The 55472-nt window shown below is 74.7% G+C and carries 52 protein-coding genes, 3 tRNA genes and 1 pseudogene (1 of these 56 running past the window's edge); 27 read left to right on the top strand and 29 right to left on the bottom strand.

What is annotated here, in order from left to right; translation table 11 throughout:
* A protein-coding gene (locus ACWGB8_RS13820) for a Yip1 family protein (protein WP_452213332.1) crosses the window boundary here: on the top strand, positions 1 to 653 show its 3' portion. Its footprint begins 412 nt before the window's first position; 653 of the gene's 1065 nt are visible here — the last part of the coding sequence; the start codon falls outside the window, past its left edge; its stop codon occupies positions 651 to 653.
* Positions 654 to 759: 106 nt separating this feature from the next.
* On the top strand, positions 760 to 1650 hold the full coding sequence (locus ACWGB8_RS13815; protein ID WP_452213330.1) for a metal-dependent hydrolase: 891 nt from the start codon (positions 760 to 762) through the stop codon (positions 1648 to 1650).
* A 93-nt stretch (positions 1651 to 1743) separates the two neighbouring features.
* Here the strand turns inward: ACWGB8_RS13815 and dcd are convergent, their stop codons facing one another.
* Entirely contained in the window at positions 1744 to 2319 is a 576-nt protein-coding gene (gene dcd, locus ACWGB8_RS13810) for a dCTP deaminase (RefSeq protein ID WP_452213328.1), read from the bottom strand.
* Between the two features lie 71 nt (positions 2320 to 2390).
* Complete coding sequence (locus ACWGB8_RS13805; RefSeq protein ID WP_452213326.1) at positions 2391 to 2612, bottom strand: hypothetical protein; 222 nt, start codon at positions 2610 to 2612, stop codon at positions 2391 to 2393.
* 246 nt (positions 2613 to 2858) lie between these two features.
* On the opposite strand from ACWGB8_RS13805, the gene ACWGB8_RS13800 reads away from it, so the two are divergent.
* Positions 2859 to 2932, top strand: a tRNA-Gly gene (locus ACWGB8_RS13800).
* A 79-nt stretch (positions 2933 to 3011) separates the two neighbouring features.
* On the opposite strand, the gene ACWGB8_RS13795 is transcribed toward ACWGB8_RS13800, so the two are convergent.
* From ACWGB8_RS13795 to ACWGB8_RS13745, 11 genes are all read right to left on the bottom strand, one after another.
* A complete protein-coding gene (locus ACWGB8_RS13795; protein ID WP_452213324.1) occupies positions 3012 to 4139 on the bottom strand; it encodes a tyrosine-type recombinase/integrase in 1128 nt (375 codons plus the stop codon).
* The gene (locus ACWGB8_RS13790; RefSeq protein WP_452213322.1) at positions 4140 to 4358 is read right to left on the bottom strand and encodes an excisionase family DNA-binding protein; all 219 of its coding nucleotides are present in this window, start codon (positions 4356 to 4358) and stop codon (positions 4140 to 4142) included.
* Positions 4343 to 5776 (bottom strand): replication initiator protein RepSA, encoded by a 1434-nt coding sequence (gene repSA / locus ACWGB8_RS13785; RefSeq protein ID WP_452213321.1) that lies wholly within the window; start codon positions 5774 to 5776, stop codon positions 4343 to 4345. Before repSA ends, ACWGB8_RS13790 begins: the two co-directional genes overlap by 16 nt.
* 1 nt (position 5777) lies before the next feature.
* Entirely contained in the window at positions 5778 to 5963 is a 186-nt protein-coding gene (locus tag ACWGB8_RS13780; RefSeq protein WP_452213319.1) for a hypothetical protein, read from the bottom strand.
* 91 nt (positions 5964 to 6054) lie between these two features.
* On the bottom strand, positions 6055 to 6597 hold the full coding sequence (locus tag ACWGB8_RS13775) for a GGDEF domain-containing protein (protein WP_452213318.1): 543 nt from the start codon (positions 6595 to 6597) through the stop codon (positions 6055 to 6057).
* A 78-nt stretch (positions 6598 to 6675) separates the two neighbouring features.
* A complete protein-coding gene (locus tag ACWGB8_RS13770; RefSeq protein ID WP_452213316.1) occupies positions 6676 to 7212 on the bottom strand; it encodes a DUF6197 family protein in 537 nt (178 codons plus the stop codon).
* Positions 7209 to 7412, bottom strand: coding sequence for a hypothetical protein (locus ACWGB8_RS13765; protein WP_452213314.1), 204 nt, complete (start codon positions 7410 to 7412; stop codon positions 7209 to 7211). Before ACWGB8_RS13765 ends, ACWGB8_RS13770 begins: the two co-directional genes overlap by 4 nt.
* 13 nt (positions 7413 to 7425) lie before the next feature.
* Positions 7426 to 7617 carry a mobile element transfer protein gene (locus ACWGB8_RS13760; RefSeq protein ID WP_452213312.1) on the bottom strand — a complete coding sequence of 64 codons (192 nt, stop codon included), beginning with the start codon at positions 7615 to 7617 and terminating at the stop codon, positions 7426 to 7428.
* Positions 7618 to 7634: 17 nt separating this feature from the next.
* Positions 7635 to 8303: a DUF2637 domain-containing protein gene (locus ACWGB8_RS13755; protein ID WP_452213310.1), complete on the bottom strand. Its 669-nt coding sequence runs from the start codon at positions 8301 to 8303 to the stop codon at positions 7635 to 7637.
* Positions 8303 to 8545, bottom strand: a complete 243-nt coding sequence (locus tag ACWGB8_RS13750; RefSeq protein ID WP_452213308.1) for a hypothetical protein — start codon at positions 8543 to 8545, stop codon at positions 8303 to 8305. Before ACWGB8_RS13750 ends, ACWGB8_RS13755 begins: the two co-directional genes overlap by 1 nt.
* 82 nt (positions 8546 to 8627) lie before the next feature.
* Positions 8628 to 10025: an FtsK/SpoIIIE domain-containing protein gene (locus tag ACWGB8_RS13745; protein WP_452213306.1), complete on the bottom strand. Its 1398-nt coding sequence runs from the start codon at positions 10023 to 10025 to the stop codon at positions 8628 to 8630.
* 111 nt (positions 10026 to 10136) lie between these two features.
* On the opposite strand from ACWGB8_RS13745, the pseudogene ACWGB8_RS13740 reads away from it, so the two are divergent.
* Positions 10137 to 10340, top strand: a pseudogene (locus ACWGB8_RS13740) (NUDIX hydrolase); the annotation flags it as partial.
* Between the two features lies 1 nt (position 10341).
* Here the strand turns inward: ACWGB8_RS13740 and ACWGB8_RS13735 are convergent.
* A complete protein-coding gene (locus ACWGB8_RS13735) occupies positions 10342 to 11304 on the bottom strand; it encodes a nuclease-related domain-containing protein (protein ID WP_452213304.1) in 963 nt (320 codons plus the stop codon).
* A 1529-nt stretch (positions 11305 to 12833) separates the two neighbouring features.
* On the opposite strand from ACWGB8_RS13735, the gene ACWGB8_RS13730 reads away from it, so the two are divergent.
* A tRNA-OTHER gene (locus ACWGB8_RS13730) sits at positions 12834 to 12893 on the top strand.
* Between the two features lie 80 nt (positions 12894 to 12973).
* Here ACWGB8_RS13730 and ACWGB8_RS13725 read toward each other — a convergent pair.
* The 3 genes from ACWGB8_RS13725 to ACWGB8_RS13715 all read right to left on the bottom strand — a co-directional run bounded on the left by ACWGB8_RS13725 (position 12974) and on the right by ACWGB8_RS13715 (position 17612).
* Positions 12974 to 14248: an MFS transporter gene (locus ACWGB8_RS13725; protein ID WP_452213302.1), complete on the bottom strand. Its 1275-nt coding sequence runs from the start codon at positions 14246 to 14248 to the stop codon at positions 12974 to 12976.
* Positions 14249 to 14283: 35 nt separating this feature from the next.
* The gene (locus ACWGB8_RS13720; protein ID WP_452213300.1) at positions 14284 to 14913 is read right to left on the bottom strand and encodes a pyridoxamine 5'-phosphate oxidase family protein; all 630 of its coding nucleotides are present in this window, start codon (positions 14911 to 14913) and stop codon (positions 14284 to 14286) included.
* 344 nt (positions 14914 to 15257) lie between these two features.
* Positions 15258 to 17612 carry a BTAD domain-containing putative transcriptional regulator gene (locus tag ACWGB8_RS13715; protein ID WP_452213298.1) on the bottom strand — a complete coding sequence of 785 codons (2355 nt, stop codon included), beginning with the start codon at positions 17610 to 17612 and terminating at the stop codon, positions 15258 to 15260.
* A 468-nt stretch (positions 17613 to 18080) separates the two neighbouring features.
* Between ACWGB8_RS13715 and ACWGB8_RS13710 the strand changes: the two genes are divergently transcribed.
* Positions 18081 to 18707 (top strand): hypothetical protein, encoded by a 627-nt coding sequence (locus tag ACWGB8_RS13710; protein ID WP_452213296.1) that lies wholly within the window; start codon positions 18081 to 18083, stop codon positions 18705 to 18707.
* A 384-nt stretch (positions 18708 to 19091) separates the two neighbouring features.
* Here ACWGB8_RS13710 and ACWGB8_RS13705 read toward each other — a convergent pair whose 3' ends face one another.
* Positions 19092 to 19754: a response regulator gene (locus ACWGB8_RS13705; RefSeq protein WP_452213294.1), complete on the bottom strand. Its 663-nt coding sequence runs from the start codon at positions 19752 to 19754 to the stop codon at positions 19092 to 19094.
* A gap of 174 nt (positions 19755 to 19928) precedes the next feature.
* Complete coding sequence (locus ACWGB8_RS13700) at positions 19929 to 21119, bottom strand: sensor histidine kinase (protein WP_452213293.1); 1191 nt, start codon at positions 21117 to 21119, stop codon at positions 19929 to 19931.
* Between the two features lie 237 nt (positions 21120 to 21356).
* On the opposite strand from ACWGB8_RS13700, the gene ACWGB8_RS13695 reads away from it, so the two are divergent.
* From ACWGB8_RS13695 to ACWGB8_RS13675, 5 genes are all read left to right on the top strand, one after another.
* Positions 21357 to 21917 carry a GlcG/HbpS family heme-binding protein gene (locus tag ACWGB8_RS13695; RefSeq protein WP_452213291.1) on the top strand — a complete coding sequence of 187 codons (561 nt, stop codon included), beginning with the start codon at positions 21357 to 21359 and terminating at the stop codon, positions 21915 to 21917.
* A gap of 181 nt (positions 21918 to 22098) precedes the next feature.
* On the top strand, positions 22099 to 22515 hold the full coding sequence (locus tag ACWGB8_RS13690; protein ID WP_452213334.1) for a PPOX class F420-dependent oxidoreductase: 417 nt from the start codon (positions 22099 to 22101) through the stop codon (positions 22513 to 22515).
* Between the two features lie 56 nt (positions 22516 to 22571).
* Entirely contained in the window at positions 22572 to 23015 is a 444-nt protein-coding gene (locus ACWGB8_RS13685) for a YunG family protein (protein WP_452213289.1), read from the top strand.
* Between the two features lie 195 nt (positions 23016 to 23210).
* Positions 23211 to 23801: a flavodoxin family protein gene (locus ACWGB8_RS13680; RefSeq protein ID WP_452213287.1), complete on the top strand. Its 591-nt coding sequence runs from the start codon at positions 23211 to 23213 to the stop codon at positions 23799 to 23801.
* Positions 23802 to 24156: 355 nt separating this feature from the next.
* The gene (locus ACWGB8_RS13675) at positions 24157 to 25278 is read left to right on the top strand and encodes an LPXTG cell wall anchor domain-containing protein (protein WP_452213285.1); all 1122 of its coding nucleotides are present in this window, start codon (positions 24157 to 24159) and stop codon (positions 25276 to 25278) included.
* A 102-nt stretch (positions 25279 to 25380) separates the two neighbouring features.
* Here ACWGB8_RS13675 and ACWGB8_RS13670 read toward each other — a convergent pair whose 3' ends face one another.
* Positions 25381 to 26142, bottom strand: coding sequence for an aquaporin (locus ACWGB8_RS13670; protein ID WP_452213283.1), 762 nt, complete (start codon positions 26140 to 26142; stop codon positions 25381 to 25383).
* A 182-nt stretch (positions 26143 to 26324) separates the two neighbouring features.
* Between ACWGB8_RS13670 and ACWGB8_RS13665 the strand changes: the two genes are divergently transcribed.
* Positions 26325 to 27089 carry a MerR family transcriptional regulator gene (locus tag ACWGB8_RS13665; RefSeq protein ID WP_452213282.1) on the top strand — a complete coding sequence of 255 codons (765 nt, stop codon included), beginning with the start codon at positions 26325 to 26327 and terminating at the stop codon, positions 27087 to 27089.
* 25 nt (positions 27090 to 27114) lie between these two features.
* Here ACWGB8_RS13665 and ACWGB8_RS13660 read toward each other — a convergent pair whose 3' ends face one another.
* Positions 27115 to 28152 (bottom strand): helix-turn-helix domain-containing protein, encoded by a 1038-nt coding sequence (locus ACWGB8_RS13660; protein ID WP_452213280.1) that lies wholly within the window; start codon positions 28150 to 28152, stop codon positions 27115 to 27117.
* Positions 28153 to 28414: 262 nt separating this feature from the next.
* Here ACWGB8_RS13660 and ACWGB8_RS13655 point away from each other — a divergent pair, with 262 nt between their 5' ends.
* Positions 28415 to 29101 (top strand): RNA polymerase sigma factor, encoded by a 687-nt coding sequence (locus tag ACWGB8_RS13655; protein ID WP_452213278.1) that lies wholly within the window; start codon positions 28415 to 28417, stop codon positions 29099 to 29101.
* Complete coding sequence (locus ACWGB8_RS13650; RefSeq protein ID WP_452213276.1) at positions 29098 to 30522, top strand: hypothetical protein; 1425 nt, start codon at positions 29098 to 29100, stop codon at positions 30520 to 30522. Before ACWGB8_RS13655 ends, ACWGB8_RS13650 begins: the two co-directional genes overlap by 4 nt.
* Before the next feature lie 63 nt (positions 30523 to 30585).
* Here the strand turns inward: ACWGB8_RS13650 and ACWGB8_RS13645 are convergent, their stop codons facing one another.
* Together ACWGB8_RS13645 and ACWGB8_RS13640 are read right to left on the bottom strand one after the other, a co-directional pair.
* Positions 30586 to 32085 carry an aminopeptidase P family protein gene (locus tag ACWGB8_RS13645; RefSeq protein ID WP_452213274.1) on the bottom strand — a complete coding sequence of 500 codons (1500 nt, stop codon included), beginning with the start codon at positions 32083 to 32085 and terminating at the stop codon, positions 30586 to 30588.
* A gap of 136 nt (positions 32086 to 32221) precedes the next feature.
* Entirely contained in the window at positions 32222 to 33658 is a 1437-nt protein-coding gene (locus ACWGB8_RS13640) for a PP2C family protein-serine/threonine phosphatase (protein WP_452213272.1), read from the bottom strand.
* Positions 33659 to 34238: 580 nt separating this feature from the next.
* On the opposite strand from ACWGB8_RS13640, the gene ACWGB8_RS13635 reads away from it, so the two are divergent.
* Entirely contained in the window at positions 34239 to 34877 is a 639-nt protein-coding gene (locus ACWGB8_RS13635; RefSeq protein WP_452213270.1) for a bifunctional DNA primase/polymerase, read from the top strand.
* 182 nt (positions 34878 to 35059) lie between these two features.
* On the opposite strand, the gene ACWGB8_RS13630 is transcribed toward ACWGB8_RS13635, so the two are convergent.
* The 4 genes from ACWGB8_RS13630 to ACWGB8_RS13615 form a co-directional block, all read right to left on the bottom strand.
* The gene (locus ACWGB8_RS13630) at positions 35060 to 36046 is read right to left on the bottom strand and encodes a DUF5926 family protein (protein WP_452213268.1); all 987 of its coding nucleotides are present in this window, start codon (positions 36044 to 36046) and stop codon (positions 35060 to 35062) included.
* A 126-nt stretch (positions 36047 to 36172) separates the two neighbouring features.
* Positions 36173 to 36709, bottom strand: a complete 537-nt coding sequence (locus ACWGB8_RS13625) for an ATP-binding protein (RefSeq protein WP_452213266.1) — start codon at positions 36707 to 36709, stop codon at positions 36173 to 36175.
* Between the two features lie 418 nt (positions 36710 to 37127).
* Positions 37128 to 38003 (bottom strand): glycerophosphodiester phosphodiesterase, encoded by an 876-nt coding sequence (locus tag ACWGB8_RS13620; protein ID WP_452213265.1) that lies wholly within the window; start codon positions 38001 to 38003, stop codon positions 37128 to 37130.
* 126 nt (positions 38004 to 38129) lie between these two features.
* The gene (locus ACWGB8_RS13615; protein ID WP_452213263.1) at positions 38130 to 39599 is read right to left on the bottom strand and encodes a purine-cytosine permease family protein; all 1470 of its coding nucleotides are present in this window, start codon (positions 39597 to 39599) and stop codon (positions 38130 to 38132) included.
* A gap of 543 nt (positions 39600 to 40142) precedes the next feature.
* Between ACWGB8_RS13615 and ACWGB8_RS13610 the strand changes: the two genes are divergently transcribed.
* The 7 genes from ACWGB8_RS13610 to ACWGB8_RS13580 all read left to right on the top strand — a co-directional run bounded on the left by ACWGB8_RS13610 (position 40143) and on the right by ACWGB8_RS13580 (position 47934).
* Positions 40143 to 41927, top strand: coding sequence for a S1C family serine protease (locus tag ACWGB8_RS13610; protein WP_452213262.1), 1785 nt, complete (start codon positions 40143 to 40145; stop codon positions 41925 to 41927).
* A 59-nt stretch (positions 41928 to 41986) separates the two neighbouring features.
* Positions 41987 to 42074 (top strand) — tRNA-Ser (locus tag ACWGB8_RS13605).
* Positions 42075 to 42326: 252 nt separating this feature from the next.
* Complete coding sequence (locus ACWGB8_RS13600) at positions 42327 to 43496, top strand: peptidoglycan-binding protein (RefSeq protein ID WP_452213261.1); 1170 nt, start codon at positions 42327 to 42329, stop codon at positions 43494 to 43496.
* A 74-nt stretch (positions 43497 to 43570) separates the two neighbouring features.
* On the top strand, positions 43571 to 44401 hold the full coding sequence (locus ACWGB8_RS13595; protein ID WP_452213259.1) for a MerR family transcriptional regulator: 831 nt from the start codon (positions 43571 to 43573) through the stop codon (positions 44399 to 44401).
* Positions 44402 to 44520: 119 nt separating this feature from the next.
* Positions 44521 to 45885, top strand: coding sequence for an FAD-binding oxidoreductase (locus ACWGB8_RS13590; RefSeq protein ID WP_452213257.1), 1365 nt, complete (start codon positions 44521 to 44523; stop codon positions 45883 to 45885).
* Positions 45886 to 46327: 442 nt separating this feature from the next.
* Positions 46328 to 46657, top strand: a complete 330-nt coding sequence (locus ACWGB8_RS13585) for a hypothetical protein (RefSeq protein WP_452213255.1) — start codon at positions 46328 to 46330, stop codon at positions 46655 to 46657.
* Positions 46658 to 47100: 443 nt separating this feature from the next.
* Positions 47101 to 47934 carry a pyridoxine/pyridoxamine 5'-phosphate oxidase gene (locus ACWGB8_RS13580; RefSeq protein WP_452213253.1) on the top strand — a complete coding sequence of 278 codons (834 nt, stop codon included), beginning with the start codon at positions 47101 to 47103 and terminating at the stop codon, positions 47932 to 47934.
* A gap of 223 nt (positions 47935 to 48157) precedes the next feature.
* Here ACWGB8_RS13580 and ACWGB8_RS13575 read toward each other — a convergent pair whose 3' ends face one another.
* On the bottom strand, positions 48158 to 49243 hold the full coding sequence (locus ACWGB8_RS13575) for an EamA family transporter (protein WP_452213251.1): 1086 nt from the start codon (positions 49241 to 49243) through the stop codon (positions 48158 to 48160).
* Positions 49244 to 49395: 152 nt separating this feature from the next.
* On the opposite strand from ACWGB8_RS13575, the gene ACWGB8_RS13570 reads away from it, so the two are divergent.
* Both ACWGB8_RS13570 and ACWGB8_RS13565 read left to right on the top strand, forming a co-directional pair.
* Complete coding sequence (locus ACWGB8_RS13570; RefSeq protein ID WP_452213249.1) at positions 49396 to 50301, top strand: DUF1906 domain-containing protein; 906 nt, start codon at positions 49396 to 49398, stop codon at positions 50299 to 50301.
* 71 nt (positions 50302 to 50372) lie between these two features.
* Positions 50373 to 51683: a hypothetical protein gene (locus ACWGB8_RS13565; protein ID WP_452213248.1), complete on the top strand. Its 1311-nt coding sequence runs from the start codon at positions 50373 to 50375 to the stop codon at positions 51681 to 51683.
* 108 nt (positions 51684 to 51791) lie between these two features.
* Here ACWGB8_RS13565 and ACWGB8_RS13560 read toward each other — a convergent pair whose 3' ends face one another.
* Positions 51792 to 51983: a hypothetical protein gene (locus ACWGB8_RS13560; protein WP_452213246.1), complete on the bottom strand. Its 192-nt coding sequence runs from the start codon at positions 51981 to 51983 to the stop codon at positions 51792 to 51794.
* Between the two features lie 153 nt (positions 51984 to 52136).
* Here ACWGB8_RS13560 and hemC point away from each other — a divergent pair, with 153 nt between their 5' ends.
* The 3 genes from hemC to ACWGB8_RS13545 all read left to right on the top strand — a co-directional run bounded on the left by hemC (position 52137) and on the right by ACWGB8_RS13545 (position 55431).
* Positions 52137 to 53075 (top strand): hydroxymethylbilane synthase, encoded by a 939-nt coding sequence (gene hemC, locus ACWGB8_RS13555; protein WP_452213244.1) that lies wholly within the window; start codon positions 52137 to 52139, stop codon positions 53073 to 53075.
* 120 nt (positions 53076 to 53195) lie between these two features.
* The gene (locus tag ACWGB8_RS13550; protein ID WP_452213242.1) at positions 53196 to 53642 is read left to right on the top strand and encodes a phosphatase domain-containing protein; all 447 of its coding nucleotides are present in this window, start codon (positions 53196 to 53198) and stop codon (positions 53640 to 53642) included.
* 127 nt (positions 53643 to 53769) lie between these two features.
* Positions 53770 to 55431: a long-chain fatty acid--CoA ligase gene (locus ACWGB8_RS13545; RefSeq protein WP_452213241.1), complete on the top strand. Its 1662-nt coding sequence runs from the start codon at positions 53770 to 53772 to the stop codon at positions 55429 to 55431.
* Positions 55432 to 55472 lie beyond the last annotated feature (41 nt).

Here is a 55472-nt window from a genome sequence, read left to right as displayed (position 1 = left end):
ACGGCCCGGACGGCCACGGGCGCCAGGACGGGTACGGCCAGGACTACGGGCAGCCCGACAACGTCGGGGTCTACCGGGCCGGCGGCCAGGCGGCCCCGCGCACGGCCGGCCCCCGCCCGCAGTGGCGCGAGCTGCTGATCGGCATCGTGAAGACGCCGACCACCACCTTCGACCGCACCCGGGACCACCAGGTCTGGCTGCCCGCGCTGACCGTCTCGCTGCTGTACGGCGCGCTCGCCGTGCTCGGCATCGGCCTCACCCGCGACGACGTGGTCAACTCCACCTTCACCGTCGCGCTGACCGCCATGCTGGCCGCCGCGATCGGCTTCACCGTGGCCGGCGCCATGCTCGGCGGCGTCACCTACGCGCTCGCCCGGCAGTTCGGCGGGGACGGCCCCTGGCAGTCCACGGTCGGCCTCGCCGTGCTGATCGGCTGGACCACCGACGCGCCCCGGCTGCTGCTCGCGCTGTTCCTGCCGGCCGACAACATGGTCGTGCAGGTGCTGGGCTGGGCGACCTGGCTGCTCTGCGCCGCCCTGCTGACCGTGATGGTGCGCCGGGTGCACGACCTGCCCTGGGGCAAGGCGGCCGGCGCGGCCTCGCTGCAGCTGCTCGCGCTGCTGGTGCTGATCAAGCTGCCCGTCCTGGGCTGAGCCCGGGACGCTCCGGCAGCGGGGGAGAATGGACGACGGGCCCCGGCTTCGGGGCCCGTTCCGCTTCCACCGTCCACCCTCGCACCCCCGCCCGGAGCCAGCGCACATGACCCTCCCCACCACCCACGTCAGCTTCCCCGCCGGGGCCGTCACCGGCGAGTCGACGGTGCTCGCGGTGCAGCCGCTGGCCGACGGCCGGTACGCGGTCGTCACCGGGGCGACGCCGTTCCACCCGCTCGACCACACCTGGCCCGACCAGCCCGCCGACCTCGGCACGCTGACCGTCGACGGCACCGCCTTCGCCGTCGTCGACTGCCTCACCGGCGCGGTCGGCCCCGAGGGCGGGGAGCTCCTGGTCGGCGCCGACATCCCGGTCCGGCGCGGCGACGAGGAGTGGTCCTGGCTGGTCCTGCACGTCCTCGCCGAGGACCCGGGCGCCGTCGTCGGCAAGCCCGCCGCACTCGCCGTGGACACCGGCCGCCGCGCCGCGCTCTGCGCCTCGCACAGCGGCTGCCACCTGCTCGCCCTCGCCCTGAACGAGGCGCTCGCCCCGCGCTGGCGCAAGGACCCGGGCCGCAGCGACGCCTTCGGCCACCCGGACTTCGACAGCCTCGCGATGGCCACCTCGGTCATGGACACCGAGGCCAGCACCGACACCTACCGGCTCGGCAAGTCGCTGCGGAAGAAGGGCTTCACCGCCGAGGCCACCGAGGAGCTGCCGGCCCTCGCCGACGCCCTGCCCGCCCTCACCGAGGCCGTCAACGCCCGGCTGGCCGCCTGGGTCGCCGCCGACGCGCCGGTCCGCATCGAGGTCCCCGGCCCCGAGCTGACCGCCCGCCGCCAGTGGCACTGCGAGCTGCCCGAGGGCGCCGCGCAGATCTTCTGCGGCGGCACCCACCTGCACCACCTCGGGGAGCTCGCCGAGCTCCGCACCGAGCTGCGGCTCTCCGAGGACGGCAGCGAGCTGGTCGCGGTGACCCGCCCCAAGCGCGCCTGAGCCGCACCCCCGGACACGCCGACGGCGGCCGCCCCCGATTCCGTGGGGTCGGCCGCCCGCCGTGTCGCGTGCGCGCTCCGTGCGCCCCGCCGGCTACACCGGGGTGCGGTGGAAGTTCAGGTACGAGCGGGACGGCGTCGGGCCGCGCTGGCCCTGGTAGCGCGAGCCGTAGCGCTCGGAGCCGTACGGGTGCTCGGACGGCGAGGAGAGCCGGAACAGGCAGAGCTGCCCGATCTTCATCCCCGGGTACAGCTTGATCGGCAGGGTGGCGACGTTCGACAGCTCCAGCGTGACGTGCCCGCTGAAGCCGGGGTCGATGAAGCCGGCCGTCGAGTGCGTCAGCAGGCCGAGCCGGCCCAGGCTGGACTTGCCCTCCAGCCGGGAGGCGACGTCCTCGGGCAGCGTGATGACCTCGTACGTGGACGCCAGCACGAACTCGCCGGGGTGCAGGATGAAGGCGTCGTCGCCCTCCGGCTCGACCAGCCGGGTGAGGTCCGGCTGCTCCTCGGAGGGGTCGATGTGCGGATAGCGGTGGTTCTCGAACACGCGGAAGAAGCGGTCGAGGCGCACATCGATACTGGAGGGCTGGACCATCGCGGGGTCGAAGGGGTCGATCACGACCCGGCCCTTGTCGATCTCGGCCCGGATGTCCTTGTCAGAGAGCAGCACGGTTCGAGGTTACGTGCACGGGCGGCCCCGGACGAATCCGCCCGGGGCCGCCTCCGTCACATCCGTACCGCTCAGGCGAGGAACTCCGCCGCCTCCAGCCGCATGGCCTGCGCCAGTTGCGGCGCCGACAGCTCCCGTACGTCCGCCAGCACCGAACTGCGCAGCCGTCCACACTGCGGGCACCGGATGAGCCGGCCCGGACCGAGCCGTCCGGGGCCGAGGTTCTGCATCGGGAACGTGGTGGTGCTGAACAGGTGCCCCTCGGCACAACGAACGACGGCGCGCTGCTCCATCGGTCCCCTTCCCATCCTTAACCCCACCCCAAGGGCCGTTTCCCCCGGGACAGCGTCACATTAGGGGATCTTCCGGACATTCCCCATCCAGGCTCGCCGCCCGCCCGCACCACCCCGCGCGGCCCACACAGTACGCCCCCGGAGCCCCTCGCGGCCCCTCCGCCGCGCCCCGCCGCCCGTCGGTGCGACCCGCGCGACGGATGGGGTAGAGTGAAGCTGGTCGAGCGGTCTCTGACAGCTCGTCAGGCGGGCGTAGTTTAATGGTAGAACATGAGCTTCCCAAGCTTAGAGCGCGAGTTCGATTCTCGTCGCCCGCTCCAGCAGTAAAGGCCCAGGTCAGGGGCGTGATCCCCGACCCGGGCCTTTTGCGTTCCTGGGCTCCCTGCCCCCTGCGTGCCCCTATGCCTCCCCGGGCGACTCCGTGCCCCGGCCGAGTGCACGCCTGATCTCCGCGTCCATGCCGTCGGCGATCTTCTTGTCCCGCTCGCTGGTGGCGTGCTGGTAGATCATGGCGGCCCGGACGGAGGACTGCCCCATGCGCGCCATGAGTTCCTTCAGGCTGGCCCCGGTGGCCGCCGCCAGGGTGTTGCCGGTGTGCCGGAGATCGTAGAAGCGGAAGCCCGTAAGGCCGGCCTTGGTGCGAGCCTTCCGCCAGACCCGGCCGAAGGTCGTCCGGCGGAACGGGGCGCCCTTCTCGCCGACGAACAGCAGCCCGTCGTCGTTCTGTTCGGCGAAGAGCTCCAGGTGCAGCTGGACGTCCGGCAGGACGCCGGCCGGGATCGTGACGACGCGCTTGCCCGCGTCGGACTTCGTCTTGCCGACTGCTCGGCGGCCGGTGTTCAGCTCCGGCGCGGCGAGCCGGACCCGGACCGTCCCCGCGACCAGGTCGACATCCTTGCGCCGCAGTTCGGCCAGCTCTTCAGGGCGGAGCGTCGTGAAGGCGGCGAGCAGGACCATGGCCCGCCACCGGAGTCCCACCAACTCGGCCAGCTCGTAGACCTGCTCGATGCTGGCAGTCCCGCGCTCGTCGGCCGACTCCTTGCCCGCGCCCTTGATCCGGCACGGGTTGCGGCGGACCAGTTCGTCATCGGTCGCGGTCGCCATGATGGCCTTCAGCAGGCGGTAGGCCTTCGCGGTCGTCGTGTGCTTCCCGGTGGCCCGGAGTTCTGCCCGCCACGCCCGGACGAGCGGAGGCGTGATCTCGTCCAGGTCGAGGTCCCCGAAGGCCGGTTCGAGGTGCAGCCGCAAGAGCCGGCGGTACAGCTCCAGCGTCGTCGGCATCAGGCCGCGCTCGGTGATCCACGCATCGGCGTACTTGGCGAAGTTGACCGCCCCGGCGTCCGGGTCGCGCCAGTCCTTCCGGCGAATGGTGGTCTGCATCTCGGCCAGCCAGTCATCCGCGTCGGTTTTGGTCTCGAACGTCTCCGGCGCCGGCCGAAGGATTCCCGTCGGGTCGAGGTACCGGGCCTGGAAGCGGCCGGACGGAAGCTTGCGGATGCGGCCGAACTGCCGCCGCTTGCCTGCCATTCAGGCCACCGCCCGCAGACGGCGACGCCGGATGAGCGGCTGGACGGTGTTGGCTCCCACGTAGTCGGCGAGGGCGGTCTCCGGGATGCGGACGTGGCGGCCGACCTTGACGAAGGTGATGCGGCGCTCGGCGACCAGTCGGCGGGGGAAGCGCTCCCCGCTGGTCTCCCAGGTGCCCAGCACTTCGGCGGCTTCCTTGATGGTCAGCAGGCGGTCCATGCCTGTTCCCCCTCTTCGTGCGCGAGTTGGGCGCGCAGCTCCTGGCGGTCGGTGGTGTGGCGTTCGTGGATGTCGCAGGCGATGGCGGCGGCGAGCATGGACTCGCCGGGGGTGTTGCCGGACCCGGCATAGGTCCAGTGGGCGACGACGAGGGTTTCGGCGTCGGCCAGGTCGTCGAGGTCGGGGAGGCCGGCGGCGAGCAGGCGTTCGCGCAGCTCCTGGCGGGCCTGATCGGCGCGGTGGTCGGCGCGGACCTGGCGCAGGGCACCGAGGGTCGTCGAGTAGGTGGGCGACTTGGAGGAGAAGTGACCGCGGAAGCCGAGCATGTGGGACCAGTGGGCGAGCAGGCGGTCCGGGTAGTGCTCGTCGAGGTCCCAGCAGGCTTCGATCAGGCGGCGGGTGTGGTCCGGCAGGTCGTGACGGTCGAGTTCATGGCGCTCCAGGATGCGGCGGTCCACGGATTCGGTCGTTTCGGCGGACTTGGTGGCGTACTTGGCGACGTACGAGGCCACGGCCTGTTCGCTGATGTCGCCGGTGGCGAAGGCGCCGATGGGGCGGACGTCGACCTGGGTGCCCCACTGGAGGACGCGGGCGGGCTGGCCGTGGGCGGCGGGGAGGGGGATGCCGGCGCGGCGGGCGGCGGTGCGGATGGAGGCGTTGAGGAGGGCGAGGGTGGCCCAGGCGGGCGGGGGTGTGTCGGGTCCGTCGGGGCCGTCGATGCGGATGATGGCGTGGAAGTGGACGGCGCCGCGTCGCTGGTATTCGGCGACCTTGCCGTAGGAGATCTTCGCGCGTTCCTTGAAGTCGCGTTGGGTGAGGCCGGCGAGCTTGGCCATGGTGCGGAACAGGTAGATGGTGAAGCGGCGCCACAGGTCGGGGGCGTGGTTGTTCCAGAGGACGGCGCGCGCGTAGTCGTAGGTGTCGGGGTCGAGCGGGGTGCCGAGGAGCGGCGACCCGGCGGGGTGAGCGGTGCCGCAGCGGCAGGTGCCGGTGTCGGGGCGGTTGTGGACCGGGCCGAAGCTGGGGGCGGTGAGGGTGGCGAAGACGCGGGGGTGGGCGCGGACGGTGGCCGGCACTCCCTTGGTCTGGTCGCCGGCGAGTCCAGCGCGGATCAGGTGGTAGGTGTCGGCCGCGTAGGTGCGGGCGCAGGCGGGGCAGCGGGAGGCGCGGCGGTTGCCGCAGGCGACCTTGAGCCGGTGGCCGGGTTCGTGGTCGGTGGAGTAGCGGTGCCAGACGGCGCCGGTCGGGCCGTGGGTGAGGGTGCGGAAGCCCTGGAGGTGGATCGGGTTCGCGCAGCCGCCGGTGCGGCGGATCTGCTCGTTCAGCTGGGGCAGGTCGCCCCGGGCGGCGAGCCTGGCGAGATCCGCCAGGGCGAGCCGGTCCGGGGCGGCCTGGGTGGTGATGGGCAAGCGGGTCACCTCAGAGCTGGGCCGCGACGGGGGCGGTGCGGCGGGTGACGGTGCCGGTCCCGTGGCAGGTGCGGCAGGCGGCGTGGAGGGTGGCGCGGGTGCCGTCCGGGAGGCGGGTGCCGGTGGCGATGGCGGCGCGGGCGAAGCCGTCGCAGTCGGGGCAGATTCGGGCCGGGGCGTGGTGGTGCTGGGGCATGATGGTGCTCTCCTTCGTGGGCTTCGGTTCGGGAAGGGTTGCGGCTCCGGGGCGGCGGGATGCTTGGCGGCTTTTGCCGCCCCGGGGCCGGTCAGCGGCGGCGCTGGGTGCGGCCGTCGGGCTTGCGGGCGTACATGTCGCGGTCGGCGGCGGACAGCGCTTCGGTGAGCAGGAGCGCGGCCGGGTGCGAGGCGCCGACGGAGGCCCCGACCGGGAGCAGGGCGCCGGCGTACGGGACCGGTTCACGCAGTGCGGCGCGCAGGCCCTCCAGGCGGTGGGCGGAGTCGAGGACGACGGCGGCGAACTCGTCCCCGCCGAGGCGGGCGGCCAGGCCGTGGGAGTTGCACCAGTGGGTGAGCCGGTCGGCGGTGGCGGCGAGCACGGCGTCCCCGGCGGCGTGGCCGTGGGTGTCGTTGATCGCCTTGAAGTCGTCGAGGTCGACCAGGAGGACGGTCACGCGTTCGGGGCGGGAGCGGATCAGGCGTTCGGCGCGGGCGGTGAAGCCGTCGCGGGTGAGCAGGCCGGTCAGCGGGTCGCGGCGGGCGGCGGCGAGTCGGCGGTGCAGCCAGGTGCCGTGGGCGCTCCAGCCGACGAGCGGGACGCCGGCGAGGGCGAGGATCGGGGCGAGGTCCATGTGCGGGGTCCTTTCGGTGCGGGTTGCGGACCCCGGGGCGGTGGGATGCTTGGCGGCTTCGGCCGCCCCGGGGGCCGGTCAGAGGCCGAGGGACTGTGCGCGGGCGGCGGCCCGGTCGAGCAGGTGATGGACGTCCGCCTGCCGGGTGGTGGGGCGGTCGTTGTACTGGTCGGGCGAGGTGACAGGCCGTCCGGTGGAGTGCAGGACCTCCATGACCTGGGTGCGGGCCCAGGCGACGGTGTCCGGGGTGCCGTAGCCGTGGACGAGAACGGCGGCTTGGGCGCCCAAGAGGCAGACGCGTCCGGCCGGGTCCCACAGGGCGCCCTGGAGCCAGCCGAAGGCGCCGATGTAGCGGGAGGCGAGCCGCAGGTGGTCGGCGACGGTCACCGGGACGGGCCGGGCGGGGCGGTGGACCAGGCGGTCCAGCAGGGTCGGCCGCGGGACGGGAAAGCCGGCGTTCCAGGCCCGGACCGTGGAGCCGAGCGGGCACACGTACGGGACGGCCGGGCGGGCGGAGGCCGGGAGGCCGGCCAGGTAGCGCTCGATCTCGGCGACCAGGGCGGCGCCCTCCGGGGTGAGCGCGAGGGAACGGGGCAGCAGGAGGGCGGCGGTCACGGCCGGTCCTTCTGGGTGTCGTTGACGACCTGGACGCCGGTGCGGGTGGTGCCGTCGATGAGCGGGGCGACGAAGGTGTCGGCGAGGTAGAAGCCGAAGAGGCCGATCACGACGGCGACCCAGAGCCGGACGCCGAGGAAGCGGATCGCGGCCCAGGCGGCGACGCCGAGGACGACGACCAGGGGCAGGGTGAGAGTCATGGCGGTGCTCCTGTCAGCGGACGGTGCAGCGGTGGGTACGGGCGGCGATCTCGGCGGCGGCGCGCGAGTCGTACTCGGCGGAGAAGCCGCAGCGCGGGGCGGTGCAGACGGCGGAGTGCTTCTCGCGACCCCGGCCGTCATAGAAGGTGGCGACGTGGACCGGGCCGATGCGGATCACGTTGCGGGGGCGGATCGGGCGGGGCATCGGGGCCTCCTGGCGGGTCAGGTGAGCTGGGCGGCGATGGCGGCGGCGAACTGCGGCGGGACGCCGAGTCGGGCGCGCAGGGTGTCGGTGTCGATCGGTTCGCCGGTGCGGGCACGGTGGTCGTCGGCGACCTTGCGGGCGTGCTCGACCAGCGCGGCGGGCAGGGCGGGGGACGGCGGTGCGGGCGGGAGGCTGGGCAGCTCCTCGACGACCGGCAGCGGCTCCGGGGCGGGCACCGGTTCGGGTTCCGGTACGGCGGCCGGCTGCTCGTAGACGGGCGGTTCGTCGTCGAGGACGGGCGGGGTGGTGGCGGGCTCCCGGTTGCTGTGGGCGAGGAGGGTGCCGCCGAAGAACGCGAGGGCCGGCCAGCCGGCGACGAGGATGCGAAGCCAGGTCGGGACGTGGCCCAGGTCGAGCAGGCCAGCCGTGGCCACGGTGGCGCCGAGCGAGGCGGCCAGGGCGATGGCGAACCACGTCCAGGCGGCCCGGGCGGATTCGCCGGCGGCGCGGAGGATCCGCATGCGGCGCCAGGCGGCGACGAGCAGCAGGTCGACGGAGACCGGGTAGGCCCACGCCTTCCACCCGTGCTGCCCGGCCGCCGCGGCCAGGTCGTGCAGGTGGGCGAACGACAGGGCGCCGGCGATGGCGGCCTGAATCAGGACGGCGTCGGGCCGGAGCGCGCGCATCAGTCGCCCTGCGCGGGCGCGTCGGCGGCGAAGACCTCCACCGCGGCCAGGTAGGCGGAGGCCCCGGCGGCCAGGTTGCGGGCGAAGGCGAGCTGTTCGGCGGCGGTCGCCTGCTTCCATCCCGACACGCAGAGGGTGAAGCCGCCGCCGGTGATGGACAGGATCGGCGATTGCTCGGTGCCGTACTCGTGGCAGGTCACCCAGGTCTGGCCGTCGGCGAAGAAGTTGGCGGAGCCGGACATGTGCGGTCCTCTCGGGGCGTTCGGGCAGGACGGGGTAGGGACGTGGCGCGGGGACGGTCGCGCCGACCGGGGGAGTGGGCGGCTACTCGGCGGCCGGGGCCGGCGGCGGGGCGAAGAGCGGCGGCACCGAGGGCACCGGCGGGACGACGGGGATCGGGGCGACCTCGGGCCGGAAGCGCCCCAGGCCCGGCAGCGCGGGGGTGAGGTGCGCGGTCGCGCGGCAGATCTCGGCGGCGCGGGCGAGGGAGAGGTGCGGCGTACGGATACGGGACCAGCCGCCGGAGGAGTCGCCGGCGACCGCGACCCCGGGCATGTCCGGTGCGATCTGGGTGGCGGCCAACACAGCCTCCGGGGAGACGTCGCCGAGGCCCATCTCCGCCGTCGGGCGGTCGTTGACCCGGTGGACCACGCGGCCGGACAACTGGGCGCGGAGCATGGTGGCGCCCTTGCCCAGCTCCGAGCCGAAGCGCTGACCGCATGCCTCCACGAACATCCCCGCGCCCCGGCCGAGTTGGGCCAGTCGGATCAGCTGGGTGACCATGTGGTCCCGTCGTTCCTCGTCCTTGCGGGTGGCGACCAGGAACAGCTCCGCCACCTCGTCGACGAGGAGGATCACCGGCACCGGCCGCAGCTTCGCCGGCAGTCCCCAGATGTCGGAGGTGATTTCGTGCGAGGCCACCGACCCGGCCAGGCCCTGGTGGTGGCGGAGCAGGTCGTAGCGCTCCTCCATCATCTCCACCAGCGCATCCAGCAAGGCGCCGGCGGACTGCGGGTCGGTGGCCAGCGCCGACAGCCGCGGGGCGAACGGCGCCTGTTCGACGCCCCGCTTGCAGTCGATCCCGACCAACGCCACGTCCAGCCGGGCGAGTTCGCTGACCAGGTTGCGGATGTAGACGGACTTGCCGGACAGCGTGGCGCCCAGGGTGAGCGCGTGCGGGACGGCGCGGTAGTCGCGGACGAACGCCGTTCCGTCCTCCCGCATCGCCACCGGCACGACCAGGTCCCCGGCCGGCCGGCGACGCGGCATCCGCACCCGCCGAAGGACATCGAACCCGGTCATCCGCAGCTCGACCACGCCCGGGCTGATCACGCTCACGTGCACGCCATGGACACCCCAGGTGTGGCGCAGGCGTTCCGCCGAGGCGGCCACGTCCGCCGGCTCCTGGCCCGGGGCCAGCCGGAGACGAAGCCGCAGCCCGGTCGTCGTCGGCCGGACCCGGCGGATACGCGGCGGCACCGGACGGACCTCCCGTCGCGTGGTCGCCCGGGTCACCAGCACCCGCAGCCGCGACGGCGCGACGGTCAGCCCGCAGGCGTCCATGGTGCTGCCGTACGTCGCCGACACCCGCACCGCCGTGACCGGCAGGCCGATCGCCGACCAGTACAACGCCGGAGCCTTCGCCCGCGCGATCGCGGCACCACCAGCGGCAGCGGCGAGCGGGACGCCCACTTCGGCGAGGACCTGAACCCCCGACGACACGGCGATCAGCCCTGAACCGGAACGAGCGAGGTGACCGCCGCCGCACGGAACGAGATCCCGTGCCGCTTCTGCCCGTTGAACTCGTTCTCCCAGTCCCGCGCCTTCAGCCCGGTCTTCCGCTGCCACCCCGAAGGCGGCGCCGAGCAGCTGTCCGACGAGTCCACGGCAGTCGACTGGCTCACCCCGGCCGAGGTGGCCGACCGCATGGGCGAGGTCTACGCCGTGCGCATGCTGGATGCCCTTCGCGGCGATGCGGCCCCGAGCATCCGGACGCACGATGGCCGGCACCTGCTCGACCGCCAGGTGGCGAGCTGACTCAACCGGAGCGGCGACCGAACTGGGCCCACACGCTTCGGCGACGCGCGACGTCGAAGACGGCCGCCACACGGTGCGCTTCGAGCAGCGGAGGCCGGGAGCTGAGGGCGCCTGCTATATGGGAGCCGTCCAGTACGTCGACGCCGGGCTTCCCCTTGAGCGTCAGCGTCCGAGCGCCCACGATGGCGATCACCGGGTGGACAGGGATGGCGAGGCCGCACCAGTGGTGCAGGAGCTCGGCTGTCTTGTTGCCTTCGAGGCTGGACTTCTCGATGTACGGGTAGCTGTTGCGGTTGACCGTGATCCGCTTGTCTCCGACCCAGACCGCGGCGTCCGGGTGGTGCTTGGTGTTCACCGTGAACACCCCGGGCGGCCCGATCACCACATGGTCGATGTCCGCACCGCTCGGCAGCGGCACGGCGTGTAGGACGTACCAGCCGTGGGCCCGAAGCCCGTCGAGCAGCGCGCCGACCAGCTTCTCCCCGTCCAGTCCCTTGCTCAGTTCTGAGCGGGTGAGGTCGTCTCCGGAGAGCTTGGCCGCCACGCGCACCAGCCACTTCCGCTTGCCCTCGTCGGCTTGGATCATGCCGCGGATGCCCTCTCCAGGACGGTTCGAGGCGAGATCATCCTCAACTGTGAACAGCGGCAGGGTGGGAATCGCCGCCGGCGGCGCGGGCACGGGCGGTGCGGCAGGCGGAGCGGGTGCGCGCCGCGCGACAGGAGTCGAGGCAGGTGTTGAGAGCTTGTAGACCACGGTCAGCGGCGGGATCGACCGGCCGCAGGTCTGGCACCAATCCCTGACTCGATCAAGCGCCGATGTCTCATGGGCGGCATCAGTGATCGTGACGACCCCGGTCAGACAGTCCAGCCACGCGACAGCTTGGCCACGGGGGCCGGCCAGGTTGACGTACAGCCGATCCTTGCCCGATCGCCGCCACGGGTTGACCGTCAGTTCCGCCACCATGCCCCCTTCGCCCCGAACCTGACACGAGATCAGCATGCGGGCGCACACTCTGACAAGAAGGCGATCAGCCAAGCCCGACCAGCCGTTTGGCGGGCGGGGAGCGTGAAGGGAAGGGAGCTGTTACGAGTTTCGCTACTTCATCAAGGCTCGCTACGCTCGCGGCGCTGGCCCGCCGCTCGCCGTCGCTCCTGTCTTCGCCCCGCTCCCGGCGGCGCCCGGCCCGCGCCCGGCGCACGGACAGGGAAGCATGGGGCTCCGACCCAGACCCCGGCCCTCTCTCGGAGGGGGAGGCGGGCAGGTGCGAGGGTGCACCGTCGGTGGGGTGAACGTGGTGGGTCGCGGGACGGCCCCCTCCTCGGCCGGACACCCAAGGGCGTACCAGGAACCCCAGGGGCCGCCAAGGCCAAGCGCAAGCGTCACGGACGTGAGCCTTGGCGGCCCCTGGGAACCCTGGTACGGCAAAGCTGCCCGATCGAGGAGGGAAACACCCCGCTCAGCCAGGAGCCTGCCGGCGGCGCGAATCGGGGCAGCTTGTTCGGCCGGGTGTCCGAGGAAAAGCCTGCCTTGCATCGAGCGAGGGGTATACGCTCGTGTCTGCGGTGGATGGTCTCGTGGCCATGCTCTGAGCGCACCAGCATCCACCCCGCCTCCCAGGTTGCAACCTGCGGAGCCGAAGTGGCCTCTCAGCAGCGGGGATGCCAAGTCGAGAGCGCTGTTTTTCGCGCCCTTGATGGCTCGCCACTTCGATGTGACGGGTCCTCATCCACTGCTGAGGAGTCTCATGTCTCGCGTACCCTCTCGCACCTCGCTCCCCCGCCTGACTCGCGCGGCGCTTTTCAGCGCTGCCCGGGGACTTGGCTACGGCCTGGGGTTGGCGTTGGCATCCTTGATCGCTTGGATCGCCAAGAGCCAGATCTGAACCTCCGCGTGTGCCCGCTGCCTGCCTTCACGGGTGAGCTAGCGGGCACACGCAGTCGTGCCCAACGCGTGCCCGCTCGGACGGGAAGCCACGGGGAGAAGCGGGCTCTCACGGTCGAACCGGTAGCAGTCGGCCAATGTGGCATAAGGGCAGCTCAGACCAAGCGGCTACCTGCCGCCCTCCGGAGGCGGGTGTGTGGCAAGGGATTGACGCAGTCGTTAAGGCTCCATCACCTGCGCGGTACCGTGTCCGCCGTGTCGACGACGAGTGAACCACCCGAGTGCCCCCGTTGCGGGCAGGCTATGGAGTGCACGTCGATGGTGCTCTCACGGCGGGAGGAAGACGGAGCGCGCGTCTGCCGGGGCGTGTGGCAGTGCGGTCAGCGTCACCTTTGGTGGGGCTGGAGCGACCGTCCTGGGGAGCCCTTGGAGGTCTGTCCCCATCCGCAGTTCGGGGAGTGACTGCGGCCAGCGGGAGCTGAGCGCAACGTGCCCCATCTGTGCCCTATGGGGCGGCGACGAGGGGCGAATGGCGGTAAATAGCGGTCGCGTCGATCGGGGCTCAACCGGGTGCCCGAAGTGGCATAGCTGCACGTCAGAGCCATTGTGTGGCGGGCGAGTTGGCCGAGATTCCCAAGCTTAGAGCGCGAGTTCGATTCTCGTCGCCCGCTCCGCAGGAAGGCCCCGGGTCAACGACCCGGGGCCTTCGTCGTGCGATGGGGCGGGGGCCGGGTGGGGCGGGCGCGCCCGGTCAGGGGCGGTCCGGGACGCGGGCCAGGGTGCGGATCGGGCGGGCGGCCAGGAGGGCGGCGGCGGTGAGGACGGCGACCACCGTGCCGACCAGGAGCACGCCGTCGGTGCCGAACGCCCCGACGGCGGGGCCGGCCAGGGCGCTGCCGATCGGGTACATCCCGACGGAGCCGGCGACCTCGTAGGCGTGGACCCGGTTGAGGACCTCGCCCGGCACCTGGGTCTGCACGCTGGTGGCCCACATGACGCCCCAGACGCCGATCCCGGCGCCGACCGCGACCTGGGCGGCGGCGAGCAGCCAGACCGGCAGGTCGAGCACGATGCCGAGCGGGTAGAGCGGGTAGGCCAGCATCGCGACCGCCCCGGCGGCGAGCGGCCGCTCGGGCTTCCAGCGGATCGCCAGCAGGCCGCCGGCCACGGTGCCCGCGCCCAGGGCGCAGTTGAGCAGGCCGAAGGCGGTGGCGCCGTGCTCGGGAACGACCACCCCGGCGGCCACCGACAGCTGCGGCCCCCAGGAGAGCACGGCGAAGACCATCCAGATCACGATCACGCCCCAGAGCCAGCTGCGGGCCCGGAACTCCTGCCAGCCGACCGCCAGGTTGCGCCACAGGCCCTCGTCCGCCGGCGGGGCGGGCACCGCCCCGAGCCGGAGCACGAAGAGGCAGAGCGCGCTGGTCCCGTACGCGACGGCGGAGACCGCCATCACCCAGCCGGTCGCCCCGAGTCCGACCAGGACGCCGGCCAGGGCCGGGCCGCCGAGACCGGTGAGCGCCTCGGAGGTGCGCAGGACACCGTTGGCGCCCTGGACGTCCCGGGACACCAGGGGGACGGTCGAGGTGGCGCCCGGCTGGAACAGCGCGTTGGCGGTGCCGGCCACCACCAGGAGGGCGTACAGCTGCCAGAGGTGGTCGATGCCGTGCAGGAAGAGCAGGGCGAGCAGGACGTGCGCGGCGAGGTTGGCGAGGTCGGCGACGATCATCATCCGGCGGGCGGTGAACCGGTCGGCGAGCACTCCGCCGAACAGCACCAGACCGGCGAACGGGCCCACCAGGAAGGCCATCGCGTACCCAGCGGTGCCCAGGCCGTAGCCGTCGCTGAGCAGGCCAGCCGAGACCGCGACCGGCAGCATGGCCCAGCTGAGCAGGCCCGCGCTGCGGGCGGTGAAGTAGTACCGGAAGTTGCGGGACCAGATCGCCGGCTCCCCGGTCGGCGGTGTCCCGGTGGGCGGCGTTCCGGCCGGCGCCGCCGCGGTGCGGTCGGCCACGCGCTGTTCCATGGCTGGTGAACCCTTCGGTCGTGGTGCGTTCTCGATCAGTGCGCGGTGCGGCGGAGTTCGGCGCGCAGGGCTTCGTTCTCCTGCTCCAGCCGGGCGAGGCGGTCCTGGACGGGGGCCAGGACGTCGGCGAGCTCCTCGCGGCTGAAGCGGGGGGTGATGTGCATGCGGCAGTTCCAGGCGAAGGCCTCGACCCGTACGGTGACGAGGTGTTCGACGGTGCCGGGGGTGCGCGGGCCGGCGAGGCGTTCGGCGAGTGCGGGGTCCTCGTGGGCCGGTACGGCGGTGGCGCGGCCGAGCACCTTGAGGCGGGCCTGCCGGGCGTGGTCGAGGAAGAAGAGCGCGACCCGGTTCTCGCCGCGCAGGTTCCCGGTGGTGATGTACTGCCGGTTGCCCCGGACGTCCAGGTAGCCGAGGGTGTGCTCGTCGAGGACGTGGACGAACCCGGGCGGGCCGCCCCGGAACTGGACGTACGGCCAGCCGGTCTCGCCGACGCTGGCGAACAGGAAGCCGTCGAGACCGCGGACGAACCCGGCCTCCGCCTCGGTGAGCGGCTCGGCCTCCCCGGCGGGCTCCCGCAGCCGGCGGTCGGCGGCCGTGGCGCTGCCCAGCTGCTCCTGGACCCGGCGCACCGCCGGTGTGTACGCGAGCCGGTCGAACCGGCTCATGCGGTGCTCCCCGGGCGGAGAGCGGACGCGGTCGGGGGTGTCAGGGGCGTCAGGGGCTGGGACACGGGGCACCTCACGGTTCGGCGGGGGAACGGGCCTGGCGGTGCGACCACCGTACGGAGCCGCTCTGGTCGGGCCGCTGCAGTCGGACCGGAGCGCCGGACGCCCGCCGGGACGCCGGTCACCGCCCCCTGTACTGCCGCCGACCTGCGGTTCTGCCGGGCGCCGTCGGCGGGCCCGGGGCGACCGGCAGAACCGGCGGAACTGCCGGTGCCGCCCGACTGCCGCCGGGACGGCGGCGGGACGGCGGGGACGCGGGTAGGGAGCGGGGGAGGGACCGGGGGTCAGCCGGTCCCGGCTGCCGCGACCGCGAGCCGCCGCCGGGCGGCGTCGGCCTCCGGCCCGTCCAGCAGTTCGCGGGCGTAGGCGTGCAGCAGCGGGTGCAGCCCGAACCGGCCGGGCGACCGCTCCTGCACCAGGTGGGCGTCGGCCAGGCCCACCAGCAGTCCGGCCGCTTCGGCCGGGGTCGAACCGGCCAGGGCCGCGGCGCCCACCGCGGTGAGACCCGCCCCGGGGTCGGGTGCGAGGCCGGGGGCGGGCTCCGGGTCGGGCAGCAGGCCGAGGAGGCGGAACATCCGGCCGGCCGCGGCCGGGAGCGCGCGGTAGGAGGGATCGAAAGCCGCCCGCAGCGTCGAGCGCGGGTCGCCCACCACGTGCAGCCGGTCGAGCAGGTCGCCGCCCGCCAATTCTGTGCAGTGGTCGGCGAGTCGGGCGTTGCGGGCGACCGCGTTGGCGCCGGCGATCCGGACGGCCAGCGGCAGGCCCCCGCACAGCCGGACGAGTTCGCGGGCCGACTGCCGCTCGGCCGCGACCCGGCAGTCGCCGACGATGCTGCCCAGCAGGTCGAGGGCCTCGTCCGGGTTCAGCACGTCCAGTCCGATCCGGCGGGCGCCGTCGCTCGCGACCAGTCCGGCGAGCTGGCTGCGGCTGGTGACGAGCACCGCGCAGCCGTGCGCACCCGGGATGAGCGGCCGGACCTGCTCGGCGTCGCGCGCGTCGTCCAGCACGATCAGCATCCGCCGGTCGGCGAGCAGCGAGCGGTACAGGGCCGCGGCCTCGTCCTCGTCCGCGGGCAGCCGGTCGGGCGGGGTGCCCAGGGCGCGGAGGAACTGCGCCAGGACGTCGCGGGGGTGCAGGGCCGGCAGTGCGGAACGGCCGCGCAGGTCGACGAACAGCTGCCCGTCCGGGAAGTGTCCGCGCCGGGCGTGCGCCCAGTGGGTGGCGAGGGCCGTCTTGCCGACACCGGGGGCGCCGACCACGGCCACCACGTGCGGCCGCCGGGCGGGTTCGGGTGCGACGAGGGCGTCCAGGTGCCGCAGCGGGCGGCTCCGTCCGATGTGGCGGCCGGCCGCGGCGGGCAGCTGGGCGGGGCGCGGGCGGTCCTCCGATCCGCGACGGATCTCCGGCCCGCGAGGGTCCTCGGCCGGACGACCGCCCTGGGCCGGACGACCGCCCTGGGGTGCGCGGCCGCCCTCGGGTGCGTGGTGGTCGGTCGGGCCGCGGCGGACGTCGGGTGCCGGGCGGTCGGGTCGCCGTTCGGGCGGCGGTTGGCGGCGCAGCACCCGCAGGTGGGCGTCGCGGACCTCGGCGCCCGGCGCGACGCCCAACTCCTCGTCGAGCCGGGCGCGCAGGCGGGTGAACACGTCGAGTGCGGCGGCCTGCTCCCCGCCGTCGGCGAGCGCGAGGATCAGCCGGGCGTGCAGGCCCTCGTGCAGCGGTTCGGTGCCGACCAGCTCCGACAGCACCGGGACGGCCTCGGTGGGCCGGCCCAGCAGCATCGCGGCGTCGGCGTGCCGGATGGCCGCCCGGACGCGCCGCTCGTTGGCGGCCACCGCGGCCGGGTGGCGGCGCAGCACCGGGTCGGCGTCCGCGAGGGCCGGTCCGCGCCACCAGCCCAGGGCCCGGGTCAGTGCCGCGTACGCGGTCTCGGGGTCCGGCGCGTGGTGGGCGCAGCCGGCCCGGGCGAGCAGCCGGTCGAAGCGGCCGAGGTCGGTCTGGTCCGGGGCTGCCGCCAGCCGGTAGCCGGTGGGCGTCCGGACGACGGCGGGCGGGGCGGCGGTCTGCGGGTCGTCCGGGTCGTCCGGGTTGGCCGGGTCGGCCGGGTGCCCCGGCCCGTCCGGGGCCAGCAGACGGCGGAGTCGGCTGACGTAGGTGTGGACCAGGCTCTGCCCGGAGTGCGGCGGACCGGCGGGCCAGAGGGTGTCGGTGATCTCCTGGTGGGTGGCGGGCGCGGGGTGCTTGAGTGCCAGCAGCCCGAGCAGGCGGCGCAGCATCGGGCTGGTGATCGGGACGGCGGCCCCGCCGGGCTGGAGGGTGAGGGGGCCGAGGATCAGCAGGCTCGGCCGCCGGGTGTCGTGCGGCGGGCGGGTGGGGGTGGCGGCCCGCAGGTCCGCCATTTCGTCGGGGCTGAGGCCGAGGGCCTCGGCGAGGCTCCGGAGGGTGCGCGACCGGGGCGTGCGGACCCGGTCCCGTTCGAGGTCGCGCAGCGCCCTGGTGCTGATGCCGGCCCGGGTGGCGGCGGCCTCCTGGCTCAGTCCGGCGCGACGCCGGAACGACCGGAGCCGGGGGCCGAACGGAGCCGGTTCGGCGGGCGGGCAGCCCCGGGGGGCCTCGGTGGTGGCCGACGTCCGCTGTGCCATGGCGTCCCCCTCGTCCTCGCGGGCCGTGCGCGGCCGAGACCCTGCGGCAGCACCGGGGCCGCGGTGCGGGGGCTCCGCCCGATGATCAGTGTGGACTGGACCAATGCGCCGGGCAAGGGAGGGGAGGGAGGAGGGGGAGCTGCGGCTCGGGGAGTGCGGTCGTGGAAGGGGACAGGGGGTGCGGTCGGGGTGTCCGTCGGCGAGCCGCCCCGGCGTCGGTCCCGGCCTGCGGCAGGTCGCGCTGCGCGGGACGTCCGGTCTGGGCCTCGGGCGGTGCGGTTCCACGTGGAACCGCACCGCCGGTCGCCGGGCGGCGGACCTGGGCCGGGGGTGGCGGTGCGCCGCGCGCGCCCGTACGGTCGGGGGCGGCGGCGGGGGCAACCGGTGCGCAACCTTCCGGGGTTGATGGGCCGTCAACAGAACGACGGGCGTACCCCAGAGGCGCCCACGGAAGACTCGGAGGCCCGTATGGCGACTTGGCGCCGACACCCGGGAGGTCCGGCCGGCTCGCTCGACGAGACGCCGTCCGCCCGCGTCCCCGACGGCCCCCCGGCCGCCGCGTCGGTGCCTGCGGTGCGGGTCGACCAGGTCGCTGCGGCCGAGCGCTGCGAACGGCTGCTGCAGGACACCCTGCGGGCCGTCCGCCCGGAACTGGCCTGGCAGTACGGCGTCCAGCGGACGGGTGCCCGGCTGCTCGCGCCCGGGCAGGCCCAGGGGGCCGAGATCGGGGTCGGGGCGGGCGGCGTCGACGGGGTGCACTGGTACGTCGGCCGCAGCCGCGAGATCGTCACGATCGTCTCGGGGGCCCGCCGGGGGATGCTGCTGGCGCTGGTGGAGCGGCACTGGCGCCGGCACGGCCATCTGGTCGTCGGGTGCGACGGGGATCCGGAGTGTCCGCGGATCGCCGCCGCCACCCGGGACGGCTACCGGCTCGAACTGGCCTTCGGGCCGCTCGGCAGTGCGGAGTTGACCGCGGTGTCGCCGGGGGTGGCGCGCTCGCCGCAGCCGCCCGAGGCGCCGGCCGCCGCGCGGGCGGCGGCGGACCTCGCGCCGGTGCCGCAGGTGCGCTGCCCGTTCTGGACGGCCTTCGACTAGGTCCCGTCAGGCCCTGTCCGTCGAGCGCCTACGGCTCCGTGCGGCGGCCCGGCGGGCCCGGAACGGGAAAGTGGCGGCGCGGAGCGAATCCCCCCGGACACGCTCCGCGCCGCCCGTCGCACGGCTCTGATCCGGACCCGATCCCCCCGGGCGGGTCCGAGGCGGTGCGGGCTTCGGTGTGTGCACGCTAACAAACCGCATGGTTGGTTTGTCAATAGTGAATCCACGGAACGGCCTTCACCCCTCCACATCCCCGCTACAGCCTGCCCCACCCGGCTCATCCGTATGCATCGGACGTGTGTCGAAGATCCGTCGGATTCCGCCCGGCCGCGCCCGGCGCCGTCGCCGGGCCGCCCCGGGTGCCCGGAACCCGACACTCCGGCCTCACCTCAGCAGTCGGCGCTCCTTCGCGACCGCGACCGCACCCGCCCGGGTGTCCACGCCCAACTTGTCGTAGATCCGGCCCAGATGGGTCTTCACGGTGGCCTCGCTGATGAACAGCGCCCGCGCGATCTCCCGGTTGCCGAGCCCCTGCGCCAGCTGGGCGAGGATCTCCTGCTCGCGCTCGGTCAGCTGCGGTGCGGGCGCCCGCATCTGCGCCATCACCCGGGAGGCGACCGGCGGCGAGAGCACCGTCCGGCCCAGGGCGGCCGCGTGCACCGCTGCGAACAGCTCCTCCGGCCGCTCGGCCTTCAGCAGGTAGCCGGTCGCCCCGGCCGCGATCGCCCGGGTGATGTCGGCGTCGGTGTCGTACGTGGTGAGCACCAGGACGTGCGGGGCGTCGGGGGCGGCCGTGATCCGCCGGGTGGCCTCCACCCCGTCGATGCCCTCGCCGAGCTGGAGGTCCATCAGGACGACCTGCGGGGCCAGCCGGGCGGCCAGGGCGACCGCCTCCTCCCCGCTGCTGGCCTCGCCGACCACCTCGATGTCGCCGGCGCTGGCCAGCAGGGCGAGCAGGCCGGCCCGGACGACGGCGTGGTCGTCGCAGACCAGGAGGCGGACCGGCTCCCCCCGGCGCTCGGGGTCACTGGCTCGGGCGGTGCTCATGGCGGCTCCAGGGGGCGGGGTGGGGTGGTGCGGTGGTGCGGTGATGCAGTGGTGCTTCCAGTCTTGCCCGTCGCGGCCGGCCGGTGCCGCACGCCGCCGCGCCCGGGACACACCGCGCCGCGGGCCGCAGGGACGTCGGACCTCAGGGACGTCGGCCCTCAGCTGCGTCGGACGTCAGCGGCCTTCCAGCGGGATCGCGGCGGAGACCACGGTGCCCTCGCCGGGAGCGGATTCCACCGTCAGCGTGCCGCCGAGCTGGCGGAGCCGGGCCCGCATCGCGGGCAGCCCGTGGCCGCGGCCCTCGCCCGAGTCGGCGGCGCCGAACCCCCGGCCGTCGTCGGCGATGTCCAGGACGGCCTGGTCGCCGAGGAAGGAGAGGGTCAGCGCGGCGGCCGAGGCGCCGGCGTGCTCGCGGACGTTGGCCAGCGCGCCCTGGGCGATCCGCAGCAGCGCGGCCTGGGCGGCGGCCGGCAGCGGGACGGGCGTGCCGTCGAGGTGGAAGCGGACGGGCAGGCCGGACTCCGCGGACTCCCGCTCGGCGAGCGCCCGCAGCGCCTGGTCGAGGGTGCGGCCGTCGGCGAGTTCGGCCGGGGCGAGGTCGTGGACGAAGCGGCGGGCCTCGGCCAGGTTGCGGGCGGCCACCTCGGCGGCGGTGCGGACGTGGCCGCGAGCGGTCGCCGGATCGGAGTCCCAGGTGCGGTCGGCGGCCTGGAGCAGCATCTGCTGGCTGGACAGGCCCTGTGCCAGGGTGTCGTGGATCTCCATGGCGAGCCGCTGGCGCTCGGCCAGGGTGCCCTCGCGCCGCTCGGTGGCGGCGAGTTCGCGCCGGGTCCGGACCAGGTCGGCGATCAGCACGCGCTGCCGTTCGGCCTGCCGCTCCATGTACAGGAACACGGTGGTGGCCAGGGCGGCGACGGCGGGCGGGAGCAGCAGCAGGTTGGCGTCGATCGGGCCGGGCAGCCGGACCTCGCCGACCACCACCAGCAGGGTGAGCGCCGCGACCAGCGGGATCGCCGCCCGCGCGGGCAGCGTGCGCAGCGCCGTGTAGACCAGCGGGACGGCGCACCAGGCGAAGCTCGGCGCCAGCAGCACCAGCACCACCCAGAGCGCCACCACCACGGCCAGCGGCCAGGGGCGCCGCCGCTCGGGGCCGGCCGGGTGCCGGCGGGCCAGCCAGGAACCGGCCAGCTGGGCCGCGGCCAGGGCGATGCTCAGGCCGAGCACCCAGGGGATCCGCGGGCTGTCCGGGTGGCGGTCGAGGTAGCGGCTGAGCGAGGTGGCGAGCAGCAGCAGGAAGGCCGAGTCCAGGACGACGGCCAGTCGGGCGGCGTCCCGGTCGTCACTGCGGCGGGGCGGCTGCGGCACGGGGTCTGCTCCTCGCTCCTGGGGGTGCCGATCCCTCGATGGTCACCCGTCGGGGCCGCCCGCGCATCAGCCGATCGGTTGACCCCCGGGTCCACCATCGTGCCTGCGAGCGCGCTCCGGACCGCCGATCCGCCGGAGGGGGTACCGGCCGGAGGATCGAAGCAGCGAACGAGAGCCGCCGGGCCGGGCAGAGGTACCGGCCAGGCCGCCCCGCAGACCCGACTGAGGAGCCGGACCATGAAGAAGACCACCGCCCGCACCAAGCTGCTGACCGGTACCGTCGCCGCCGCCGCGCTGGCCGCCGCGACCATCGGCGCCGTCTCCGCCAACGCGGACACCGCCGAGACCCCGGCCGCGGCCTCGGCGGTCAAGGTGGACGTCCAGAACAAGAACCTCACCCAGACCACCGGTCTGACCATCGAGGCCGCGACCACGGCCGCCCAGGCCGCGCTGGAGGCGGCGAACAAGGCCGGCCAGCACGTGACGGTGGCCGTGGTGGACCGCAACGGCGTCACCCGGGTGCTGCTGAAGGGCGACGGCGCCGGCCCGCAGTCGGTGGAGTCCGCCGAGCGCAAGGCGTTCACCGCCGTCTCGTGGAACGCGCCGACCTCGGAGCTGGTGAAGCGCCTGGCGCAGGCCCCGAACCTGAAGGACATCCCCGGCACGCTGTTCCTGGGCGGCGGCGCCCCGGTGCAGGCGAAGGGCGCCCCGGTGGCGGGCATCGGCGTGGCGGGCGCCCCGAGCGGCGACCTGGACGAGCAGTTCGCCCAGGCGGGCGTCGCGGCGCTCGGCAAGTAGTCGCGCGGGCCGGGACGGGCCCCCGACCGTCCCGGCCTCCCCTTCCTCCCCTCCCCGCCGCGCCGGGTGCCGCCGTCCCCCGGAGCTTCCCGGCCGCCCCGCCCGCCGCGCCCGCGTCCGGCAAACCCGCCGTTCCCCGGCGCGGCGGGCCCCGGTCCGCGAGGATGGGCCCATGGCACCCATGACCGAGCCCGAGTGGCGGGCCTTCCTCACCGCCGGCACCCGCACCGCCAAGCTCGCCACCACCCGGGCCGACGGCCACCCGCACGTGGCGCCGGTCTGGTTCCTGCTGGAGGGCGACGAACTGCTCTTCAACACGGCCGCGAGCAGCGTCAAGGGCCGGACGCTGGCCCGCGACGGCCGGGTGATGCTCTGCGTGGACGACGACCGCCCGCCCTTCTCCTTCGTCCTCGTCCAGGGCACCGCGACGCTCGGCGAGGACCTGCCGGAGGTACGTCACTGGGCGGGCCGGATCGCCGCCCGCTACATGGGCGAGGAACTCGCCGAGCAGTACGGCGAGCGCAACGGGGTACCGGGTGAGCTGCTCGTACGGGTGAAGATCGAGAAGGTCACGGCCGAACGGGGCGTGGCCGACTGACGACGGGCGGCTGAAATGCGGTGCCGCTGTCGGTGCGGCGTGGCAGGCTTCCCGGCATGACGCCGTGGACCCTCATCGACATCGAACGTGCGATCCGCGCCTCCTGGGGAGTCGACACCTGCGCCCCCGAGGACCTGGCCCACTGGCATCCGGACAATCCGGCCCGCGGCCAGTGCGGGGTCACCGCGATGGTGCTGCACGACCTGCTGGGCGGCGAGCTGATGATGGGCGAGGTGTACGTCGGCGGCGTCCGGACGGACCTGCACTGGTGGAACCGCTTCCCGACCGGCGCCGAGATCGACCTCACCCGGGAGCAGTTCGGCCCGGACGAGATCGTCGGCCCCGGCCGCCCGGTGGCCCGCCCGCAGCGCCCGGGCCGCCTGCAGGCCGAGTACGAGCTGCTGCGCGACCGGGTGCTCGCCGAGCTGGAGGCCGGCCGCGCCCGCCGGCAGGCCCGGGCCGCCCGCTCCGCCCCGCTCCGCGAGCGGGCCCGCGCCTGAGCGGACGCGGCGCCCCACCGCCGCCGTCACCACCGCCGCGGTCACCACTGTCACCGCCGCGGTCACCACCGCCGCCGTCACCGCCCTGCTGACCGGGTCCGGCGGATGCCCGACGCAGCTTCACCCGTCTGTCGCAAGCCGGTCGTAGGCTCGGAGACCCTGTCCGTTCCTGCGAGTCTCCGTGAGGGAGTACCGATGCGAGGAGTACCGCTGCCAGGCCGCGCCAACCAGCTCGAAGCACCCCGCAAGTTCCTCTTCCTGAACGCGAGTTCCCGTACCGGCGGCAACACCGAGCGGCTCGCGGAGGCAGCCGCCGAGGCCAGTCTGCCGCCCGGCGCCGAGCAGCGCTGGCTGCGGCTGAGCGAGCATCCGCTGCCGCCCTTCGAGGACGTCCGGCACCACGGCGGCCGCCACCGCGAACCCACCGGGCACGAGCGCACCCTGCTGGACGCCACCCTGGAGGCGACCGACCTGGTCTTCGTCGCCCCGGTGTACTGGTACTCCCTGCCGACCAGCGCCAAGCTCTACCTGGACCACTGGTCCGACTGGCTGCGGGTGCCCGGCGCCCGGTTCCGGGCCCGGATGACCGGCGGCACCGTCTGGGCCGTCACCGTGCTGGCCACCGACCACTCGAACGCCGACCCGCTGATCGGCACCCTGCAGCGCTGCGCCGACTACATGGGGATGCGCTGGGGCGGCGCGCTGCTCGGCAGCGGCGACCGGCCGGGGGACGTGCTGCGCGACCAGCGGGCGCTGATAGCCGCCAAGTCCTTCTTCTCGGGCTGACCGGGCGGGCCCACCGGCCGGGGCGGCCGACCGGGCGGGCTCGCCGGGCGTACCGGGCGACCGTCGATTTCGCGCCACCGGAGGGCCGTGCGATACGGTCCTCCGGACGTGTACCGGTCATTCCATGCCGTTCGAGGCGGCCCGGCCGGTCGACACAAAGGCCGTACCGGGTGACGGAGTTGGATCAAACGGACAGGCGCCGGGAGGGCCCTGGGGCGGAAGTGCCACCCGCCTTCCTGAGTGGCCGGATCATTCGGTAGTCTCCGTCGGACTTTCAGCTTCGCGGGGGGCTTTCCGGAGCAGCCGGGCCCCGCCGCGCTCCCGGGGCGAGCCCGGACACTCTCGTGAGGTCTCCTTGTCCATTCGTCGCAGTCTTGCTCTCGCCGGTGCCGCCGCGCTGGCGTCCTCGCTGGTGCTGGCCGGCGCCCAGGGCGCCGTGGCCGTCGGCACCGCCGCCACCCCGTCCGCCACCGCCGCCCCCGAGGCCGCGAAGGCGGCGCGCCAGAGCCTCGACCTCTCGCTCAAGGGCGTGCCGAAGGAGCTCTTCGTCGGTGACGACGCCCGCGAGTTCACCTTCAAGATCGACAACTCCACCAAGAGCGGGTACGTCTTCTTCCCGCTGCTGAAGTTCAAGAACCGCGAGCAGACCCTGAAGGCGAGCAACCTCAAGGTCGAGTACCAGCTGCCCAAGGGCCAGTGGCTGCCCGCCTCCGCCGTGCCGGGTGCCGGCGAGGACGGCGAGGACGCCGGTCTGGTGCTGCTCGGCGGCGTCTCCGGCGGCTCCCCGGTCGAGGACGCCCTGCTGGCCCTCAACAAGGGCGAGAACGTGGTCATCAAGGTCCGCGTCTCGGTCCTCAAGGGCGCCCCGCTCGGCAAGGCCGGCGTCGTCCCGGTGGTCTACTCCGACCGCCTCGGCGAGAACGGCGAGCCCGTCGGCGAGGCCGGCTTCAGCTGCGACGGCATCAAGGGCGCGGGCTTCACCATCAAGGCGTCCAAGCCGACCCCGACCGCGTCGCCGACCGGCAAGCCCAGCCCGACCGCCACGCAGACGGGCAAGCCCAGCCCGACCGCCACCACCACGCCGACCACGACGGCGACCCCGACCACGACGGCGACCCCGACCACCACGCCGTCCGGGACGCCCACCGCCACCGGCACCCCGTCGCCGACCGCCTCCCCGTCGGCCACCGCGACCACCGCCGCGCCGACCACCCCGGCGCCGAGCGCGAGCAGCACCGACACCGGCCAGGAGCCGATCGACTTCCCGGTGTCCAACCCGACGGTGACCCCGCCGAAGATCACCCCGGCCGCCGTGGCCAAGGCCAAGGCCGCCGCGGACAACGCGGGCAAGGACCTCGCCGCGACCGGTGGCGGTGACAACACCACCGCGATCGCGGTCGCCGGTGGCGCCGTGCTGGCCGCCGGTGTCGGCACCCTCGTGGTGCTCCGCCGCCGCAAGTCCGCCACCCAGGGCTGACCCCGCAGCGCGGCCGGTCCGCGCGTGCCGTGACCGTGCCCCCGGGGCGTCCACCACGACGCCCCGGGGGCACGGCCGTTCCCCGACCCCGCCGGGCGGGACCTACTCGGCGGCCTCCGCCGCGACGGGCCGCCCCACCGGCCCCGCCGCCGCCACCGCAGGCCCGGCCGTGGTACCCGCGGTGCCCGGGGCGAACAGCAGCGCCGCCAGGGCCGTGCCGACCGCCCCGCCGATGCACTGGGCCAGTACGAAGCCGGGCACCGAGCCCGGGGCGATCCCGGTGTAACTGTCGGTCAGGGCGCGCGCCGCGGTGACCGCCGGGTTGGCGAAGCTGCCCGAGGAGGTGGCCCAGCAGGCCGCGCCGATCCACAGGCCCACCGCGGCCGGCACCAGGCGTCCGCGCCCGCTGCGCACCAGCGCGCAGACCGCCAGCAGCAGGGCCGCCGTCGCCACCGTCTCGCCCAGCAGCAGTGCGGCCCCCTCCCGCCGCTGTCCGGCGGGCTGCACCAGCGGCCGCTCGAACATCGCCTGGGCCAGTACGGCCCCGGCCGCCGCCCCGGCCAGCTGGGCGAGGCCGTACCCGCCGAGCGCGGGCAGGGCGGCGCGCGAGCGCGGTCCGTTCCACCAGGCCGCGGCGGAGACCAGCGGGTTGAAGTGCCCGCCGGAGACCGGGCCGAGCAGTTCGATCAGGACGACCAGGGCGAGTGCGGAGGCCCCGACGTTGGCGAGGAAGCGCACCCCGCCGTCGGCGCTGAGGGTCTCGGCCTGGATGCCGGAGCCCACCACGACGGCGGTCAGCAGGGCGGTGCCGACCAGCTCCGCGGCCAGTCGTCGTACCAGGGGCGGCGGAGGGGGCGTGTTCATGGCCACATCGTCCCGAGCGCCCGCCGGGCGGACAATTGGCTGCTCGGCCCATTCGGGGCCCGGCGCCGGCCCGCGCGCTCGGAGACTCCTACCGGGGCCCCGGGGGCGGGGCCCGGAATTCGGCTTGACCCTCACACGGCGTGAGAGCGGAGGCTCGGTGTCAGCACGAAGGGAGCACCCGAGTGAGCCGTGAGTACTCGGTGGGCGAGGTCGCGAGGATCGCCAAGGTGACCGTACGGACCCTGCACCACTACGACGGGATCGGCCTGCTGTCGCCCGGGGCCCGGACCGGGGCCGGCTACCGCCGGTACCGGGACGAGGACCTCGACCGGTTGCAGCAGATCCTGTTCTACCGCGAACTCGGGTTCCCACTGGAGGACATCGCGGCCGTCCTGGACGACGACTCGGTCGACCCGACCGAGCACCTGCGGCGGCAGCACCACCTGCTGACCGACCGCATCCGGCACCTCCAGGAGCTGGCCGCGGCCGTCGAACACGCCATGGAGGCACGGAAGATGGGAATTCAGTTGACCCCGCAGGAGAAGTTCGAGGTCTTCGGCGAGGGCTACCGCGAGGAGTGGGAGACCGAGGCCGAGCAGCGCTGGGGCGACACCGACGCCTGGAAGGAGTCGCAGCGCCGCACCGCCCGGTACTCCAAGGAGGACTGGGAGCGGATCAAGGCCGAGGCGGACGTGCTCAACGCCCGCCTGGCGCAGGCGTGCACCGCCGGGGTGCCGGCCGACTCGGCGGAGGCGATGGACCTCGCCGAGGCGCACCGGCAGCACATCACCGACCGGTTCTACGCCTGCAGCTACGAGATCCACCGCTGTCTGGCCGGGATGTACGTCGCGGACCCGCGCTTCACCGCGACCTACGAGGCGATCGCGCCGGGCCTGGCGCAGTGGCTGCACGACGCGATGGTCGCCAACGCCGACCTGCGCGGCTGAGGCGGACGCGGCCGGGCGGGTGCCGTCAGGCCGCCCCGCGTCCGAAGCCGCGGCGGTAGGCGGTCGGCGAGGTGCGCATCACCCGGCCGAAGTGGTGGCGGAAGGTCGCCGCGGACTCGAAACCGACGGCGGCGGCGATCTCCTCGACCGTGCCGTCCGGCGATTCGAGCAGCGGCAGGCTGGCCGCGATGCGCTGGGTGACGACCCAGCGCATCGGGCTGGTCCCGTTGCGGGCGGTGAAGTGCCGCAGGTACGAGCGGTCGGACATCTGCGCCGCCCGGGCGAGCAGCGTGACGGTCAGCGGCGAGGAGAGGTGGCCCATCGCCCACTGCATGGAGCGGGCGATGCCGTCGTCCTCCTCCTCGACCGGGCGGACGGCGGCCTCGATGAACTGGGCCTGCCCGCCGTCCCGGTGCGGGGGGACGACGAAGCGGCGGGCCACGCTGTTGGCCACCTTGGCGCCGTGGTCCCGGCGGACCAGGTGGAGGCAGAGGTCGATGCCGGCCGCGCTGCCCGCGCTGGTGAGCACGTCGCCGCTGTCCACGTAGAGGACGTCGGGGTTGACCCGCACCTCCGGGTGGCGCTGCTGGAGGAGTTCGGCGTAGCGCCAGTGGGTGGTGGCCTCGCGGCCGTCGAGCAGCCCGGCGGCGGCCAGCGCGAAGGCGCCCGAGCAGATCGAGACGATCCGGGCGCCGCGTTCGTGCGCGGTGCGCAGGGCGGTGACGAGGCCGGGGGAGGTCGCGCCGCTGAAGGCGTTCGGCACGCCCGGGACGACCACGGTGTCGGCGGCGGCGAGTTCGTCGAGTCCGTGCTCGGCGGTGACGGAGAAGCCGCCGACCGCGCGCAGCGGGGTGCCGGGCCGGTCGGCGCAGACCTTCAGCCCGTACCAGGGGGCCGCCAGCAGCCCGCCGAGTTCCGGCCGGGCGAGTCCGAAGACCTCCACGACGACGCCGAGTTCGAACGGGGCCATGCCCTCGAAGGCGTACACCGCGACGTCGTGCACCGGTTCGGGCCGCCGTCCGATGGCGACGGCCACCGGCCCGCCGCTGCGCTCCACTGCCATGGGGACCCCTGCTCCTGCTCTTTCCTGGCGGAACGTCGGCGAGTGTAGCGCTCCGCGCCGTACCGGCCGGGCCGCGAACCCGCGGTCCGACATTCCCTCCGGTCCACCTGCAACCCCGGGCGGCGCCGCACGTCCATGGAGGTGGGGGGTCGATGGGCTCGTGGAGAGCGGTCTTGTCACAATCCCTCCGGTCAGGACCTTGATCACTTGTCCAGACGGTCCGGTTCGTACCGGGTGCCGTCCCAGGGGGAACGGAACGTCCATGTCCATGGCCATCGGGCCGGTTGTGGTGCCTGCGGGAGGTCGCGGCTTCTCCGTCCGCGGGCTGATCGGACTGTTGTTCGGCGCGCAGGAGGCGGGGCCGGCGGTCGACCTCCCCGGGGGTGGGGCCGGCGAACAGGAGGCGGTCCGGCGGCGGTCCGGCTTCCGGCTGCTGCGCGGGGGCCGCAAACCCGCCGAGGAACGGCCCACGCTGACCGACCTCTACCACGCGCACCGGCTCGGCCTGGTCCGGATGGCCGTCCTGCTGGTCGACCATCAGGACCTCGCCGAGGACGTGGTGCAGGAGGCGTTCACCCAGCTGTACCAGCGGCACGGCGAGCAGCTCGACGACCTGGACAACGCCCTCGGCTACCTGCGCACGTCAGTGGTCAACGGTGCCCGTTCGATGCTGCGGCGGCGCAGGACCGCCCGCGAGTACGTGCCGCCGCACGAGGCCGACGCGCCGTCGGCCGAGGACCACGCCGTCCTCAACGACGAGCACCGCCGGGTGCTGGTCGCCCTGCAGGAACTGACTCCCCGACAGCGTGAGGTGCTGGTGCTGCGCTACTGGTCCGACCTGTCCGAGGCGCAGATCGCCGAGACCCTGGGACTCTCCCGGGGCGCCGTGAAGTCCACCGCAAGCCGGGCCCTGGACGCCCTGGAAAAGCATCTGGAGAAGGTTCGATGAGCGACAAGGGACGCGGCCCGGGCGGCAGCGAGCCGCAGGAGACACCGACCGAACAGCTGCTGCGCGAGGCGATGGGCGCCCGGGCGTCCCTGATCACCGCGCACGACCTTCGACCGGCCCAGCCGCCGAACCGCAGAGTGCGCCGGCTGCGCCCGGTGTACGTCACGGCCGTGCCGCTGTTCGGGCTGGCCGCCGCGCTGGCCTTCGGCGTGCTGAACTTCCGTCCGGACACGGTGGCCGACCGGGAGCACCGGCCGGACCCGGCCGCGACGCTGTCGGCCTCGCCCTCGCCCACCCCGGAGGCCACCACCGCCCCGAGCCCCACCGCCTCGGCGGCCGGGACCCCGGACCCGGACGACGGGGAGAGCGTGGCCTCCCCGGCCGGCACCCCGAGCGGGACGGCGAGTTCGCCCCCGGTCGGCTCGGGGGCGCCGGTGCCGTACACCTTCCGGAACGTGAAGTTCAAGATCCCGGCCGGCTGGCGGGCGGCGCCGTCCCTCGGCAGTGCGACCACGCTCTGCGTGCTGAGCCCGGGCGCCCCGCAGGTCGAGCTGCTCAAGGGCTGCGCGCCGTACGGCGTCGAGCTGACGGTGTACAACACCGCGGACGAGGCGGCCAACGCGTCCTGGCCCCGGTGGGGGAGCCTGGAGTCCGACAGGGGGTGGTCCGACCGGCCGCTCTGCCCGATCTGGGGCAAGGAGCCGTACACCGCGGGCGCCTCGGCGATCAAGCTCGACGGCGTGGTGCGGACCAGGGACATCGTGGCCGGCCGGGCCGCCCACAAGACCCAGTGGCAGGCGACCTGCAACGGCAAGGACGCCTTCACCGCGCAGCTGTGGGGGCTGCCCGACGAGGAGCTGTACCTCTCGGCCAACGGCCTCAAGCCGGAGTACCAGGCCGGCGTGGTGGCGGTCCTCGACAGCCTGGACCTGAGCGGTCGGCCGGCGCCGGCGGCCAAGGCCGGCCAGAACACCGTCGCGGTCAGCATCGAGACCCTGGGCATGGGCCAGCAGGTGCCGGCCAACGGCTCGGTGGTCGCGTTCTCGGTGGTGTACCGCAACACCGGCCAGACCGACTACGCCAAGGTGCAGCCGCTGGTCCACACCGAGGAGTACGCGGGGACGCCCGGCGGCGTCGTGCCGTCCAACGCGGGGAGGCTGGAGCGGCTCGACGGCACGGTGTGGACCCAGGTGGCGCTGTCGCCCGGCAGCGACATGGGCTACGCGGCCGGCACCCCGGAGTCGATGTTCCCGCTGGCCCCGGGCCAGAGCCGGACGGTCAAGTACCGGATGACGCTCACCTCCGCCAACGGCGCCGGGGTGATGCCGGTGACCGCCCAGGCCGTGCTGCCGTACGACGGGAACGGCGAGCTGAAGGTCCTCGGCAAGCGCAGCATCCCGGTCCGGGTGGTCAAGCCCTGACATGGGTACGGCCCGCGGGATTACCCGCGGGCCGTACCGTCCGGTGGGCCCACCGGCGGCGGATCAGGAGGACAGCGAGGCCATCCAGGACTCGACCTCGTCGGCGCGGCGGGGCAGGCCGGCCGAGAGGTTCTCGTTGCCGTCGGCGGTGACCAGGATGTCGTCCTCGATGCGGACGCCGATGCCGCGGTACTCCTCGGGCACCGTGAGGTCGTCCTGCTGGAAGTACAGGCCGGGCTCGACGGTCAGCACCATGCCGGGGACGAGCAGCGCGTCGACGTGCTCCTCGCGGCGGGAGTGGGCACAGTCGTGGACGTCCAGGCCGAGCATGTGGCCGGTGCCGTGCAGGGTCCAGCGGCGCTGCAGGCCCAGCTCCAGGACCTTCTCCAGGTCGTACACGGCCGGGTCGATCAGGCCCCAGGCGAGCAGCCGCTCGGCCAGTACGCGCTGGGAGGCGGTGTGGAAGTCGCGGAAGCGGGCGCCCGGCTTCACCGCCGCGATGCCGGCCTCCTGGGCGTCGTACACCGCGTCGTAGATCTTGCGCTGCAGGTCGGTGAAGCGCCCGTTGATCGGCAGGGTGCGGGTGACGTCGGCGGTGTACAGGGTGTGGGTCTCCACGCCGGCGTCGAGCAGCAGCAGCTCGCCGGGGCGGACGTCGCCGTCGTTGCGCACCCAGTGCAGGGTGGTGGCGTGCGGGCCGGCCGCGGCGATGGTGCCGTAGCCGACGTCGTTGCCCTCGACCCGGGCGCGGCGCCAGAAGGTGCCCTCGATCCAGCGCTCGGAGGTGGCGACGGCGCTGCCGAGCTCGCGGACCACGTCGGTGAAGCCGTGGACGGTCGCCTCGCAGGCGGCGCGCAGCTCGCCGATCTCCCAGGCGTCCTTGACCAGCCGCAGGCCGCTCAGGAACTCCTTCAGCGCGGCGTCCTTGCCGGCGTCCAGGACGTCGGCGAGGGCGGTCTCCAGTCCGGCGTCGTAGCCGCGCACGATCCGGGTCGGTACGGTGCGGTCCGCGGCGCGGGCCGCCAGCTCCTCGGCGGCCTTGCGGACGTCGCGGGCGGGCAGGCCGAGCAGCTGCTGCTGCTCGGCGAGGCTGTGCCGGCGGCCGACCCACAGCTCGCCGTAGCCGTCCAGCCAGAACTCGCCGTTCTCGCGGTTCGAGCGCGGCAGCAGGTAGAGGCCGAACTCGTGGCCGGCCGCGCCGGTCGGCTCGGCGACCAGCACCGCGTCCTCGGTCCGGTCCCCGGTGAGGTGCACGTACTCGCTGGAGGCGCGGAACGCGTAGTCGGTGTCGTTGGAGCGCACCCGCAGGTTGCCCGCCGGGACGACCAGCCGCTCGCCGGGGAAGGCGGCCGACAGCGCGGCGCGCCGCTCGGCGGCGTACGGGGCCTGGGCGATCGGGGCCAGGTCGTGCAGCTCGGTGTCGGCCCAGCCGGACTTCATGGACGCGGCGAGCTCGTCGGAGACCTCGGAGTAGAGGCCGTTCTTGCGGCCCTTGAACTGCTGCGGCTCCTCGCCGCCGGCCTCGGGGTTCTCGGCCGTTGCGGGGCTGCGGTCCTCGGTCACGTACGTCGCCTCCTTGCGAGTCTTGCCGCCCCGGACACGTCGGATCACAACAGGCATGGGCGGCCGTGCGTCCCATGGTACGGACGGCCGGCCGCCCAGCTGTTCGGGCCCGTGACCTGCGGCGGGACTCCCTCTGCTAGTCGAATCGGGCGGCGAGCAGCACCAGGTCGTCGGTGGCGGCGGTGCCGGTCGGGCGGACGCAGGAGGCCAGCAGGTGCGTGCAGAGCCGCTCCGGGTCGGTCCGCACGTCGCGCGGGGCGTCGGCGGCGGCCCGGCGCAGGTTGGCCTGCCCGGCGTGCAGGGTGGGGCCGCAGCGGCGGGCCAGCCCCTCGGTGTACAGCAGCAGGGTGTCGCCGCGCTCGGCGGTCAGCTCGACGCCGGGCGCCTCCCAGCAGGCGAGCATGCCGAGCGGCGCTGACAGCGAGGTCTCGACGAAGTCCGCGCCCTGCCGGCCGACCAGCACCGGCGGGCAGTGCCCGGCGCCGGCCAGGGTGATCCGGCGATCGGCGGGCTCGACCCAGGCGTAGACGGCGGTGGCGCTGCGGGCCGGCTCGGTGGTCTTGAGCAGCAGCTCCAGGTCGCCCAGGACGGAGACCGGGTCCTCGCCCTCCAGCACCGCGTACGCCCGCAGCGCGGCCCGGACCCGGCCCATCGCGGCGGCGGCGCCGGGCGCGGAGCCGGGCCCCGCACCGGGTCCGTCGCCGGAGACGCTGCCGACGGTCAGGCCGAGCGTGCCGTCGGGCAGCGCGATGGCGTCGTACCAGTCGCTGCCGCAGGAGTGGTCGAGTCCGGCCGGGACGAGCCGGGCGGCGAGCCGCAGCCCGGCGGTCTGCGGCAGCCGGTCCGGCAGCAGGCCGCGGCGCAGCGCCTCGGCGGTGCGCCGGACCTTCTCCGCCTCCAGCTGCCGGGCCAGCAGGGGTGCGGCGATCGCGCAGTACCGGCGGACCAGCTCGCGGCGGCGCTCGGAGGGCTCGGCGGGCTCGTCCCAGAACCAGAGGGCGGCGGCCAGCGGGCCGTCCTCCTCGGTGGCGAGCGGCAGCCCGTGGCAGCCGGCCAGGCCGAGCTGGGCGGCGAGTTCGCGCAGCCGGGGGCCGGTCTGCGGGTCCTCGGCGAGGTGGCGGGAGCCGAGCCGCTCGGGCCGCTCGTGCGGGCGCAGCAGGCGGGCGACCCAGCTCTGCTCGGACGGCACGGTCTCCAGCGAGCCGAGCGCGGCGCGGTCGAGGCCGAGGCCGACCGGTCGGCCGGGGCCGCCACCGGGGGCGGCGGTGACCAGCAGGGCCCGGTCGGCGCCGAGCAGGGCCAGCCCGGAGGCGAGGACGGCGTGGAGGGTGTCGTCGAGACCGCGGGCCCGGGCGAGCCGTTCGGTGTGTTCGTGCAGCGCGGCGTAGTCGGACAGCCGTTCGGCCGAACGGTCCTGCACGGCGGCGGGGGCCGCCGGGCGCTCCCCGGCGGCGGCCGACGGGCCGGGGCCGGGGAAGCCGGGCGGGTCGAGCAGCGAGAGTCCGCCGGCGCCGCAGCCCTCGACGGGCTCGACGGGCGCGGGGGACGATGACGACGGGTGGGACTCGGTCATGCCGCCACTCCTGACGCGGTACGTGTCATGCGGATCATGCGGAACCCCTGTACGGCCGATGGAGCGAGCACGGCCGAACGGCGCGTTTCGCCTGGATTCGCTCCTACTCGTCATTGATCGTCAGTATTGCCACCACTTCTACACAGCCCATTCGGGGCATGTCCAGAGCGGGGACGCCGCGGGCGGGCGGTCCGCGGCCGCCCGTCGCCCCCGCGGACACCCGCCGCCGCGGCCGGGAGTGCCGGGAGCGCCGGGGGCATGGAACGGGGGGAGAACGGGCAGACCCGTGGTGACCCGGTCCGGGTGGCCGTCCGGATCGTATGCGGTCACCGCCCGGCGCCCGGCCGGGCCGGACGCCACTCACTCGTACGGTGGAACCGGCCGCGCCCGGAGAGCGTCCGTCCGGTCGCATACGGGATTCTCGTTCCCAGGGCCGTTCTGTTCGACGGCCTGTTCAAGTCGTGCTCCGGACACCGCGCTTCACGCCTGCCCGCGCCCCCTGGACCGCACCCGGCCGGACCGCGCCCGGCGACCCGGACGAACGGAGCACCCGAGCGGTCACGGAAAGGAACGAGCGCCCATGCGCGAGAACCCGCAAGGCCGGTCCGAGGCCCGTTCCGCCCGGTTGGCCGCCGCCCTGACGGCGGCCGTGGACCACCGCTGGCCCGTGCTGCCCGGCGTCCGGCTGCGGGCCGGCCGCTGCGGCTGCGGTGACCAGCACTGCCCGGTGCCCGGCGCCCACCCGCACGACCCGCCGCTGCTCGCGGCCACCACCGACGCCCGGATGGTCCGCTGGTGGTGGGAGCGGCAGAGCCCGGACGCGCCGGTCCTGCTGGCCACCGGCCGGGGGGTGTCGGCGGTCAGCCTGCCCGCGGTGGCCGGTGCCCGGGCCCTGGCCTACCTCGGCGCGCTGCGGCTGCCGCTCGGCCCGGTGCTGGCGATGCCCGGCCGGTACGCGCTGCTCGTCGCCCCGTACTCGCTGGATGCGCTCGGCGAACTGCTCGCCCAACAGGCCTGGGTGCCGGGCTCGTTGCGCTACCACGGGACCGGAGGGTTCCTGCCGCTGCCGCCGGGCGGCGGCGCGGGCGGCACCGTGCGCTGGGTGATCGCGCCCCGCCAGGCGGCCGACGGCGGGGTGTGGCTGCCCCAGGTCGGGCCGCTGCTGGGGGAGTTGGTCGAGGCGACGGTACGGCTCGACACCGGGCGTCCGGCGCACTGAACGCGGGGTCCGCCCCGGAAACAAAAGATCCGGCCGCTGGCGACGGGGGATGCACCAGCGACCGGACTCTTTAGACAGTAACAAGGATCCGCGTCCGCGCCAATTTCCAAGAGGCCGCCACCGCCCGGAAATTGCGGTCCGACGGCGACAATGTGACGCGTATCACCAGTTGGCGGGGTCCTTTAGTTCAGGGTGACCTGACGGTTCACCAGGTTCGCGCGGGTGCGGCGCTCGTCCGCGGTGAGCGGCGCGGCGTCCGCGAGCGCCTCCGCGAGCCGCTCGGCGAACTCGGCGGCGGGCTTCTCGCAGTCGGCCGCGGTCATCGCCAGCGGCAGGTCCCAGACCGGGACGGTCAGGCCGTGCGCGCGGAACGAGCCGACCAGGCGGGTGTCCGGGCCGAGCGAGGACCGGTCGGCGGCGGTCAGCCGGGCCAGGGCGTCCAGCAGCTGCTCCTCGGGCACCGTCATCACCCAGCGCAGGTGGTTCTTGTCCGGGGTACCGCACCAGTAGGCGGAGTCGACGCCGGTCAGCTTCTCGGTCGGGATCGCCGAGGCGTTGGCGCGCTCCAGCGAGGCGGCCACCTCACCGGTGGCGGTCTCGGCGTCCTCCAGCCAGAACTCGAAACCGGTGTGCACGGTGGGCGTGAACGCGGCGCCGGCGTCGAGCAGGTCCTGCAGCCGGCGCCCGCCCGGGACGGTCCGGCGCGACGGCACCGGGCTGCCCGGCTCGGCGGCCAGCGCCAGCTCCAGGGCGTCCGCGAGGTCGCGGCTGAGGTCGCCGGAGGAGGACTGGGTCTGCAGCCCGAGCAGGATCGAGCCGTCCTGGCGGCGCAGGGCCGGCCAGGCCAGCGGCAGGACGGTCGCCAGCGTCACCGACGGCACCTCGCCGTTGGCCGACGCGGCCACGCCCTCGGCCAGGGCCAGCGGGGCGGTCGCGGCGGGCACCAGCTCGCGCAGCGCCACCCAGTCGGCCTCCCCGGCCAGCCCCTCGAACGGACGGTGCACCAGCTCCTGGACGGCGTGCGACGCCTCCCGGCCGTGACACGCCTTGTAGCGGCGGCCCGAACCGCAGGGGCACGCCTCGCGCGCCCCGACCACGGGGACCTCGCCCGTGACGGCGGTGGTGGACTGGCTGCGCTGCGGCGCCTTCTTGGCGGCCTTCTTGCCCATGGTGCGGCTCTCCCGGGAACGGTGGTGTAGTGCTCCGGGCAGCCTACTGACGTTCCGGCGGCGGGTGGGCGCGCGCCGGGGCGCGGGCGGTGCCGACCGCCGGTACGGGCTCGGGCGGTGCGGGCGTCAGGCGGTGCGGGCGTCACCGCCGTCCCGCCGGGCGTGCCTCGCCCGGGCCGGCAGCGCCGCCCAGACCGTCACCTCGCCCGGCGCGTCGCGCACGCCCCAGTCACTGGCCAACTGGTCGACGATGCCGAGCCCGCGCCCGCCCCGTGCGGTCAGCGAGGGGCTGGCCGGCACCGGCCGGGTGACCGCGCCGCCGTCCGTGACCTCCAGGGTCAGGATGCCGTCGGCGTGCATCTGCCAGCGGACCAGGACGCCGCCGTCCTCCTCGCCGTCCTCGTCCTCCCGACGCGCCGTCACCGCGGCCGCACCCGACGGCACGCCCACCAGCACCCCGCCGAGCACCTCGGCCCTGGCACCGCGGCCGAGCGCGGGCAGCGGGCCGAGCGGACGGGCGTATCGACATGCATTGCTGAGCAGCTCGGAGAGGATCAGAACGGCATCATCGATGACCGGTTCCGGTATCTCGCGGTCGCCCAGATCTCGACGCAGTCGGCGCCGTGCGACCCCGACACTCGCTGGGCCGTGCGGCACTGCCATGGTCGATGAAGTCGGCACTTCACGCGCCACCATCAACGCCACCCCCGGACCTCCTTCAGCGTATGCCGAGGGATGGATGCCCCTTGGTAATGCGTCGGAAACGACCACGGGACGATCCCGCGCGGTCATTTCGGGCGGCGCGACTCACGGTACGCGAAAGGTGATTCGCCGCTCACCCTGTGTCGTTCCGGCGCGTAATTTCCGGCAAAATCTGTCAACCGCAGGTTTGGTCCGGATGGTTCGAACGCCGACCAGCGCGACCGGGTACCGCTCACGCGCACCGGTCAGCCGTCCCGGCCCCACCGGTCCCACCGATCACGCGGGTATAACGCCCGCCCGTCCGGCGCGTACTGCGGGGCGGCACGCGGTGCCCCCGTGCGGTGCCGCGCCGGACGACGCCGCGGGAACCTGCGCGGGGTCAGCGGCCGAGCTGGGCCAGCACCTCCGCCGGGCGGTTGGTGATGATCGCCGACACCCCCAGTTCCAGGCAGAGCCGTACGTCGGCCGGCTCGTCCACCGTCCACACGTGCACCTGGTGTCCGGCCGCGCGCAGCCGGGTCACCAGCTCCGGTCTGGCCCGCACCAGGTCGATCCCCGGGCCGGCGATCCGCGCCCCGCCCGGCAGCTCCGTACCCGGCCGCACCCGGCCCACGAGCGGCAGCGTCCGCTCGAAGAGGAAGACCCGGGGGTACTGCGGGGCGGCGGCCCGCACCCGGCCGAGGGCGACCGGGGAGAAGCTCATGATCCGGGCCGTCGGACGGGTCCCGGCGTCGCCGGCCGGTTCGCTGTCCGGGCCGCCGTTCGTTCCGTCGGCCGGCCCGGGGCCGCCGGTGATGCCGAAGCGGCCGAGCATCCGGAGCAGCTCGGCCTCCACCCGGCCGCGGAAGCGCACCGGGTGCTTGGTCTCGATCGCCAGCTCCACCGGGCGCCCGGAGTCCACCGCCAGCTCCAGCAGGCTCTCCAGCCGCAGCACCCCCCGCAGCTCCGGATCGCTGCTGGCCCGGCCGGTCTTCCAGGCCCCGAAGTCGTACGCCTCCAGCTGGGCCAGCGTCATCGCGGAGACCGTGCCGCGCCCGTCCGACACCCGGCCGATCCGGCGGTCGTGCACGCACACCAGCTGCCCGTCGGCGGTCACCCGGACGTCGCACTCCAGCCCGTCGGCGCCCTCGGCGAGTGCCCGGCGGTAGGCGGCCAGGGTGTGCTCGGGCAGCGCGTGCGAGGAGCCCCGGTGGGCGATCACCCGGACGGGCTGCGCGGTGCCGGCGGTGGCCGGGGAGAGATCGGGACTGGTCACGCGGTCCACGATAGGCGGCGCAGGTGACGCGCAGACGAAGACGGCCCCAACCTGGGGGGCCGTCCTCGGGGGTGCTGCGGGGTGCTGCGGGGTGCTGCGGTGTGGTGCCGCGGGTCCGTGCGGGTGTCAGTCCTGCGCCCGGCCGGCGGTCAGCGGGCGCAGCGCCAGGGTGACCAGGGCCGGCACCAGGAAGCCGGCCAGCGAGGCCGAGGTCCACGCCTGCGGGGTGAAGTGGATCAGCTCCCGGGCCGAGGTCCAGAAGTCCGTCCACCAGCCGGCGATCGCGGTCGGCGCGATCAGCTGGTACGCCGCGAAGCCCAGTGCCCACGGCAGCAGCATCAGCCAGCGGGACGGCGCGTCGTCGGAGAGGTTCCAGCCGCGCCGCCCGGCGCCCAGGAAGTAGTCCACCGCCAGGACGGCGAACATCGGCACGAACACCGAGCCGATCAGGCCCAGGAAGGCGTAGTACGAGCTGGTGAACTCGGTGATCTGCAGCGCCAGGACGGTGATCAGGGCGCCCACCGTGCCGGTCAGCACCCGGCGGTCGACCTTCGGCAGCAGGTTGTGGATCGACATCGCGGTCGAGTACACGTTGGCGAACGACTGGTCGGTCTCGCGCAGCACCAGCACCAGCAGGAACAGCCAGCCGGCCCAGACACCCATGAAGGAGTCGAAGATCCGGTTCGGGTCGCCGTCGACCTGCAGCAGCGCGATCAGGCCGAGCACGTAGCACCAGGCCTGGGCCACCGTGTAGCCGGAGAAGCTGCCCCAGAACGCCGAGCCCGGGGTCCGCGAGTGGCGGGTGTAGTCGGCGGCCAGCGGCACGAAGGAGATCGACACCGCGATCATCGCGTCGGTGGCGGTCAGGAAGCCGCCCCAGTTGCCCGCACCCGGGTCGGGGAAGCCCTGCCGGCCCAGTTGGACGGTGAAGTAGACCATCGCCACCGCGACGGCGCCCGCCACGAAGCGCCGCAGCACGGCGATCGCGCCGAGCGGCCAGATCGTCAGCGCGGTGGTCAGCGCGCCCGCCAGCACCACGAACAGCCAGCGGTAGCCCTCGGTGCCTGCGACGGTCTGCGCGCCCATCGCGATGACCAGCAGCTCGTACACGCCCCAGCCGATGCACTGGGCGATGTTCAGCACGGTCGGCACGTACGAGAGCCGGGTGCCGAACAGGCCGCGCAGGTTCGCCATCGCGGGGGCGCCGGTGCGGGCCCCGATCAGCGCGGCCACGCCCAGCATCGCGGTACCGATCACGGTGCCGACCACGACCGCCGTCACCGCCGCCGCGAAGCCCAGCTCGCTGCCGGGCGCGCCCAGCACGGTGGCGGCGGTGGAGAAGCCGATCAGGCTGACGCCGAGGTTCATCCAGAGCGCGAAGTGGTCGCGGAAGCCCAGGGTGCGCGGCGGCGCGGTGTCCAGCACCAGCGGCGCCTCGACCCGGCCGCCGGATCCGGGGTGGTCCAGGACCGCGGTGGCGGTCGCGGCGGAACCGCCGGCGGGGTCGGCGGCGTCCGAGTGAACGGTCGCGGACGACTTCCGGAAATCCTTGGACGCGGACGCGCCAGGAGAAGAGGATGGCGAAGCAGGCGGCATGGCCGATACTCCCTACGCCGGCATTACCCGGACAGGTTCCGGCGGTCAGCGCCCCCTCGACGGCACCACCACGGATACCGTGGCGTACGGTCGACCGGCGCACTCTCAGCCTGGCTGGTCCAAGCTCCCGCGTGTCAGATTGGAGCGACAGGCTAACCGGCGAGGCGGTGAACGCCAAGGCCAGGGGGCCTGCGGTCCGGATCGCGGGACGGCCCGGGGGCGGCGGCCCAACCGCCCGGCACTCCCGCGGGCGGCGACGGGCGCGGTACCGGACGCGCCGCGGACCGGCGCCCGGGACCACTCCGCGAGGGCTCCGGAACGGCCCGCGGCCACCTCGGTCGCGCGGCCGGTCACGAGACCGGTTCCGAGGTCGGGTCCGAGGCCTGGTCCGCGTCCGGGAAGGGCCCGGGAACAGCCCGGGAACCGCCCGGGATCGGGTCCGCCTAAGGATTCTTATGAGTTCTTCAGAAGGGTCCTTACGGCAAACGAATCGACTGTGCGAAAAACTAGGGTTCTTGGTCCTGTCAGCTATGGAGGTCGTCCGTGAGCACCGAGCGTGAGGTTGGGTCCACCGGGCCGCAGGGGGAGCAGCCCGGCGGCCGAGGGGTCGGTCCCGCTCCTGACGGTCCGGCGCAGCAGCCCGGGCCCGGGGCGGCGCCGGACGCGCCGGACGCCCCCGTGGCCGGCGGGGCGCGCCCCACGCTGGCCTTCGGCAAGATCACGCCCCCGGAGCAGCCGGCCGCGCCGGCCGCCCCGGAGTACGTGGACGCGCCGCCGCCGGTCCTGCCGCCCGCCCCGGTCGCGCCCGCCGCGCCCGGCTACCTGGACGCCCCGCCGCCGGTCCTGCCGCCGGCGCCCGCCGCCCCGGCGGACCCGGCGACCACCGCCCTCACCGCGGTGCCCGCCGCCCCGGCTGCGCCCGCCAACCCGTACTCGGCGCCGGCCGCCGCCCACGACCCGTACGGGGCCCCCGCGGCGGCACCGGCCGCCGCCCACGACCCGTACGGGGCCCCCGCGGCGGCACCGGGCGCGCACGGCCACGGCTCGCCGTTCGGCGCCGGCCGGCCGCTCGGCGGCTGGGGCCTGCACGACTCCGCCCCCGCCACCCCGGGTGCCCCCGGCGGCCCCGGCGCCCCCGGCGGCCCGGCGTACCCGGGCGGTCCGGTCGGCTACCCGGCCCCGCCGGAGCCCACCGGCCCGCGCCGCAAGCGCGGCGGCCTGGTCGCGCTGATCGCGGCCGTCGCCCTGGTCGCCGGTGTTGCCGGCGGCGCGGTCGGCGTGGTCGTCGCGGACCGCGACGACAGCACCGTCAGCGCCAGGTCCGAGCGCACCAGCACCACCGTGCCCGCCGGGAACACCCAGAAGAACGAGGCCGCGCCCGGTTCGGTCGCCGCCATCGCGCAGAAGGCCATGCCCAGCGTCGTCACGATCAAGGCCCAGGGCAGCGGCGAGTCCGGCACCGGCACCGGCTTCGTCTTCGACAAGGAGGGCCACATCCTGACGAACAACCACGTCGTGGCCCCCGCCGCCGCCGGCGGCAAACTGAGCGTCAAGTTCGCCGACGGCACCTCGTACCCGGCGTCCATCATGGGCCGCGCCGAGGGTTACGACGTCGCCGTGGTGAAGATCGACAACCCGCCGAAGGACAAGCTGACGCCGCTCCCGCTGGGCGACTCCGACAAGGTCCTGGTCGGCGACTCCACCATCGCCATCGGCGCCCCGTACGGCCTGGAGTCCACCGTCACCACCGGCATCGTCAGCGCCAAGGACCGCCCGGTGGCGTCCGGCGACGAGACCGGCGCGCAGGCGTCCTTCATGAACGCCCTGCAGACCGACGCCTCCATCAACCCCGGCAACTCGGGCGGCCCGCTGCTCGACTCCGGCGGCGCGGTGATCGGCATCAACTCGGCGATCCAGTCCAACACCTCCAGCACCGGCCGGGCCGGCAGCATCGGCCTCGGCTTCGCCATCCCGATCAACCAGGCCAAGTGGGTCGCCGAGACCCTGATCAAGACCGGCCGCCCGGTCTACGCCCGCCTGGACGTGCTGCGCAACGACGACTACAAGGGCGACGGCGCCCAGATCTCGACCAAGGACATCCGCGGCGTCCCCGCCGTCACCCCCGGCGGCGCCGCCGACAAGGCGGGCCTCAAGCCCGGCGACGTGATCACCAAGCTGGGCGGCGTCCCGATCGACAACGGCCCCGCGCTGGTGAGCCGCATCTGGACCCACAAGCCGGGCGAGAGCGTCGACGTCGAGTACACCCGCAACGGCCAGACCGCCACCACCAAGGTCACCCTCGGCGAGCGGGTCGGCGACGACGGCTGACGCACCCCGCAAACCGGTGCACCGAACCCCGCCGGACCCGTTAGGCTGGCCTCCGCCTCGGAGAGCTGCCCGAGCGGCCTAAGGGAACAGTCTTGAAAACTGTCGTGCGGTGACCCCGTACCGTGGGTTCGAATCCCACGCTCTCCGCCTGTTGAACGGCCCCCGACCGGAGTTGATCCGGTCGGGGGCCGTCGGCGTTCCCGGGGAAGGGCGGCGGGTGGCGGGTCGTCAGGTGGCTGGAGCGGGTATTCACTCGGACGGGGGGTTTGGGAGCGGGGCGTCCTGCACGGTCGGGGAGGTGGTCGTTAGCCGGTGGACAGTGGGCGAAGTGCCCTGGGAGCGCGTCCGGCGGGTTGAGGTGGGGGTGGGCCGGGCGCCCGGCATGTCGTGGAGGCATGCATGGCCTGGTACCCCGATGGCGAGCGGATGGAGCTGCAGCCCGAGTCCGACGGGCAGCCGGCGATCGTCCCGACACAGGTGATCCTGCACAGCATCGCGGCGCCGTGGACGCCGCGCCGGATGTACGAGTACTGGCGCGACTCGACGGCCCTGGAGTCGCACTTCGGGGTCGGCTTCGACGGCCGCGTCGCGCAGTTCGTCGGGACGCAGACCCGGGCCGACGCCAACATGCACGCCAACCGGCGCCCGGACGGCACCGGCGCGGTGAGCGTGGAGACGGCGAGCAACCTCGACCACACCGACCCGTGGACGGACGCCCAGGTGCAGGCGCTGGTCCGGCTCGGCGTCTGGCTGCACCGGCAGCACGGCATCCCGCTGCGGGTCTGCCGCTCGCACGACGACCCGGGCTTCGGCTACCACCGGCTGTACCCGCAGTGGTCGGACGGCGGGACGGCCTGTCCGGGCGACGCGCGCGTGCGGCAGTTCCGCGAGGCGGTCCTGCCGGGCATCGCGGCCGCGGTCGGCGGCGGCCATGGCGGCGGTTCGACGGGTGGTGGCGGCCCGGCCCAGGGCACCCCGCTGCCGCCGCCCCCGCAGTCCGGCGGCTCCCAGGACACCGCCCCGGCCCGCCACCGGGTGACGATCAACGGGCTGGAGTACGGCTGGGGCGCGCACGGTCCGCAGGTGCGCGAGGTGGGCGAGGCGCTGGTCGCGGCGGGCCACGGCGACCACTACCGCTCCGGCCCGGACGAGGACTGGCGCGACGCCGACACCCTCAACTACCGCGACTACCAGCGCTCCCTCGGCTACAGCGGCGCGGACGCGGACGGCGTCCCCGGCGAGACGTCGCTGCGCCGGCTGCTCGGGCGGCTGCCCTCGCCCCGCCGGGTCTCGCTCGCCCACGTGGTGGCGGCGGCCCGGACCGACCCCGGGGCGGCCCAGGGCCACACCACCTACGGCGGGGAGGCGCGGATCGTCGAACAGGCGCTGGCGGACGAGGGGTTGCTCGAACGCCGGTGGGTGGACGGCTCCTTCGGCACCCGGACGGTCGAGGCGTACGCGGCCTTCCAGCGCAGCCTGGGCTACCGCGGCGCCGACGCCAACGGCATCCCCGGCCAGCGCAGCCTGCGCGCGCTGGGGGAGCGGCGGGGCTTCGACGTCACGGACTGAACCGGCCCGGCCCGGGCGGCGGCGGGGCCGGTGCTTGACCATGACACCGTGTGAGGCCCTGCACTGGAGCCATCATGTTCACCATCGGAGACTTCGCCAAGCACGGCCGGGTGTCGGTCCGGATGCTGCGCCACTACGACGCCATCGGACTGCTGCGCCCGGACCGGGTCGACCCGTTCAACGGCTACCGGCTCTACGAGGCCGCCCAGCTCGCCCGGCTCAACCGCATCGTCGCGCTCAAGGACCTCGGCTTCACACTGCAGCAGGTGCAGGCCGTGCTGGACGAGCGGGTGGACGCAGCCGAGCTGCGCGGGATGCTGCGGCTGCGGCGGGCCGAACTGGCGGCGGCCATGGCGGCCGACGCCCAGCGGCTGGAACGGGTCGAGGCGCGGCTCCGGACGATCGAGAGCGAGGGACGGATGTCGACCAGCGAGGTCGTGGTCAAGCGGGTGCCGGCGGTCCGGGTGGCCGAACTGTCGGCGGTGGCGGCGAGCTACGAGCCGCAGGACATCGGGCCGGTGGTCGGCCCGCTCTTCGCGGAGCTGTGCCGCCGGATGGCGCAGGCGGGCGTCGCGGACGCCGGTCCTGCGATCGCCCTGTACGAGGACGCGCCGGCCGGGGACGGCTCGGTGCTGGTCCGCGCGGCCGTGCCGGTCGCGGCCGCGGTGAAGCCCTCGGAGGCGTACGGCTTCGAGGTGCGCGAGCTGCCCGCCGTGGAGGAGGCGGCGACCGTGGTGCACCGCGGGGCGATGGACGACGGCCTGCCGTCCTTCCAGGCGCTGGCCCGGTTCATCGGGGAGAACGGCTACCGCTCCGCCGGGTACGCCCGCGAGCTGTACCTGGAGTGCCCGGAGGACACCGCGCAGTGGGTCACCGAACTGCAGGAGCCGGTGGTCCGCGGCTGAGCCGGCCGGCCCGGTGACCGGCACCGCCCGCCGCGCCGCGCACTTGCCCCGTTCCCGGGGCGGCGGCAGAGTCGCGCGTACGACGGGCGGTGCCGCTGCGGCGGCGATCGGAGGCTGTGGTGAGTGATCTGACGGACCGGCTGGCGCTCGGACTCCCGCCGGACGCACTGGTGGTGGACCCGGACGTGACGGCCGCCTACCGTCGCGACATGGCGGGCTTCTGTGCGGCCGGCGATCCCGCGGTGGTGGTGTTCCCGGAGACCGTCGAGCAGGTGCAGCACGTGCTGCGGACGGCCACCGAACTGCGGGTGCCGGTGGTGCCGCAGGGCGCCCGGACCGGGTTGTCGGGGGCGGCGAACGCGGTGGACGGCTGCATCGTGCTGTCGATGGTGCGGATGAACCGCATCCTGGAGATCGACCCGGTGGACCGGATCGCCGTCGTCGAGCCGGGCGTGGTCAACGCCGAGCTCTCCCGGGCCGCCGCCGGATCGGGGCTGGCCTACCCGCCGGACCCGTCGAGCTGGGAGTCCTGCACGATCGGCGGCAACATCGGCACCGGAGCGGGCGGGCTCTGCTGCGTGAAGTACGGCACCACCAGCGAGTACGTGCTCGGGCTGGACGTGGTGCTGGCCGACGGGCGGCTGCTGCGCACCGGCCGCCGGACGGCGAAGGGCGTGGCCGGCTACGACCTCACCCGGCTGCTGGTCGGTTCGGAGGGCACCCTGGGCGTCGTGGTGCGCGCGGTGGTGGCCCTGCGGCCCGCACCCGCACCGCAGTTGGCGCTGGCGGCGGAGTTCCCGAGCGCGGACGCGGCGGGTGCGGCGGTCTGCGCGGTGATGGCGCGCGGGTTCACGCCGTCGCTGATGGAGCTGATGGACGCGACCTCGGTGCGGGCGGTCAACGAGTTCGGGCGGATGGGGCTGCCGGAGTCCACCCGGGCGCTGCTGCTGGTGGCCTTCGACGGGGCGGACCCGGCGGGCGAGCTGGCGGCGGTGGGGGAGCTCTGCCGGGCGGCGGGCGCGACCGAGGTGGTGCCGGCGGCGGACCGGGCGGAGTCCGAGCTGCTGCTGCAGGCGCGGCGTTCGGCGCTGCCCGCGCTGGAGCGGCTGGGCACCACGATGATCGACGATGTGGCCGTCCCGCGCTCCCGGCTGGCCGAGATGCTGAACGGGGTGGCGGCGATCGCCGAGCGGAACGCGCTGACCATCGGGGTGGTCAGCCACGCGGGCGACGGCAACACCCATCCGATCGTCATCTTCGACGGCTCCGATCCGGACGAGTCGGCGCGGGCCCAGCGCTCCTTCGACGAGATCATGGCGCTGGGGCTGGAGCTGGGCGGGACGATCACCGGGGAGCACGGGGTCGGACTGCTGAAGCGGGACTGGCTGGCGCGCGAGCTGGGGCCGGTGGCCCTGGACCTGCAGCGGCAGCTGAAGGCGGTCTTCGACCCGCTGGGGATCCTCAACCCGGGTAAGGCGGTCTGATTCCCGCGCCTTCGCCGGGAATTCACCGACGGGCCATGATCGGGTCCACTTCTTGTCTGATTGTTGAATAGTCGCAGGATGGCTGGATGTATCGACAAGGAGTCTTGGTCGATTCGATGGGGGCGTGAATGGCGGCGGCTCGCGCCGGGGTGGTGCGAGCCGCCGTTCGTGTGCTGCGCACACGCCGTCCCGTGGGGGTGCGGGGGCGCCCACCGTTCGGGCGAAGTCCCAGCTCGTCGGCGGTGTGTCGGTCCGTGCGCGGTCCGGCCCGCCGTTATGCGCCGCTGCCCGGATATCACGCTAACGGGCGAAAAGCGGGTCGGGAGGTGGTGCTTTGTCGATTTGTTGCGGAACTCTGGTCGAGGCGTCGCAGCCGCAGCGGTTCGCCTGGCCGGCGAACCACCGCAAAGAATGTGTGACTAACGGCTTCTTGGAGGCTTTCATGGTTCGTTTCCGCACCCCCCGGATGGTCGGTCTGCTCGTTGCCGCTCCGTTCGCGGCCGGCCTGCTGCTGGCGGGCGCCGGAGCCGCCGCCGCCGACAACGGCGCACTGGCGAACGACGGGTCCAACAGCAGCGTGGTGTCCAACACCGGGACCGGAAACGTCTTCGGTTCGGTGGACGGCAACTACATCTCCACCCAGCAGACGGCCACCGGTGCCGGTGCCTCGAACCAGAACAACACCGTGGCGGTGAAGGACAACGCGGGCGCCGTCCTGGCCGGTCAGTCCAACCAGAACTTCAACATCGTCTTCGCCCCGGTCTTCGGCTGACCCCGCCCGGTCCCACCGCCGGCGGGGGCGCCGGAGGTGGACGGACGGCGTGAGCCGCGGGTGAGCTGAGCACCCGCGGAGGGGTTCGAAGCAGTGCAGCAGTCACCGGGGCAGCGGAAAGGGTCACCGCCAACCGGACTCGTGGGCGGTGTCGGCGACGGCACCGCCCACCGGCATGCCCGCGGCCGTTCGCGCGCGGCGCGTCCGTCTGCGTCCGTCTACGCCCGCCCGTGCCGCGACCGCCGGTGCCGCTCCTCCTGCGTGCCGTGCCCCGCCCGCCTGCCGCAGCCGCAGGTTCACCCGTCGGCCAGGGCCCGCACCCGGCGCCGTCGGCCCGCGGCGGTACGGTTGCGCTCTCACAGCGCACCCCGCGCGGACCCGCGGGCCGGACCCTCCGGCCGGGCCCGCCGGGTGGCGGCCACGGCAACCGGAGGGAAGGCGCGATGGCGGCGGAGGAGGCAGGGCCGACCGGCCCCGACGAGGCACGGCCGGACGCGAGCTGTGACGAGGGCCGCGGCGCGGGCGCCGGCGGCAACGACCGCAGCGGAAGCGACCGCGACGGCGGCGCACCCGCCGAACCGCGCGTCGGCGAACCGCGCACGGAGGCCCGCTCGGTGCCCGAACTGCTGCTCGGCCGGCCGCCGATGGCCCGCCCGCTGCCGGGCTTCGACCCCGCGGCGGCCCCGGCCGAACCGGGCCCGCTGTTCGTCGACTGGCTCGCCACCGCGCTCGCGGCCGGCGTGCTGGACCCGCAGGTCATGACGCTCTCCACGGTCGACGCCGACGGGCTGCCCGACGCCCGGGTGCTGGTGCTGCGCGACGTCGACCCCTCGGGCACCGGCTGGGTGTTCTCCGCCGCGGCCGACAGTCCGAAGGGGCGTCAGCTCGCCGACCACCCGGCCGCCGCGCTCACGCTGTACTGGCCGGGCCTCGGCCGCCAGATCAGGGTGCGCGGCACCGTCGAGCGCGCGGCCGACCAGGTCGCCGCCGCCGAGTTCGCCACCCGCTCACCGGCCGCCCGGGTCGGGGCGCTGGTCGGTCGGCAGAGCGAGCCGATGGAGTCGCTCGACGAGTACGACGAGGCCGCCGTCGCCGCGCGCCGGCGGCTGGAGGCGGCGCCGGGCATCGTCCCGGCCGGCCACGCCGTCTACACGCTCTGGGCGCACGAGGCCGAGTTCTGGCAGGGCGATTCGGACCGCCGGCACGTCCGGCTGCGCTACACCCGCACCGGGCCGGTCCGCGCGCCGGAGTGGTCGCGCACCCTGCTCTGGCCGTAGCGCCGACGGCCCGGAGGCGCGGACGGTCCGGAGGGCCGCCGGGCGCAAGCAGCGGCGGGCGGCCCGGAACCGGACCGCCCGCCGGACGGGCGAACGGCGCCCTCGACGCCCTGAGCCGCCGCGACACGCCCGGACACGCCCGGACACGCCCGGACACGCCCGGACACGCCCGGGCCGTCGCGCCCTGCGCCGACCCGGCGCCGTCCGGGTCAGCACCGCCCGCTCAGCGCCGCCCCGTCAGGGTGGCCCCCACGCTGGCCGCGACCACGCAGGCGATGCCGGCCACCTGGACCCCGCCCAGCAGCTGGCCCAGCACCACCAGGCCGACCAGTGCCGACACCGCCGGCTCCAGGCTCACCATGATGCTGAACACCCGCTGCGGCATCCGGCGCAGCGCGGTCATCTCCAGCGCGTACGGGATCACCGGCAGCAGCAGCGACACCCCGGCGACCGACAGCAGCAGCACCAGCGGCGAGGCGTCCGGTGCGGTCAGCCCGGACCAGGCCTCGCCGAGCCCGAACGGCGCCAGCGTCAGCGCACCGACCGTCATCGACACCGCGAGGCCCTGGAAGCCCTGGAAGGTCGCGCCGACCTTGTCGGTGAACAGGATGTACGCGGCGTAGCAGGCCGCCGCCCCGAAGGCGTACGCCAGGCCGACCGGGTCGAGCCCGTGGCCCCCGCCGCCCTCGCCGAGCAGGGTGAGCAGCGCGACGCCGCCGGCTGCCAGCAGGGCCCAGAGCAGGTGGGTGGCGCGGCGGGCGAAGACCAGGGCCACGGCGAGCGGGCCGAGGAACTCGATGGTCGCGGCGGTGCCCATCGGCAGCCGGTCGATCGCCCCGGCGAAGAGCAGGGTCATCCCGGCCGAGGCCATTCCGAGCAGTCCGGCGGCGGCCAGGTCGCGCGGGGAGCGTCCGCGCAGCCGGGGCCGGGTCGCCGCCAGCAGCACGACCGCGGCGAAGCTCAGCCGCAGGAAGGTCGTCCCGCCGACCCCGAGCGGGCCGAAGAGCGGCTTGGAGAGCGCGATGCCCAGCTGGACGGTGAGCATCGCCACCAAACAGAGAAGCGGCGCCGGGATCGCATCCGGGCGCCGCAGGAGCTTCGAATACCGCCGACCCGGGGGTCGGACGGGGTGCACGCCCGGGGGTGGCGCACCCTCGCCGGACGCCTGCTGCCCGGGGCCGCCTCGTCGCCAGCCACCGCGCTCGCCGGCGGGCTCGCCCTTGGGGGCGGGCGGCATGGCAAGGGCCTCGGCGAGGGCCGGGCCGATCGGCGTCAAGGCGGTGGTTTCGCCGGTGGGGGAGGTGGGCATGGTGGCGAGTCTGCCGTAAGGAGTCATGCCGGAGCAAGCTCGTTACCAATATAGGGACGGATGCGGACGGGTACGCCCGAATGGGTGAGCTTTCCGGGACGCGGCGGCGCGGTTGCGGCAATCGCCCGACGGTCCGTCAGTATCAAGGCGGGGTGCGCTATCTCCGCCCCGCGGCGCTCGCCGCCGCCACCCTGGTCCTGCTGTTGGCCGCCGAAGGTCCGGGCGCGAGTGCCGGATCCGTCGCACCGCTCGCCGCCGCCGCCCCGACCGCCGTCGAGGTCCCGGCCGCGCCCCGGATCCGGGCCACCGTGGTCCCCGACCGGGCCGGACCGCCCGCGCCGCGCCCCGGCCCCGGCTACCGCGGCACAGGCTTCGACACCTGCACCGCACCCCCGCTGGAGACCCTCCGGGCCTGGCAGGGCACCTCCCCGTACGGCGCCGTCGGCATCTACACCAGCGGCGGGCAGCGCGGCTGCGCCCAGCCCCGGCTCACCGCCGACTGGGTGCGCGGTGCCAGGGCGGCGGGCTGGCGCTTCATCCCCACCCACGTCGGCCGGCAGGCCCCGTGCAGCGACCTCGCGCGCAAACCGCTGCGGATCGACCCGGCGCAGGCCGTCCGGCAGGGCCGCGAGGAGGCCGCCGAGGCCGTCCGCGGACTGCAGGCCGTCGGCCTCGGCAAGGGCAGCCCGGTCTACCTCGACATCGAGGCCTACCCGCGGGGCGACGCGTCCTGCGCCCAGGCCGTCGTCGACTTCGCCCTCGGCTGGACCCAGGGCCTGCATGCCGCGGGGTACCGCTCCGGCTTCTACTCCAGCCTCGACTCCGGGATCGCCGACCTGGTCGCCGCGGCCCGGGCCGGCAGCCGCCCGCTGCCCGACGCGCTCTGGTACGCCCGCTGGGACGACCGCGCCTCCACCGACGGCAGCGGCGGCATCCCCGCCGACCTCTGGGCCGACCACCAGCGCATCCACCAGTACCGGGGCAACGTGAAGGAGTCGTACGGCGGCGCCGAGCTGCTCGTCGACCGCGACGAGGTCGACGGACCGGTCGCGGAATAGGGCGAGGGAGGAGAGTCCCCGGCGCTCGGTAGGGTGTCCCCCCGATTCGGTCGGTGAACGGGGGAGCAGCAGTGTCGAACAGTCAGGGCCGCGACGGGAGCGGCGGGTACGGGGCACCGGCGGCCCCGCCGGCGTACGGGGGGAGCCCGTACGGACAGGCGCCGTACGGCCTCGACCCGTACGGCCGTAACCAGCCTTACAGCCACAACCAGCCGTCCCCCGGTAACCCGTACGCGCAGGCCCCCCATACGCAGAACCCCCACGCGCAGAACCCCTACGCGCAGGCCGCGTACGAGCAGAACCCCTACGCACAGCCGGCGCCGCCCGCGGCCCCCGTGCCGCCGGCCGCCCCCGCGGGCGAGCCCGGCTACGTCCCCGCCTTCGCCCGGGGCGCCGGGCTCCCCGGTCCTGCGCCCCGGCGCAACCGGGCCGCCGTGCTGCTGCAGTTCACCCTCCAGTGGGTCTACGCGCCGCTGTGGATCGCCGCGCTCGTCGCCCTCGTCGTGATCGCCATGTTCTCCCCGGGCGGCGGCCCGTCCGGACCCGACTCGGACGCCTGGATGAAGCCGCACCGCTACTTCATCCCGCCGCGCCGGCTGAAGGCGGAGCTCACCGGGAAGCCCGAGGACTGGGAGCGCTACCTCGCCCCGATCGTGGAGCGCCGCGTCCGGAAGGCCGAGGCCGAACTCGCCTCCGGCCAGGGTGCGCTCGGCGCGGACCACAGCCGCGAGATGACGGTCAAGCTGCCGCTGCGCCTGCACCGCGGCCTCGGCGCGGTCGGGGTCGCGCGGATCGCCGAGCGCCACGGCTGGCAGGTCGCCGGCGGCGGGGCGGCCGGCGAGCAGGTCTGGCTGGCCCGCACCTTCCCGGCCCCGGCGCAGTCGGGCGCGCCCGGTCCGCACGACCCGCCGGCCGCCCCGGGCACGCCGTGGGGTCCGCGGCCGTCCCGGCTCTTCCTGCTGCTGCCGTTCATGCTGCTGCTCCAGCTGGTCTACCTGCCGCTCTGGGCGGTGCTCACATTCTGGGTGCCGCGCTCCGACCCGGACCACTGGCACCACTGGGCCGCCCGCTGGGCCGTCGGGCCGCGGGTGTTCTGGCCGGAGCTGACCGGCAGCACCGCGGCCTGGGAGCGGCACGTCCACCGCATCCTGGAGCGCGACACCGCGAAGCAGCTGGCCCACCCGGCGGAGAACTACCGGCGGGTGACCGCCCCGGACGGCACCTTCCACCGGCGGATCCGGGTCGACCAGGCCACCTACCGGGGGGTCGGCGCGCAGCACCTGCTGCGGCTGGCCGCCGAGCGCGGCTGGTACCTCGACCCGGCGTACGAGCCCCGTCCGGAGGTCTGCGTCCGGCTCTCCCGTCCGGAGCGCACGGTCTGACCGTCCGCCGTCGGCAGGCCCGGGCCCGTCCCGGCCTGCCCTCGGCCCGTCCGAGACCCGGCCCGACCCGACCCGCCCGAGCCCCGGCGCGGCCCCCGTTCGCGGGGCTCAGCCGCGCCGGGTCCACTCGCCGTTGCGCAGCGGCAGCCAGCCGCGCCCGGCACAGTCCCGGCAGGTCTCGGGGATGTGGCCGGTGCCCGTCCGGTCGTACCGGAGCCCGAGCCGGGCGCGGGTCCGCACCCCGCCGTGGCAGTTCGGGCACGGCACCCGGAACCGGTGCTCGTCGTGGCTCTCACTCATGCGGCTCAGTATTGCCCTCCCGCTCGCGCACCGCGGGTGCGCCCGGGCGGAGCCGTCCGGCGGCGCTTGCCGACTCGCTGTCTGCAAAAGCACAACCGCACCGGACCTAGCATGAATTGAACAGCCGTCAGCCGATTCGGGAGGTTGATCACCATGGCGTCCGCATTCCTGGTGGGTTCGCGCGCGAGCCATCTCGCCAAGGCCCAGGTCCGCGAGTACCTCGCCCCGCTGCGTGAGCGCTTCCCGGACACCACCTTCACCCACCGGGTCATCCTGGAGGGCGGGGACCGGGACCGCCGGTCGCTGCTGTCCGACGTCAGCCTGGTCAGCGGCGGCTCGGCGTTCAGCACCGAGCAGGAGGCGGCCCTGGTCCGGGGCGAGGTGGACGTGGTCGTCCACTCCCTCAAGGACCTGCCGACCAGCAACCCGGACGGGCTGGTGCTGCTCCAGCCGCCCGCCCGCGAGGACGTCCGCGACGCGCTCTGCGGCTCGACCCTGGCCGGTCTGCGCAAGGGCGCCCGGGTGGGCACCGGGGCGGCCCGCCGGATCGCCCAGCTCCTGGCCGTCCGGCCGGACCTGGAGATCGTCCCGATCCGCGGCAACGTCCCGCCGCGGCTGCGGAAGATCGAGACCATGGGCCTGGACGGCGTCGTGCTCGCCTCGGCCGGGCTGCACCGGCTCGGGCTGGAGGACGCCATCGGCGAGCTGCTCCCGCTCGACCTCTTCCCGCCGAGCCCGGGCCAGGGGGCGCTGGGCATCCAGGTCCGCGAGGACAACCGGGCGGTCCGGGCGGTGCTCTCGACCCTCGGCGATCCGACGACCGACGCCCACGTCCGTGCCGAGCGCGGACTGCTCGCCGAGCTGCACGGCGGCTGCAGCGTCCCGGTCGGCGCGTACGCCCACACCCTCCCGGACGGGCGGCTCAGCCTGTTCGGCCAGGTCACCTCGCTGGACGGGCGGCAGCGCGTGTCCGGCACCCTGGTCGGCCCGGCCGGTGCCCCGGAGCAGCTCGGCGCCGCGCTGGCCGCCGAGCTGGTCGACCGGGGGGCCCGGGTGATCCTGGACGCGATCCGCCCGCCCGTCCCGGCCTGAGCCACCCGAGCCGCGCGCCCGCCCCGTACGCCCGCACGCCACCCGCCCCGCCCCGGCCGCTGCCGGCCGGACCGCGGCGAACCCCCCGCGCGGCCGGCCCCGGCGGGGTAGCCTCCGGGCATGACCGAGGCTCCGGGCACCACCTGGGACGAGACCGCCGCCCACGAGCTGCTCCGGCTGCCCTCCGGGCGGCTGGTGCGCGGGCGGGGCCTGCGCCACCCCCTGCCGCCGGGGCCGGTGCCCGACTTCGGGCTGTACCTGCTGGGCCGCCGCCCGCCCGTCGTGCCGTGGGAGAGCCGCTGGGTGCGCTGGCCGGACTTCCGGCTGCCGGCCGAGCCCGCCGACGCCGCCGCCGCGCTCCGCGAGGTCTGGGAGCGCGCCGCCGGCGAGCGGGTCGAGGTGGCCTGCGGCGGCGGCCGGGGCCGGACGGGCACCGCGCTCGCCTGCCTGGCCGTCCTCGACGGGGTGCCCGCCGAACGGGCCGTCGGCTACGTCCGCGCGCACTATCACCCGCGTGCCGTGGAGACCCCGTGGCAGCGCCGCTTCGTGGCCCGCTTCCGGCCGTGATCCGGGCAACGGGCTCGGCCTGCTGACATCGGCGGGGATCAGCGGCACAATCGGGCAACGCCGACCGAAATTACCCACCAGTAGACGAACGGTCGGATCCCAGGTGCCGCCAGGTCGAGGAGGACCCGTGTTCAGCACGATGCAGGACGTACCGCTCACCGTCGCCAGAATCCTGGTCCACGGGTCGACCATCCACGGGCGTTCCACCGTCACCACCTGGGACGGCACAGGACCGGTGGTGCGCAGCTACGCGGAGGTCGGCGCGCGGGCCGCCCAGCTGGCGTACGCGCTGCGCGACGAGCTCGGCGTCGGCGAGGACGACCGGGTCGCCACCCTGATGTGGAACAACGCCGAGCACCTGGAGGCGTACCTCGCGGTGCCGTCGATGGGCGCGGTGCTGCACACCCTCAACCTGCGGCTGCCGGGCGGGCAGCTCGCGTTCATCGTGAACCACGCCGCCGACCGGGTGATCATCGTCAACGGCACCGTGCTGCCGCTGCTGGCCGCGGTCCTCCCGCAGCTCGCCGACACGCTCAAGCACATCGTGGTCAGCGGCCCCGGCGACCGCTCGGTGCTGGACGGCTTCGCCGGCCAGGTGCACGACTACGAGGAGCTGCTCGCCGGCCGGCCCGTCGAGTACCCGTGGCTGACCGACCTGGACGAGCGCCGGGCCGCGGCCCTCTGCTACACCTCCGGCACCACGGGCGACCCCAAGGGCGTGCTGTACAGCCACCGTTCGGTCTACCTGCACTGCCTCCAGGTCAACGCCGGCGACAGCTTCGCGCTGACCGCCCGGGACACCACGCTGCCGGTCGTGCCGATGTTCCACGTCAACGCCTGGGGCATCCCGCACGCCTCCTTCATGTCCGGCGCAAACCTGCTGATGCCGGACCGCTTCCTCCAGCCGAAGCCGATGGCCGAGATGATCGACCGGGTGAAGCCGACCATCAGCGCCGCCGTGCCCACCATCTGGAGCGGCCTGCTGGACGAGCTGGACGCGGGCGACTACGACACCTCCGCGCTGCGCATGGTGGTCATCGGCGGCTCGGCCTGTCCGCCCGCCCTGATGAAGGGCTTCGAGGAGCGCCACGGCATCCGCGTGGTGCACGCCTGGGGCATGACCGAGACCTCCCCGCTCGGCTCCTTCGCCCAGCCGCCCGGCGGCCTGACCCCGGAGGAGGAGTGGCCGTACCGAATCACCCAGGGCCTCTTCCCGGCCTCCGTCGAGGCCCGGCTGATCGGCCCCTCCGGCGAGCGGATGCCGCACGACGGCGCCTCGGCGGGCGAGCTGGAGGTGCGCGGGCCGTGGATCGCGGGCGCGTACTACGGCGGCGCGGGCAACGACCCGGAGCGCCCGGACGACAAGTTCAGCGAGGACGGCTGGCTGCGCACCGGTGACGTCGGCACCATCACCGCCGACGGCTACCTGACCCTCACCGACCGCGCCAAGGACGTCATCAAGTCCGGCGGCGAGTGGATCTCCTCGGTGGAGCTGGAGAACCAGCTGATGGCCCATCCGGAGGTCGTCGAGGCCGCCGTGGTCGCCGTCCCGGACGAGAAGTGGGGCGAGCGCCCGCTGGCCACCGTGGTGCTGCGCCAGGGTGCCACCGCCGGACTGCCGGAGCTGCGGGCCTTCCTGGCCGAGCGGATCGCCTCCTGGCAGCTGCCGGAGCGCTGGTCGATCGTCGAGGCGGTGCCGAAGACCTCGGTGGGCAAGTTCGACAAGAAGGTGATCCGGGCCGAGTACGCGGCGGACGCGCTGGACGTCACCGTCCTCGGCAAGGAGTAGCGGGGACGACGGAGGGCCGGGTGCACCGCGGTGCACCCGGC

It is taken from the genome of Kitasatospora sp. NPDC054939 (genome assembly GCF_053610105.1).
This window is presented reverse-complemented; position numbering and strand designations above follow the sequence as displayed.

Coding starts and splice junctions, on each gene's coding strand:
- ACWGB8_RS13815 (WP_452213330.1), top strand. CDS start 760: ATGACCCTCCCCACCACCCACGTCAGCTTCCCCGCCGGGGCCGTCACC.
- ACWGB8_RS13805 (WP_452213326.1), bottom strand. CDS start 2,612: ATGGAGCAGCGCGCCGTCGTTCGTTGTGCCGAGGGGCACCTGTTCAGC.
- ACWGB8_RS13795 (WP_452213324.1), bottom strand. CDS start 4,139: ATGGCAGGCAAGCGGCGGCAGTTCGGCCGCATCCGCAAGCTTCCGTCC.
- ACWGB8_RS13790 (WP_452213322.1), bottom strand. CDS start 4,358: ATGGACCGCCTGCTGACCATCAAGGAAGCCGCCGAAGTGCTGGGCACC.
- ACWGB8_RS13780 (WP_452213319.1), bottom strand. CDS start 5,963: ATGCCCCAGCACCACCACGCCCCGGCCCGAATCTGCCCCGACTGCGAC.
- ACWGB8_RS13775 (WP_452213318.1), bottom strand. CDS start 6,597: ATGGACCTCGCCCCGATCCTCGCCCTCGCCGGCGTCCCGCTCGTCGGC.
- ACWGB8_RS13765 (WP_452213314.1), bottom strand. CDS start 7,412: ATGACTCTCACCCTGCCCCTGGTCGTCGTCCTCGGCGTCGCCGCCTGG.
- ACWGB8_RS13760 (WP_452213312.1), bottom strand. CDS start 7,617: ATGCCCCGCCCGATCCGCCCCCGCAACGTGATCCGCATCGGCCCGGTC.
- ACWGB8_RS13755 (WP_452213310.1), bottom strand. CDS start 8,303: ATGCGCGCGCTCCGGCCCGACGCCGTCCTGATTCAGGCCGCCATCGCC.
- ACWGB8_RS13750 (WP_452213308.1), bottom strand. CDS start 8,545: ATGTCCGGCTCCGCCAACTTCTTCGCCGACGGCCAGACCTGGGTGACC.
- ACWGB8_RS13735 (WP_452213304.1), bottom strand. CDS start 11,304: ATGGTGGCGGAACTGACGGTCAACCCGTGGCGGCGATCGGGCAAGGAT.
- ACWGB8_RS13725 (WP_452213302.1), bottom strand. CDS start 14,248: ATGGAACAGCGCGTGGCCGACCGCACCGCGGCGGCGCCGGCCGGAACG.
- ACWGB8_RS13720 (WP_452213300.1), bottom strand. CDS start 14,913: ATGAGCCGGTTCGACCGGCTCGCGTACACACCGGCGGTGCGCCGGGTC.
- ACWGB8_RS13715 (WP_452213298.1), bottom strand. CDS start 17,612: ATGGCACAGCGGACGTCGGCCACCACCGAGGCCCCCCGGGGCTGCCCG.
- ACWGB8_RS13710 (WP_452213296.1), top strand. CDS start 18,081: ATGGCGACTTGGCGCCGACACCCGGGAGGTCCGGCCGGCTCGCTCGAC.
- ACWGB8_RS13705 (WP_452213294.1), bottom strand. CDS start 19,754: ATGAGCACCGCCCGAGCCAGTGACCCCGAGCGCCGGGGGGAGCCGGTC.
- ACWGB8_RS13695 (WP_452213291.1), top strand. CDS start 21,357: ATGAAGAAGACCACCGCCCGCACCAAGCTGCTGACCGGTACCGTCGCC.
- ACWGB8_RS13690 (WP_452213334.1), top strand. CDS start 22,099: ATGACCGAGCCCGAGTGGCGGGCCTTCCTCACCGCCGGCACCCGCACC.
- ACWGB8_RS13685 (WP_452213289.1), top strand. CDS start 22,572: ATGACGCCGTGGACCCTCATCGACATCGAACGTGCGATCCGCGCCTCC.
- ACWGB8_RS13680 (WP_452213287.1), top strand. CDS start 23,211: ATGCGAGGAGTACCGCTGCCAGGCCGCGCCAACCAGCTCGAAGCACCC.
- ACWGB8_RS13670 (WP_452213283.1), bottom strand. CDS start 26,142: ATGAACACGCCCCCTCCGCCGCCCCTGGTACGACGACTGGCCGCGGAG.
- ACWGB8_RS13660 (WP_452213280.1), bottom strand. CDS start 28,152: ATGGCAGTGGAGCGCAGCGGCGGGCCGGTGGCCGTCGCCATCGGACGG.
- ACWGB8_RS13655 (WP_452213278.1), top strand. CDS start 28,415: ATGTCCATGGCCATCGGGCCGGTTGTGGTGCCTGCGGGAGGTCGCGGC.
- ACWGB8_RS13650 (WP_452213276.1), top strand. CDS start 29,098: ATGAGCGACAAGGGACGCGGCCCGGGCGGCAGCGAGCCGCAGGAGACA.
- ACWGB8_RS13640 (WP_452213272.1), bottom strand. CDS start 33,658: ATGACCGAGTCCCACCCGTCGTCATCGTCCCCCGCGCCCGTCGAGCCC.
- ACWGB8_RS13635 (WP_452213270.1), top strand. CDS start 34,239: ATGCGCGAGAACCCGCAAGGCCGGTCCGAGGCCCGTTCCGCCCGGTTG.
- ACWGB8_RS13630 (WP_452213268.1), bottom strand. CDS start 36,046: ATGGGCAAGAAGGCCGCCAAGAAGGCGCCGCAGCGCAGCCAGTCCACC.
- ACWGB8_RS13625 (WP_452213266.1), bottom strand. CDS start 36,709: ATGGCAGTGCCGCACGGCCCAGCGAGTGTCGGGGTCGCACGGCGCCGA.
- ACWGB8_RS13615 (WP_452213263.1), bottom strand. CDS start 39,599: ATGCCGCCTGCTTCGCCATCCTCTTCTCCTGGCGCGTCCGCGTCCAAG.
- ACWGB8_RS13600 (WP_452213261.1), top strand. CDS start 42,327: ATGGCCTGGTACCCCGATGGCGAGCGGATGGAGCTGCAGCCCGAGTCC.
- ACWGB8_RS13595 (WP_452213259.1), top strand. CDS start 43,571: ATGTTCACCATCGGAGACTTCGCCAAGCACGGCCGGGTGTCGGTCCGG.
- ACWGB8_RS13585 (WP_452213255.1), top strand. CDS start 46,328: ATGGTTCGTTTCCGCACCCCCCGGATGGTCGGTCTGCTCGTTGCCGCT.
- ACWGB8_RS13580 (WP_452213253.1), top strand. CDS start 47,101: ATGGCGGCGGAGGAGGCAGGGCCGACCGGCCCCGACGAGGCACGGCCG.
- ACWGB8_RS13575 (WP_452213251.1), bottom strand. CDS start 49,243: ATGCCCACCTCCCCCACCGGCGAAACCACCGCCTTGACGCCGATCGGC.
- ACWGB8_RS13560 (WP_452213246.1), bottom strand. CDS start 51,983: ATGAGTGAGAGCCACGACGAGCACCGGTTCCGGGTGCCGTGCCCGAAC.
- hemC (WP_452213244.1), top strand. CDS start 52,137: ATGGCGTCCGCATTCCTGGTGGGTTCGCGCGCGAGCCATCTCGCCAAG.
- ACWGB8_RS13550 (WP_452213242.1), top strand. CDS start 53,196: ATGACCGAGGCTCCGGGCACCACCTGGGACGAGACCGCCGCCCACGAG.